The 53,635-nt window shown below is 74.6% G+C and carries 61 protein-coding genes (2 of these 61 cut by a window edge); 32 read left to right on the top strand and 29 right to left on the bottom strand.

Going from position 1 to position 53,635, the window contains the following annotated elements:
- The 3 genes from BLU95_RS12330 to BLU95_RS12320 form a co-directional block, all read left to right on the top strand.
- Positions 1-31 carry the final stretch of a pyridoxamine 5'-phosphate oxidase family protein gene (locus BLU95_RS12330; protein WP_159424868.1) on the top strand. It extends 482 nt beyond the left edge of the window, so 31 of the gene's 513 nt are visible here — the last part of the coding sequence; the start codon falls outside the window, past its left edge; it ends in the stop codon at positions 29-31.
- Positions 32-155: 124 nt separating this feature from the next.
- Positions 156-1,277, top strand: coding sequence for a TIGR03364 family FAD-dependent oxidoreductase (locus tag BLU95_RS12325; RefSeq protein WP_093860063.1), 1,122 nt, complete (start codon positions 156-158; stop codon positions 1,275-1,277).
- Positions 1,278-1,313: 36 nt separating this feature from the next.
- Positions 1,314-1,997, top strand: coding sequence for a phosphonatase-like hydrolase (locus BLU95_RS12320; RefSeq protein ID WP_093860062.1), 684 nt, complete (start codon positions 1,314-1,316; stop codon positions 1,995-1,997).
- Between the two features lie 123 nt (positions 1,998-2,120).
- Here the strand turns inward: BLU95_RS12320 and BLU95_RS12315 are convergent, their stop codons facing one another.
- Entirely contained in the window at positions 2,121-2,780 is a 660-nt protein-coding gene (locus BLU95_RS12315) for an HAD family hydrolase (protein WP_093860061.1), read from the bottom strand.
- A 165-nt stretch (positions 2,781-2,945) separates the two neighbouring features.
- On the opposite strand from BLU95_RS12315, the gene BLU95_RS12310 reads away from it, so the two are divergent.
- The gene (locus BLU95_RS12310) at positions 2,946-3,725 is read left to right on the top strand and encodes an SDR family oxidoreductase (protein WP_093860060.1); all 780 of its coding nucleotides are present in this window, start codon (positions 2,946-2,948) and stop codon (positions 3,723-3,725) included.
- 75 nt (positions 3,726-3,800) lie between these two features.
- Here BLU95_RS12310 and BLU95_RS12305 read toward each other — a convergent pair whose 3' ends face one another.
- The 6 genes from BLU95_RS12305 to BLU95_RS12280 all read right to left on the bottom strand — a co-directional run bounded on the left by BLU95_RS12305 (position 3,801) and on the right by BLU95_RS12280 (position 9,099).
- The gene (locus BLU95_RS12305) at positions 3,801-4,121 is read right to left on the bottom strand and encodes a DMT family transporter (protein WP_093860059.1); all 321 of its coding nucleotides are present in this window, start codon (positions 4,119-4,121) and stop codon (positions 3,801-3,803) included.
- A 6-nt stretch (positions 4,122-4,127) separates the two neighbouring features.
- Complete coding sequence (locus BLU95_RS12300; protein ID WP_093860058.1) at positions 4,128-4,802, bottom strand: HAD family hydrolase; 675 nt, start codon at positions 4,800-4,802, stop codon at positions 4,128-4,130.
- Between the two features lie 138 nt (positions 4,803-4,940).
- Positions 4,941-6,026 (bottom strand): ABC transporter ATP-binding protein, encoded by a 1,086-nt coding sequence (locus BLU95_RS12295; protein WP_093860057.1) that lies wholly within the window; start codon positions 6,024-6,026, stop codon positions 4,941-4,943.
- A gap of 21 nt (positions 6,027-6,047) precedes the next feature.
- Positions 6,048-6,908 (bottom strand): ABC transporter permease, encoded by an 861-nt coding sequence (locus tag BLU95_RS12290; RefSeq protein WP_093860056.1) that lies wholly within the window; start codon positions 6,906-6,908, stop codon positions 6,048-6,050.
- On the bottom strand, positions 6,896-7,864 hold the full coding sequence (locus BLU95_RS12285; RefSeq protein ID WP_093860055.1) for an ABC transporter permease: 969 nt from the start codon (positions 7,862-7,864) through the stop codon (positions 6,896-6,898). Before BLU95_RS12285 ends, BLU95_RS12290 begins: the two co-directional genes overlap by 13 nt.
- A gap of 65 nt (positions 7,865-7,929) precedes the next feature.
- On the bottom strand, positions 7,930-9,099 hold the full coding sequence (locus BLU95_RS12280) for an ABC transporter substrate-binding protein (RefSeq protein WP_093860054.1): 1,170 nt from the start codon (positions 9,097-9,099) through the stop codon (positions 7,930-7,932).
- A gap of 340 nt (positions 9,100-9,439) precedes the next feature.
- On the opposite strand from BLU95_RS12280, the gene BLU95_RS12275 reads away from it, so the two are divergent.
- Positions 9,440-10,246, top strand: a complete 807-nt coding sequence (locus BLU95_RS12275; RefSeq protein WP_231978744.1) for a GntR family transcriptional regulator — start codon at positions 9,440-9,442, stop codon at positions 10,244-10,246.
- 136 nt (positions 10,247-10,382) lie between these two features.
- On the opposite strand, the gene tmpA is transcribed toward BLU95_RS12275, so the two are convergent.
- The 3 genes from tmpA to BLU95_RS12260 form a co-directional block, all read right to left on the bottom strand.
- Complete coding sequence (gene tmpA / locus BLU95_RS12270) at positions 10,383-11,990, bottom strand: 2-trimethylaminoethylphosphonate dioxygenase (RefSeq protein WP_093860052.1); 1,608 nt, start codon at positions 11,988-11,990, stop codon at positions 10,383-10,385.
- 167 nt (positions 11,991-12,157) lie between these two features.
- Positions 12,158-13,087, bottom strand: coding sequence for a hypothetical protein (locus BLU95_RS12265; RefSeq protein WP_093860051.1), 930 nt, complete (start codon positions 13,085-13,087; stop codon positions 12,158-12,160).
- Between the two features lie 127 nt (positions 13,088-13,214).
- Complete coding sequence (locus tag BLU95_RS12260; RefSeq protein ID WP_231978533.1) at positions 13,215-14,309, bottom strand: pyridoxal-phosphate-dependent aminotransferase family protein; 1,095 nt, start codon at positions 14,307-14,309, stop codon at positions 13,215-13,217.
- Between the two features lie 118 nt (positions 14,310-14,427).
- Here BLU95_RS12260 and BLU95_RS12255 point away from each other — a divergent pair, with 118 nt between their 5' ends.
- The 4 genes from BLU95_RS12255 (at position 14,428) to glnII (ending at position 18,725) form a co-directional block, all read left to right on the top strand.
- Positions 14,428-15,549 carry an amidohydrolase family protein gene (locus BLU95_RS12255; protein ID WP_093860049.1) on the top strand — a complete coding sequence of 374 codons (1,122 nt, stop codon included), beginning with the start codon at positions 14,428-14,430 and terminating at the stop codon, positions 15,547-15,549.
- A 73-nt stretch (positions 15,550-15,622) separates the two neighbouring features.
- Positions 15,623-16,300, top strand: coding sequence for a uracil-DNA glycosylase (locus tag BLU95_RS12250; protein WP_093860048.1), 678 nt, complete (start codon positions 15,623-15,625; stop codon positions 16,298-16,300).
- Positions 16,301-16,450: 150 nt separating this feature from the next.
- A complete protein-coding gene (locus BLU95_RS43260) occupies positions 16,451-17,530 on the top strand; it encodes an SCO1860 family LAETG-anchored protein (RefSeq protein ID WP_093860047.1) in 1,080 nt (359 codons plus the stop codon).
- 172 nt (positions 17,531-17,702) lie between these two features.
- Positions 17,703-18,725, top strand: a complete 1,023-nt coding sequence (gene glnII / locus BLU95_RS12240) for a glutamine synthetase GlnII (RefSeq protein WP_093860046.1) — start codon at positions 17,703-17,705, stop codon at positions 18,723-18,725.
- Between the two features lie 158 nt (positions 18,726-18,883).
- On the opposite strand, the gene BLU95_RS12235 is transcribed toward glnII, so the two are convergent.
- Entirely contained in the window at positions 18,884-19,315 is a 432-nt protein-coding gene (locus BLU95_RS12235) for a GNAT family N-acetyltransferase (protein ID WP_093860045.1), read from the bottom strand.
- A gap of 106 nt (positions 19,316-19,421) precedes the next feature.
- On the bottom strand, positions 19,422-20,075 hold the full coding sequence (locus BLU95_RS12230) for a DUF4232 domain-containing protein (protein WP_093860044.1): 654 nt from the start codon (positions 20,073-20,075) through the stop codon (positions 19,422-19,424).
- A gap of 179 nt (positions 20,076-20,254) precedes the next feature.
- Here BLU95_RS12230 and BLU95_RS12225 point away from each other — a divergent pair, with 179 nt between their 5' ends.
- The 3 genes from BLU95_RS12225 (at position 20,255) to BLU95_RS12215 (ending at position 22,025) form a co-directional block, all read left to right on the top strand.
- A complete protein-coding gene (locus tag BLU95_RS12225) occupies positions 20,255-20,797 on the top strand; it encodes a hypothetical protein (RefSeq protein WP_093860043.1) in 543 nt (180 codons plus the stop codon).
- Positions 20,770-21,618 carry an MOSC N-terminal beta barrel domain-containing protein gene (locus BLU95_RS12220; RefSeq protein ID WP_231978532.1) on the top strand — a complete coding sequence of 283 codons (849 nt, stop codon included), beginning with the start codon at positions 20,770-20,772 and terminating at the stop codon, positions 21,616-21,618. Before BLU95_RS12225 ends, BLU95_RS12220 begins: the two co-directional genes overlap by 28 nt.
- 86 nt (positions 21,619-21,704) lie before the next feature.
- Entirely contained in the window at positions 21,705-22,025 is a 321-nt protein-coding gene (locus BLU95_RS12215) for a hypothetical protein (RefSeq protein WP_093860042.1), read from the top strand.
- Here BLU95_RS12215 and cobC read toward each other — a convergent pair whose 3' ends face one another.
- Both cobC and BLU95_RS12205 read right to left on the bottom strand, forming a co-directional pair.
- Positions 22,026-23,141 (bottom strand): Rv2231c family histidinol phosphate aminotransferase CobC, encoded by a 1,116-nt coding sequence (gene cobC, locus BLU95_RS12210; RefSeq protein WP_093860041.1) that lies wholly within the window; start codon positions 23,139-23,141, stop codon positions 22,026-22,028. It lies immediately after the preceding gene.
- The gene (locus tag BLU95_RS12205; protein WP_093864824.1) at positions 23,138-23,665 is read right to left on the bottom strand and encodes a cobalamin biosynthesis protein; all 528 of its coding nucleotides are present in this window, start codon (positions 23,663-23,665) and stop codon (positions 23,138-23,140) included. Before BLU95_RS12205 ends, cobC begins: the two co-directional genes overlap by 4 nt.
- 607 nt (positions 23,666-24,272) lie before the next feature.
- On the opposite strand from BLU95_RS12205, the gene BLU95_RS12200 reads away from it, so the two are divergent.
- From BLU95_RS12200 to BLU95_RS12170, 7 genes are all read left to right on the top strand, one after another.
- Entirely contained in the window at positions 24,273-25,184 is a 912-nt protein-coding gene (locus tag BLU95_RS12200; RefSeq protein WP_093860040.1) for an alkaline phosphatase family protein, read from the top strand.
- A 5-nt stretch (positions 25,185-25,189) separates the two neighbouring features.
- On the top strand, positions 25,190-26,629 hold the full coding sequence (locus tag BLU95_RS12195) for an MFS transporter (RefSeq protein WP_093860039.1): 1,440 nt from the start codon (positions 25,190-25,192) through the stop codon (positions 26,627-26,629).
- The gene (locus BLU95_RS12190) at positions 26,626-27,669 is read left to right on the top strand and encodes a TolB family protein (RefSeq protein ID WP_093860038.1); all 1,044 of its coding nucleotides are present in this window, start codon (positions 26,626-26,628) and stop codon (positions 27,667-27,669) included. Before BLU95_RS12195 ends, BLU95_RS12190 begins: the two co-directional genes overlap by 4 nt.
- 195 nt (positions 27,670-27,864) lie before the next feature.
- Positions 27,865-28,755 carry a hypothetical protein gene (locus BLU95_RS12185; RefSeq protein WP_093860037.1) on the top strand — a complete coding sequence of 297 codons (891 nt, stop codon included), beginning with the start codon at positions 27,865-27,867 and terminating at the stop codon, positions 28,753-28,755.
- 63 nt (positions 28,756-28,818) lie between these two features.
- Positions 28,819-29,394: a Uma2 family endonuclease gene (locus BLU95_RS12180; RefSeq protein WP_093860036.1), complete on the top strand. Its 576-nt coding sequence runs from the start codon at positions 28,819-28,821 to the stop codon at positions 29,392-29,394.
- 48 nt (positions 29,395-29,442) lie between these two features.
- Positions 29,443-30,330: a hypothetical protein gene (locus BLU95_RS12175; RefSeq protein ID WP_093860035.1), complete on the top strand. Its 888-nt coding sequence runs from the start codon at positions 29,443-29,445 to the stop codon at positions 30,328-30,330.
- 111 nt (positions 30,331-30,441) lie between these two features.
- On the top strand, positions 30,442-30,981 hold the full coding sequence (locus BLU95_RS12170; protein WP_231978531.1) for a hypothetical protein: 540 nt from the start codon (positions 30,442-30,444) through the stop codon (positions 30,979-30,981).
- 15 nt (positions 30,982-30,996) lie between these two features.
- Here the strand turns inward: BLU95_RS12170 and BLU95_RS12165 are convergent, their stop codons facing one another.
- Positions 30,997-31,614, bottom strand: coding sequence for a TOPRIM nucleotidyl transferase/hydrolase domain-containing protein (locus BLU95_RS12165; protein ID WP_093864822.1), 618 nt, complete (start codon positions 31,612-31,614; stop codon positions 30,997-30,999).
- A gap of 211 nt (positions 31,615-31,825) precedes the next feature.
- On the opposite strand from BLU95_RS12165, the gene BLU95_RS43255 reads away from it, so the two are divergent.
- The gene (locus tag BLU95_RS43255; RefSeq protein WP_093860034.1) at positions 31,826-32,158 is read left to right on the top strand and encodes a hypothetical protein; all 333 of its coding nucleotides are present in this window, start codon (positions 31,826-31,828) and stop codon (positions 32,156-32,158) included.
- Between the two features lie 241 nt (positions 32,159-32,399).
- On the opposite strand, the gene BLU95_RS12155 is transcribed toward BLU95_RS43255, so the two are convergent.
- Positions 32,400-32,798, bottom strand: a complete 399-nt coding sequence (locus BLU95_RS12155; RefSeq protein ID WP_093860033.1) for a hypothetical protein — start codon at positions 32,796-32,798, stop codon at positions 32,400-32,402.
- 63 nt (positions 32,799-32,861) lie between these two features.
- Entirely contained in the window at positions 32,862-33,083 is a 222-nt protein-coding gene (locus BLU95_RS12150) for a hypothetical protein (RefSeq protein ID WP_093860032.1), read from the bottom strand.
- A 270-nt stretch (positions 33,084-33,353) separates the two neighbouring features.
- Here BLU95_RS12150 and BLU95_RS12145 point away from each other — a divergent pair, with 270 nt between their 5' ends.
- Positions 33,354-33,656: a hypothetical protein gene (locus tag BLU95_RS12145; RefSeq protein ID WP_159424867.1), complete on the top strand. Its 303-nt coding sequence runs from the start codon at positions 33,354-33,356 to the stop codon at positions 33,654-33,656.
- A gap of 40 nt (positions 33,657-33,696) precedes the next feature.
- On the opposite strand, the gene BLU95_RS12140 is transcribed toward BLU95_RS12145, so the two are convergent.
- On the bottom strand, positions 33,697-34,746 hold the full coding sequence (locus BLU95_RS12140) for a hypothetical protein (RefSeq protein ID WP_093860030.1): 1,050 nt from the start codon (positions 34,744-34,746) through the stop codon (positions 33,697-33,699).
- A gap of 77 nt (positions 34,747-34,823) precedes the next feature.
- A complete protein-coding gene (locus BLU95_RS12135) occupies positions 34,824-35,231 on the bottom strand; it encodes a RidA family protein (protein WP_093860029.1) in 408 nt (135 codons plus the stop codon).
- A 149-nt stretch (positions 35,232-35,380) separates the two neighbouring features.
- On the opposite strand from BLU95_RS12135, the gene BLU95_RS12130 reads away from it, so the two are divergent.
- Entirely contained in the window at positions 35,381-35,734 is a 354-nt protein-coding gene (locus tag BLU95_RS12130) for a winged helix-turn-helix transcriptional regulator (protein WP_093864821.1), read from the top strand.
- On the opposite strand, the gene BLU95_RS12125 is transcribed toward BLU95_RS12130, so the two are convergent.
- Both BLU95_RS12125 and BLU95_RS12120 read right to left on the bottom strand, forming a co-directional pair.
- Positions 35,731-36,489 (bottom strand): NUDIX hydrolase, encoded by a 759-nt coding sequence (locus BLU95_RS12125; RefSeq protein ID WP_093860028.1) that lies wholly within the window; start codon positions 36,487-36,489, stop codon positions 35,731-35,733. The two genes, BLU95_RS12130 and BLU95_RS12125, sit on opposite strands and share 4 nt — an antisense overlap.
- 4 nt (positions 36,490-36,493) lie before the next feature.
- Positions 36,494-36,727: a DUF397 domain-containing protein gene (locus tag BLU95_RS12120; RefSeq protein WP_353653558.1), complete on the bottom strand. Its 234-nt coding sequence runs from the start codon at positions 36,725-36,727 to the stop codon at positions 36,494-36,496.
- A gap of 147 nt (positions 36,728-36,874) precedes the next feature.
- Between BLU95_RS12120 and BLU95_RS12115 the strand changes: the two genes are divergently transcribed.
- Positions 36,875-37,480, top strand: a complete 606-nt coding sequence (locus tag BLU95_RS12115; protein WP_159424866.1) for a hypothetical protein — start codon at positions 36,875-36,877, stop codon at positions 37,478-37,480.
- 260 nt (positions 37,481-37,740) lie between these two features.
- Here BLU95_RS12115 and BLU95_RS12110 read toward each other — a convergent pair whose 3' ends face one another.
- Both BLU95_RS12110 and BLU95_RS41445 read right to left on the bottom strand, forming a co-directional pair.
- Positions 37,741-38,874 carry a serine hydrolase domain-containing protein gene (locus BLU95_RS12110; protein WP_093860026.1) on the bottom strand — a complete coding sequence of 378 codons (1,134 nt, stop codon included), beginning with the start codon at positions 38,872-38,874 and terminating at the stop codon, positions 37,741-37,743.
- 223 nt (positions 38,875-39,097) lie between these two features.
- Entirely contained in the window at positions 39,098-39,637 is a 540-nt protein-coding gene (locus BLU95_RS41445) for an RICIN domain-containing protein (RefSeq protein ID WP_107452535.1), read from the bottom strand.
- 214 nt (positions 39,638-39,851) lie between these two features.
- On the opposite strand from BLU95_RS41445, the gene BLU95_RS12100 reads away from it, so the two are divergent.
- On the top strand, positions 39,852-41,321 hold the full coding sequence (locus tag BLU95_RS12100; protein ID WP_107452533.1) for an outer membrane protein assembly factor BamB family protein: 1,470 nt from the start codon (positions 39,852-39,854) through the stop codon (positions 41,319-41,321).
- An 81-nt stretch (positions 41,322-41,402) separates the two neighbouring features.
- Here the strand turns inward: BLU95_RS12100 and sigJ are convergent, their stop codons facing one another.
- On the bottom strand, positions 41,403-42,227 hold the full coding sequence (gene sigJ / locus BLU95_RS12095) for an RNA polymerase sigma factor SigJ (RefSeq protein WP_231978743.1): 825 nt from the start codon (positions 42,225-42,227) through the stop codon (positions 41,403-41,405).
- Between the two features lie 225 nt (positions 42,228-42,452).
- Here sigJ and BLU95_RS12090 point away from each other — a divergent pair, with 225 nt between their 5' ends.
- Both BLU95_RS12090 and BLU95_RS45075 read left to right on the top strand, forming a co-directional pair.
- Positions 42,453-42,851 (top strand): hypothetical protein, encoded by a 399-nt coding sequence (locus BLU95_RS12090; RefSeq protein WP_093860023.1) that lies wholly within the window; start codon positions 42,453-42,455, stop codon positions 42,849-42,851.
- Between the two features lie 68 nt (positions 42,852-42,919).
- A complete protein-coding gene (locus BLU95_RS45075; protein WP_286158627.1) occupies positions 42,920-43,045 on the top strand; it encodes a hypothetical protein in 126 nt (41 codons plus the stop codon).
- A 63-nt stretch (positions 43,046-43,108) separates the two neighbouring features.
- Here BLU95_RS45075 and BLU95_RS12085 read toward each other — a convergent pair whose 3' ends face one another.
- Together BLU95_RS12085 and BLU95_RS12080 are read right to left on the bottom strand one after the other, a co-directional pair.
- Positions 43,109-43,918 carry an arylamine N-acetyltransferase family protein gene (locus tag BLU95_RS12085; RefSeq protein WP_093860022.1) on the bottom strand — a complete coding sequence of 270 codons (810 nt, stop codon included), beginning with the start codon at positions 43,916-43,918 and terminating at the stop codon, positions 43,109-43,111.
- Positions 43,919-44,188: 270 nt separating this feature from the next.
- Complete coding sequence (locus tag BLU95_RS12080) at positions 44,189-45,175, bottom strand: quinone oxidoreductase family protein (protein ID WP_093860021.1); 987 nt, start codon at positions 45,173-45,175, stop codon at positions 44,189-44,191.
- Positions 45,176-45,287: 112 nt separating this feature from the next.
- On the opposite strand from BLU95_RS12080, the gene BLU95_RS12075 reads away from it, so the two are divergent.
- A complete protein-coding gene (locus BLU95_RS12075; RefSeq protein WP_093860020.1) occupies positions 45,288-45,644 on the top strand; it encodes an ArsR/SmtB family transcription factor in 357 nt (118 codons plus the stop codon).
- Between the two features lie 40 nt (positions 45,645-45,684).
- Here the strand turns inward: BLU95_RS12075 and BLU95_RS12070 are convergent, their stop codons facing one another.
- The gene (locus BLU95_RS12070) at positions 45,685-46,305 is read right to left on the bottom strand and encodes a GNAT family N-acetyltransferase (protein WP_502689832.1); all 621 of its coding nucleotides are present in this window, start codon (positions 46,303-46,305) and stop codon (positions 45,685-45,687) included.
- A gap of 235 nt (positions 46,306-46,540) precedes the next feature.
- Here BLU95_RS12070 and BLU95_RS12065 point away from each other — a divergent pair, with 235 nt between their 5' ends.
- The 5 genes from BLU95_RS12065 (at position 46,541) to BLU95_RS12045 (ending at position 51,055) form a co-directional block, all read left to right on the top strand.
- Positions 46,541-47,059: a hypothetical protein gene (locus tag BLU95_RS12065; protein WP_231978530.1), complete on the top strand. Its 519-nt coding sequence runs from the start codon at positions 46,541-46,543 to the stop codon at positions 47,057-47,059.
- Complete coding sequence (locus BLU95_RS12060) at positions 47,046-47,894, top strand: class F sortase (protein WP_231978529.1); 849 nt, start codon at positions 47,046-47,048, stop codon at positions 47,892-47,894. Before BLU95_RS12065 ends, BLU95_RS12060 begins: the two co-directional genes overlap by 14 nt.
- A gap of 124 nt (positions 47,895-48,018) precedes the next feature.
- The gene (locus tag BLU95_RS12055; protein WP_093860019.1) at positions 48,019-48,921 is read left to right on the top strand and encodes a hypothetical protein; all 903 of its coding nucleotides are present in this window, start codon (positions 48,019-48,021) and stop codon (positions 48,919-48,921) included.
- On the top strand, positions 48,918-49,751 hold the full coding sequence (locus BLU95_RS12050; protein WP_093860018.1) for a response regulator: 834 nt from the start codon (positions 48,918-48,920) through the stop codon (positions 49,749-49,751). The genes BLU95_RS12055 and BLU95_RS12050 overlap by 4 nt, the downstream gene beginning before the upstream one ends.
- The gene (locus BLU95_RS12045; RefSeq protein ID WP_093860017.1) at positions 49,748-51,055 is read left to right on the top strand and encodes a sensor histidine kinase; all 1,308 of its coding nucleotides are present in this window, start codon (positions 49,748-49,750) and stop codon (positions 51,053-51,055) included. The genes BLU95_RS12050 and BLU95_RS12045 overlap by 4 nt, the downstream gene beginning before the upstream one ends.
- A gap of 277 nt (positions 51,056-51,332) precedes the next feature.
- Here the strand turns inward: BLU95_RS12045 and BLU95_RS12040 are convergent, their stop codons facing one another.
- Positions 51,333-52,814, bottom strand: a complete 1,482-nt coding sequence (locus BLU95_RS12040; RefSeq protein WP_093860016.1) for a M6 family metalloprotease domain-containing protein — start codon at positions 52,812-52,814, stop codon at positions 51,333-51,335.
- A 217-nt stretch (positions 52,815-53,031) separates the two neighbouring features.
- Positions 53,032-53,635: the 3' portion of a cobyrinic acid a,c-diamide synthase CobB gene (locus BLU95_RS12035; protein ID WP_093860015.1), read on the bottom strand. 836 nt of this gene lie beyond the right edge of the window; 604 of the gene's 1,440 nt are visible here — the last part of the coding sequence; its start codon lies beyond the right edge, outside the window; the stop codon is at positions 53,032-53,034.

Here is a 53,635-nt window from a genome sequence, read left to right as displayed (position 1 = left end):
GAACTACCTGCGGGCGGCCGTGCGGCGCTGACCCCGGCCGCGGCGCCCGTCCGGGCCCGGCGGGCGCCATGTTGGCTGTACAACTTTTCGGTCGGTTCATCTGCGGTCCGCCGGTCGGACTCCCCTCGGACACCTGGCGGCATCAGCCTGGCCGCATGAGAGTCATCGTCGTAGGAGCAGGCGTGCTCGGCACCATGCACGCCTGGCAGGCCGTCGAGCGCGGCCACGAGGTCGTCCACCTGGAGCGCGAGGCGGAGGCGCGCGGCGCCTCGGTGCGCAACTTCGGCCTGGTCTGGGTCAGCGGCCGCGCCCGGGGTGAGGAACTGGACACCGCGCTGCGGGCCCGCGAGCTGTGGGAGCGGATCGGCGGGCAGGTCCCCGACCTCGGCTTCCGCGCCAACGGCTCGCTCACCGCGATCCGCACCGAGGCCGAACTCGCGGTCGCCGAGCAGGCGCTGACCCTGCCCGACGCCGCCGCGCGCGGCTACCGGCTGCTCGACGCCGAGCAGACCCGGGCCGCCAACCCCGCCCTGCGCGGCAAGCTGCTCGGTGCCCTGTGGTGCGAGCGGGACGCCGCGGTCGAGCCGCGCACCGCCCAGCCCGCGCTGCGCGCCGCCCTGACCGCCACCGGCCGGTACACCTTCCTGCCCGGGCGCGAGGTCCGCGACGTCGTCGGCGAGAACGCCGTCCGCGACGACCACGGCGACGTCCACACCGGTGACCTGGTGATCCTCTGCACCGGCGCCTGGCTGGGCGGCCTGGTCCGCGAGCTGGCGCCCGAGCTGCCGGTCCGCAAGGTGCGGCTGCAGATGATGCAGACCGACCCGCTGGACGAGCCGATGACCACCTCGGTCGCCGACGGCGACTCCTTCCGCTACTACCCGGCCTTCGCCGGCGACGCCCTGGACCGCCTCCGCGAGGTCCAGCCGCAGCCGCCGGTCGCGGCCGAGCACAAGATGCAGCTGCTGATGGTCCAGCGCCGGGACGGCGGTCTGACCATCGGCGACACCCACGAGTACGACCACCCCTTCGGCTTCGACGTGGTCGAGGACCCGTACGACCACCTGGTCGGCGTGGCCGAGGAACTGCTCGGCCGCCCGCTGCCCCGGGTCCGCCGCCGCTGGGCCGGCGTCTACGCGCAGTGCGTCGACACCACCCGGGTGGTCCACCGCGAGCGTGTCCGCGACGGCGTCTGGCTGGTCACCGGCCCTGGCGGCCGGGGCATGACCTGCTCGCCCGCGATCGCCGAGAAGACCGCCGAACTCGCCAACCTGTAAGTCCGCCAACCTGTAAGTCTGTCGAAGGAATTGAACATGTCGAACGACATCCGCCTGGTCGTCCTGGACATGGCCGGCACCACCGTGGCCGACGGCGGCCTGGTCGAGCGGGCCTTCGGGGCCGCCGCCGGCTCGCTCGGGGTCGAGACCGGCAGTGCCGAGCACGCCACCATGCTGGAGCACGTCCGCGCCACCATGGGCGAGTCCAAGATCTCGGTCTTCCGCCACCTGTTCGGCGAGGAGGAGAAGGCCCAGCGGGCCAACGCCGCCTTCGAGGCCGCCTACCACGACCTCGTCGACGAGGGTCACTGCGCGGCGCTGCCCGGCGCGGCCGAGGCCATCGCCGAACTCCGCGGCCAGGGCCGCAAGGTGGTCCTCACCACCGGTTTCTCCCGGGCCACCCAGGACCGCATCCTGGCCGCCCTCGGCTGGCAGGACATCGCCGACCTCACCCTCTGCCCGGCCGAGGCCGGCCGGGGCCGCCCCTATCCGGACCTCGCGCTCGCCGCGCTGCTGCGCACCGGGACCGACGACGTCCGGCAGGTCGCGGTGTCCGGCGACACCGGCTACGACATGCTGACCGGTGTCCGGGCCGGCGCCTCGGTGGTCGCGGGCGTCCTCACCGGCGCCCACGACGAGCAGCGGCTGCGGGCCGACGGCGCCACCCACGTGCTGAAGTCCGTCGCCGAGCTGCCCGCCCTGCTGGGACCGGTCGGCTGAGCAGTACCCGGGCGGGGGCGCGACGCGAGGCGCGCCCCCGCCCGGGGCATTCGGCGTCCCGGTGCGGGCCGGGGAGGAAGGCGGCCGGCTGGGCGGAGACCGGACCCGGCCCCGGACCGGCGGTCAGCCCGCGGCGAGGAGGGCGGGGAGTTCGCGCATGTCCTCGAAGACGACCGTGCCCGGGCCGGTCAGCCGGGCGGCGGGGGTGAGGCCGCCCGCGTAGCCGAAGGCGCGCATGCCGGCCGCGCGCGCGGCCAGGACGCCCGGGGCGCTGTCCTCGACGACGGCGCAGGCCGACGGCGGCACGCCCATCCGCTGCGCCGCGTGCAGGAAGAGGTCCGGGGCCGGTTTGCCCCGGGCGACCTCGGTGGCGCTGAAGATCCGGCCGGCGAAGCGGTCGAACAGCCCGGTGCGGCCCAGGGTGTGCGCCATCTTCTCGTGCGAGCCGCTGGACGCCACGCAGGTCGGCAGGGTGATCGCGTCGAGCGCCTCCGGCAGGCCGTCGACCGGCTCCAGACCGGCGTCCACCTGCTCGGCGTGCCGGCGCACGAACTCCGCCCACCAGCGGTCGGCGGTCTCCCGGCCGAGCCGCTCGGCGACCTGTTCGTCGATCGAGGCCATCGAGCGGCCGATGAAGCGCTCCACCACCTCCTCCTCGGTGAGCGGCCAGCCGAGTTCGGCGCCGAGGCCGGTCTGCACCCGGGCCGCGATCCGCTCGCTGTCCACCAGGACGCCGTCGCAGTCGAAGATGACGAGCCGTACCGGCCCGGTCGGGATGATCATGCGCGCAGGATAGACCGGTCACGGCCGGTCACGGTCGGGTCGGGTGGGGCCGGTCACGGCCGGGCGGCCCGGGGCGGGAATCCGTGGATCCGGATCGGCCACCTCCGGTACCTTGATCGTCGGCCGGCTCCTCGGAGGGGCCGGGACGATCGAACGGGGGCAGAAATGGCCGAACTGGCCGACAAAGCAGCATTGGTGACGGGTGGTTCGCGGGGCATCGGACGGGCGGTGGCGCTCCGGCTGGCCGCCGGCGGTGCGCTGGTCGTGGTGCACTACGGGGGCAACGCGGAGGCGGCGGAGGAGACCGTGGCCCGGATCGTCGCGAACGGCGGCCGGGCGTTCGCCGTCGGTGCGCGGTTCGGGGAGCCCGGCGCCGTGGAGCGGCTGTTCGAGGGCGTGACCGCGGGGCTGGCGGAGCGCGGGGTGCGGGGCCTGGACATCCTGGTCAACAACGCCGGGATCAGCTCGGGCAGTTCGATCGGGCAGGTCACCGAGGAGGAGTTCAACCGGCTCCTCGCCGTCAACGTGACCACGCCGTTCTTCGTGATCCAGCGCGCGCTGGCGCTGCTGAACGACGGCGGCCGGATCATCAACATGGGTTCCACCGCCAGCCGCTTCGCGGTGTCCACGCAGATCGGCTACACGGTCACCAAGGCGGCGCTGGAGGCGATGGGCCCGTCCCTCGCCAATGAGCTGGGCCTGCGCGGGATCACCGTCAACACGGTGGCGCCCGGCGCGGTGCGGACCGACATGACCGCGGCCTACACCGGGATACCGGAGATCGTCGCGGGCCTGGAGTCGATCACCGCGCTCGGTCGCCTCGGCGAGCCGGAGGACGTCGCCGACGTGGTCGGATTCCTGGCCGGACCGCAGGGCCGCTGGGTGACCGGCCAGACCGTCGACGTCTCGGGCGGTACCTACCTGGGGCCGATCGCCCACGTCTGACCGGTGCGGGGAACGGCGCGCCGGGCGGTGGTCCCACCGCCCGGCGCGTTCGTCGTCACCCGTGCGGGGCCCGGTTCAGTGGCCGCCCTTGAGGTTGAGCACGACCACGCCGACGATGACCAGGGCGAGGCCGATCCACTGCGTCCGCCCCAGCGACTCGCCGAAGGCGACGACGCCGATGCCGGCCACGGCGGCGGTGCCGGCGCCGGACCAGACGGCGTAGGCGATCGAGACCGGTATGTGCTTGAGGGCGCGGCCGAGCAGGGCGAAGGACAGCACGTAGCCGATCGCCACGCCCACGCTGGGCCAGAGCCGGCTGAAACCCTCGGTCAGCTTGAGGCAGCTGGTGGCACAGACTTCACTGATGATCGCCAGGGCGAGGAGTACGTAGGGCACGGAGCATTAAACCCCGGGCACGGCGGTGAGCCGGCCGAGGAGGTCGAGGTCCGCGTGCTCCAGGCTGTCCAGCAGGGTGATCCGGGAGCCGTCCGGGATCGCGGTGCCGGTGGACGGGACGGCGAGCACGGCGCAGCCGGCCGCGGAGGCGGAGGCGACCCCGGTCGGGGTGTCCTCGACGGCGACGCAGGCCGCCGGGTCCAGACCGAGTCGGGCCGCGGCCGCGAGGTACGGGTCCGGGGCGGGCTTGGTGCGCGGGGTGTCCTCGGCGGCCAGGGTCACCGCGAACCAGTCCCGGCCGATGGTGCCCAGCACCATGTCGACCACCCGGCGGGGGGAGGCGGAGACCAGCGCGGTGGGCACCCGGGCGTCGCGCAGCTCGGCCAGCAGGGCGAGCGCGCCGGGGCGGGGGACGGTCTCGGCGGCGACCTTCCCGGCGAAGGAGTCGCCCAGCCGGTCGGCCAGTTCGGCCTCGCTGAGGGCGGTGCCGCTGACCCGGTGGAGGTGGGCGGCGGTGTGCTCGATCGCCTGGCCGAGCACCTCGGGCGCGTCGGCCTCGGTGAGCGGGTGGCGCAGCTCGTCGGCGAGCTCGGCGGCGGCCTCCCACCAGAGGTGCTCGGTGTCGACGAGGGTGCCGTCCATGTCGAAGAGGACGGCGGCGGGTGGGGGAGTTTCAGGCATGGCGGTACCTTCGGTGGTGCACGCGGAGGGTGGACGGGGCGGGCCGGGAGGCCCGGTCCCTGCGGGCGGCCGGGTTCGGCGCGGCGAGGCGCGGGTCGGGTCGGGTGCCGGTCGGGTCGGGTGCCGGTCGGGTGCGGCTCAGACGGTACGCCGGTCGACCAGGACCGGGCGCTCCGGCAGGGTCAGCGCGGCGCGCGAGCCGGCCGGCAGCGCGGCGGCGGTCTCGGTGGGCAGGTCGGCCTTGACCTCGGTGCCGTCGTTCAGGCGGACGGTGAGGCGGGTGACCGCGCCCAGGAAGGACGCCGAGACGACCAGGGCCGGCCCGTGCTCGTCCGGGGTCAGCCGGACGTTCTCCGGGCGGACCAGCACCTGGAGCGGGCCGTCGGCGGGCAGCTCGCCGTCCACGGCGTGGCGGCGGCCGAGCACCTCGACGCCCTCGCCGGAGCGCTCGCAGGGGATGCGGCTCATGGTGCCGACGAACTCGGCGACGAAGGCGGTGGCCGGGCGGGCGTACAGCTCGGCGGGGGCGGCGCACTGCTCGAGCCGGCCGGAGCGCAGGACGGCGACCCGGTCGGCCATCGACAGCGCCTCCTCCTGGTCGTGGGTGACGAACAGGGTGGTGATCCCCAGCTCCTGCTGGAGGCGGCGGATCTCCTCGCGCAGCGACAGCCGCACCTTGGCGTCCAGCGCGGACAGCGGCTCGTCGAGCAGCAGGACGCGCGGCTGGAGGGCGAGCGCGCGGGCGAGCGCGATGCGCTGCTGCTGGCCGCCGGACATCTGGTGCGGGTAGCGGCCGGCGTGCTGCGGCAGACCGACCAGCTCCAGCAGCTCCTGGGCGCGCTTGGTCCGCTCGGCCTTGCCGGCGCCGCGCATCCGCAGGCCGAAGGCGACGTTGTCGGCCGCGGTCAGGTGCGGGAACAGGCTGTAGGACTGGAACACCATGCCGGCGTCGCGCTTGTGCGCGGGGATCGCGGTGATGTCCTTGCCGTCGACCAGGACCTGGCCCGAGTCGTGCTGCTCGAAGCCGGCCAGGATGCGCAGCGCGGTGGTCTTTCCGCAGCCGGACGGGCCGAGCAGGGCGAGCAGCTCACCGGGGTGGACGGTGAGGTCGAGGCCGTCCAGCGCGGTGGTGGCGCCGAAGGTGCGGCGCAGCGAGCGGAACTCGACGGTGGCGCTGCCGGGGGTGACGGGGGCGCCGGTGACGGGGGCGGTGGCCGTGGTCATGATGGGTGACTCCGGGGGGTTTCAGGAGGTGGCGGTCTTGGAGCCGCGCTGACGGCCGACGGAGGCCAGCAGGAGCAGCAGCAGCCAGGTGAGCAGCAGGCTGAGGATGGAGACCGCGACCGACATGTGGGCCTGGCTGTTGCCGACCGAGTAGATCCAGACCGGGAAGGGCTGGAACCCGAGGATCGAGGCGGCGGTGAACTCGCCGAGCACGAGGGCCAGGGTCAGGAACGAGGCGTTGAGCAGCGCGCCGCGCAGGTTCGGCAGGACGACGGTGAACACCGCGCGCGGCCAGCTCGCGCCGCAGTTGCGGGCGGCCTCGACCAGGGTGCGGACGTCCACCGCGCGCAGCCCGGCGTCCAGGGAGCGGTAGGCGAGCGGCAGGGCCATCAGCACGTAGGCGATGACCAGCACCAGCGGGAAGTCCGGGTCCTGGATGAACACGAAGGTCTGGAAGAACGGGGTGTCCATCAGGTAGTCCGGGCCCCAGCGGAGCACGCCGATCATGCCGGCGGTCAGGGCGACCGGGGGGACGACCAGCGGCAGGGTGCAGAGCACGTCGATCACCGGGCGCAGCCGGGGCGCGCCGAGCCGGACCGCGATCAGCGCCGGGACCAGCAGGAGCAGCAGCACCAGCACGGTGACGAGGGCGAGGCCGAGGGTCAGCCAGAGGCTGTCCAGGAAGCCGGGCGCGGAGAGCAGCCCGGTGTAGGCCTCGAAGGAGATGCCCTTGGGCTCGTCGATCGAGAACCAGGCGGAGGCCGCGAGCGGGACCACGAAGTACACGCCGGCGAGCAGCAGCACGGCGCCGCGCCACCAGCGCACCTTCGGCCGGCGGGTGGCCTGGCGGTGGGTGCGGGCGGGGGAGGTCAGCTGAGCCATCGGGCGCTCCGGCGCTGGAGGGGGAGGTACACGGCCATCACCAGGACGGCCACCACGATCATGTTGAGACTGAGGGCGAGGGCGAGGTTGCCCTGGCCGACCAGCACGTTGCCGGAGAGCGCGTCCGCGATCGAGCGGCTGACCAGCGGGACGGTCGCGCCGACCATGGCGGCGGCCGTGGCGTAGGCGGCGAAGGCGCTGCCGAAGAGCAGGACGAAGCCGCCCAGCAGCGAGGGCAGCAGGATCGGCAGCGCGACGTGGCGCCAGTACTGGTAGCCGGTGGCGCGGTTGTTCTGCGCCGCCTCGCGCCACTGGACGCGCAGGCCGTCCAGCGCCGGGGTGATGGTGAGCACCATCAGCGGGATCAGGAAGTACAGGTAGACGATCGTCAGGCCGGTGAAGGTGTACAGCGACCAGCCGTGGTCGGTCAGGTGCAGCAGCTTGGTGATCTCGCCGGCGTTGCCGAGGGTGGCGACGAACGCGAAGGCGAGCGGCAGGCCGCCGAAGTTGGCGAGCACACCGGAGGCGGTGAGCACCGCCTGGCGCAGCCAGCCGCGCTTGGAGGTCACGACCGCCTGGGCGAGCGGCAGGCCGATCAGGGTGGCGAGCAGGGCGGTCAGCGCGGAGAGCTTGAGGCTGCTCAGCATCGAGGTGAGGTAGGCGCCCTGGACGGAGGCCGTCACGTTGTCGAAGGTGAACTGCCCGGCACCGGCCTCCGCGTCGCTGGAGGTGGTGAACGCGCCGATCACGATGGCGACGGCGGGGAGGCCGAAGCCGATCACGAAGAACAGCAGCAGCGGCAGGGTGGCGAGCCACGCGCCGCCGAGGCGGGCGAGCGGTCCGCGCCGCCGGGTGGGGGCGGGGGTGGTGCGTGCGGCGGTGGGCGACGCCCCCGCGCCGCCACCGAGATCGGTGGCGGCGGGGGTGGTCGGCACCGGGGTGGGAGCCGTGGTCATGAGTGCCTTGTCTCAGCCGGATGAGTGGTGTCTCAGCCCGATGGGTGGTGCCTGGCCGGGGTGGGTCAGCCCGCGATGGCCTTGGTCCAGTTCTCGGTGACGACCTTCTTGGCCGCGTTGATCTGGTCCACGGTCGGGAAGTTGGTGAACGGCTTCTCGACGGCCGGCAGCTTGGCGGCCGCGGTGGCGTCCAGGGTGCCGTCCTTCTTCAGGGCCTCGAAGGTGGCCGGGGTGGCGTAGCCGCCGAGGAAGAGGTTCTGGCCCTCGGCGCTGAAGAGGTACTCCTGCCACAGGCGCGCGGCGGCCGGGTGCGGGGCCCACTTGTTGATGGCCTGGTTGTAGAACTGGGCGTAGGAGCCGTCGACCGGGATGGAGACCTTCCAGTCGACACCCTTGTCCTTGAACTGGTCGCTGTAACCGGCGTTCAGGTAGGACCAGTCGATCGAGATCGGGGTCTCGCCCTTCTCGATGGTCGCCGGGGTCGACTCGACCGGGTTGAAGTTGCCGGACTGCTTCAGCTTGCCGAAGAAGTCGATGCCGGGCTGGATGTTGTCCAGCGAACCGCCGTTGGCGAGCGCGGCCGCGTAGACGCCGCCGAAGGCCGAGCCGGACTTGGTCGGGTTGCCGTTGAGGGCGACCTGGCCCTTGTACTCCGGCTTGAGCAGGTCCGCGAAGGTCTTCGGGCAGTTGGCGATCTTCTTGGCGTCGCAGCCGATCGAGATGTAGCCGCCGTAGTCGTTGACGCGGGCGCCGGTCGCGTCCTTCATGCTGTCCGGCACCTTGTCGAAGGTGGCGACCTTGTAGGGGGCGAGGATGCCGTCCTTGACCGCCTGCAGGGCGAAGGCGCTGCCCAGGTCGACCACGTCGGGGGCGCGGTCCTGGCCCTTGCGGGAGTTGATCGCGTTGATCTCGTCCTGGCTGGAGCCGTCCGGGTTCTCCTCCTCGACCTCCAGGCCGTACTTGGCCTTGAAGCCGTCGATGATCTTGCCGTAGTTCGCCCAGTCCCGGGGCAGCGTGATGACGTGCAGCTTGCCCTCCTTCTTGGCGGCGGCGACCAGGCCGTCCAGACCGCCGAAGTCGGCGGCGGAGGTGGCGTCCTTGGCGTCCTTGGTACCGGCCTTGGCGGCGTCGCCGGCCTTGGCGGTCGAACCGGCGGAGCCGCAGGCGGAGAGGGAGAGCGCGGCGGCGGTCAGTACGGCCGCGAAGGCGGCGGCGCGGGCGCGGTGCACGGTCACGGGGAAGTCTCCTGTAAAGGGGGCGTACTGCGAGGGGGCGTTCGCGGGGGGTCCGCGGGCCTGCGTCTCGCGAAGGGCGGCGGGCCGGCCGGGTGAGAGGCCGATCGCGTCGTCCGAGTTGACTAGCCAACTTCGCTGACGGGGGTAAGTACGCCGGAGCCCGGTGACGGGAAGGTGAACGGATGGCCCAGAACCGGGGTCGGCTGCGGGAACGGTCGAATCAGATCGCCGGCGGATGATCGCCGGAGTGCGATGCTTCGGGAGCGCAGCGGGATATGGTCGGGCTGTCCGCGCCGGTACGGGCTGCGCAGGACACCGCCCAGGAGGGACATTGACTGACGTGGCACTGGAGCCGGGGCGCCCCGAGGGCCGCCCGACCGGCCCCGCCGGGGCCGAGCGCGCGTCCGGTTCGCTCTACCGCCAGGTCGCCGCCGACCTGCGCGAGGCGATCACCACGGGCGCGTTCGGCGAGGCCGGCCGGCTGCCCGCGGAGGGCGCGCTCGCCGAGCAGTACGGCGTCTCGCGCGGCACCGTCCGCCAGGCCCTCGCCGTGCTGCGCTCGGACGGACTGGTCACCTCGCGCCGGGGCACCCGCCGCGTCGTGCTCGGCACGGCCCGGGTGCAGAGCTTCTCCGAACTGCTCAGCTTCACGCACTGGGCCTACTCGATGGGCGAGGAGCCCGGCGGCATCCTGGACTCGCTGGTCCGCCGCCCGGCCGACGCCGCCGAGCGCGACCAGCTGCGTCTGGAGCCGGGGGACGAGGTCTATGTGACGGTCCGGCTGCGCACCCTCTCCGGCAAGCCGGTGATGGTCGAGCGGACCGTCTACCCGCCCCGGGTCGGCGAGATCGTCGCCGAGCTGCCGCCGGACGTCGTCTCGCACACCGAGGTGCTGCGCGAGCACGGCATCCTGTTCACCGACGCCGACCACACGATCGACATAGTCGCCGCCAACGCGGACGACGCCCGGCTGCTGGGCTGCCGGCGCGGCGGTCCGCTGCTGCGCGAGCGGCGCCGGACCACGGACCCGACCGGCACTCCGGTGGAGTGGTCCCAGGACCGCTACCTGCCCGGCACGGTGGCCTTCAGCATCCACAACTCGCTGGCCACGTCGGCGCTCTCGCGGCACGCGCGGGAGAGCGACTGAGCCGGGGCGGGGTGCCCTGCCCGAACGCCCGGCTGCCGCACCGCCGTTGAAGCGGTGCGGCAGCCGGGCGGCACGGTGCGGCAGCGGTGCGCCACGGGTGCGGCAGCGGGGCTGTTCGGGTCAGCGCATCAGGGCATCAGCGCATCAGTGCGGCCAGCAGCGGCCGGAAGTGCGTGAAGTCCGGCGTCGCCGCGTCCGCCTCCTTGGCCTCGTCGTCCCAGCGGCGGACCGCCACCGCGTCCTCGGCGCCCGGCCGGGCGGCGAAGGCGGCGGCCTCCTCCTCGGACATCGGACCGCCCTGCACCCGGAGGGTGTACTCCGAGGCCTCGGACAGCCGGGCCCGGTAGTCCGGCTCGACCGCGCACAGGTAGCGCTTGGCCGCCACGTGCAGCCGGACCGGCTCGGTGACCTCCGGGCCGAACCAGCGGGCCAGCCAGTCCGCGCCGGTGTGGCTGTGCCGGTTGTCCCGGCCCTCCATCAGGTCCCGTCCGTGCAGGGCGCCCTGGCTGTGCTTGTCGAGAGAGAGATGCCCGACGTCGTGCAGCAGCGCCGCCGCGACCAGGTGCGGGCCGGCGCCCTTCGCCTCGGCCAGCGCGCCGGCCTGCAGCATGTGCTCGGCCATGGTGACCGCCTCGCCCAGGTACTCCCCGGCGCCCTCGCCCTCGAACAGCGCGGCCAGTTCGTCCAGCGCGGCCGCACGGCGCTCCAGCACGCTCAGGGTGGAGGACAGCGAGTCCAGGTCGGCGTAGCAGCCCTGGAGGTGGCGCCGGCCGTCCTGGGCGAAGGCCGTCCGGGCGTGCAGCAGCCGGACGTTGTCGAAGATCAGGCAGTCCCCGGGGTCGAGGCGGAACTCCAGCTGCAGCGCCGGGCGCAGGGTGATCGCGGCGAACGCCCGGTAGGCGGCGTAGAAGGCGTCCAGCTCCGCCGCCGGACCGCGCAGGGTCGCGATCGAGCGGTTGTTGAACCGCACCTCGCGGATCCGGCCCAGCGGGTCCACGTCGATCAGCGGGCGGTCGGCGCGCAGCTCGGTGCCCCGGTCGCGGAACACGAACGGCACCGGGGTGCGGGTCAGCACCGCGAAGTGCCCGGGCGCCTCCGCGCGCAGCAGCGCCGCCGCCCGGAAGCCGTCCACCAGGCCGGAGTCGCCTCCGGTGGCCGAGTTCTCCAGGCAGTGCAGCAGTTGGAGGGTGGGCACCGGGTCCCGGTACGGGTTGTCCGAGTGCGGGGTGATCGCGGCGCTGGTGAAGGCGAGGTTGTTCGGGTCCGGCTCGACCCGGACGTCGAACAGCTCGCCGTAGTTGGTGACCCGCACGTACCCGAAGGTCTCCGCGACCGCCAGCACCTGCCGCTCCACCACCGGGACGCCGCGCAGCACCGCGAAGCCGGAGCGGCGGACGGCGGCCAGCACGGCGGCCTTCTCGGCCGGGTCGGCCAGGTAGTCGTCCCAGTGGGCCTCCGGGATGCCGCGGGCGAAGTCGGCGGCGGCCCACAACTGCTTGCCGCTCTCGGTGCGGCCGTCCTCCCCGGCCTCCTCGGCCAGCCACCCGACGGGGTAGCGCGAGCGGTGCCCGTCCGACCAGAGCACCTCCAGGTGGCCGTCCAGCTCGGCCCGCGCGGCGATCGCCAGATCGTCCGGCAGCTCGGTGATCTGGAACAGCTTCTGCCCGTTGCGCGGGTCGCGGCACTCGGTGCAGGGGCAGTTGTCGCGCAGCCAGTACGGCGACAGCTCGGCGGTGGTGGTCATGCTCTTCTCCTCGGCGGCCCGGAGGTGGGGGGTCGAAGTTGTACAGACAACTTCTCCGTCGTGCGGGAGCCTGCCCGGGGTCGGTGAGGTCCCGGTGCCGGGGGAGTGAACGGCTCGGGAACACTGCCCGGCCGGGGAGCGCGCGCACCCGGCCCGGCGGCCCGTCGTCAGCGGCCGTACGGGAGCCGCCGGAGCACCCACCAGGCGGCGAGCGCCGGAGTGGTGGCCGCCGCGAGGGCCAGCAGCCAGCCCAGGGCGGTCGGCGGCCACGCGTACACCACCAGCAGGTCGAGGCCGACGCCCAGGGCCAGCAGTCCGGCGACCGGCAGGTGCACGCCGGGGGCGAAGTCCCGCAGCCGGCCGACCGTCTCGCGCCCGGAGACCAGCGTGCCCGCGCCGAAGACCGAGCCGAGCAGGCCGAGGACCAGGATCCAGAGCCCGGCGATCCCGCTCATCGCGCCGTAACGGTGCGCGCGGGCGCCGAGTCCGAGGTCGTTCGCGGCGAACATCAGCGAGACCGAGTCCCCCGGTTCCGGCTCGTCCAGCGTCTCCACCCGGTCCAGGGTCAGTCGTCGGGGCTCGCCGTCCGACCACGGCACGGCCAGCACCATCGGCGCGCTCCAGACCTGGTGGTCGTTGATGTTGACGCCGGTGCGCCGGGGTGTGCCGAGCACCTCGGCTATCTCCACCGTGTACAGGCCGCCGCCCGCGCGCAGGACCCGCTGGGTCCAGCGGCCCTCGGCGCCGTCCGGGCCGACCGCCTGGGCCAGGGCGGCGGTCGGCCCGAGGGCGAGCGCGACGCCCAGCAGGGCGGCGGTGGTCCGGCCGGGGGCGGCGGGCGGCCGCTTGTCCAGGACGGGTCCGAAGGTCGCGCGCCGGATCCGTTCACGCCGGACCTGCTCGCGCCGACGTGTCACCGCCGAGACCGCCAGCCAGCCGAGGGCGCAGACCGAGGTCACCAGCAGCGGCAGCAGCCGGGCCGGGGCCGACAGCGCCACCGCGCTCGGGCTCACCGCGGGCAGCAGAGCCCACACTTCGGTGACGAGGACGCCGATCAGGGTCAGCCACCCGGTCGTTCTGGTCCATACCGTCGACATTCACGCTCCCCCTGTGATCAAGATCGGAGCGCGAGCGTAGCGGGTCGGGGCGGCGGCCGGGTTGCTGCCGGGTGGCGGTGACCGGGTGACGTCGGCCGGGTTCCGGGTGACGTCCGCGGTGCGGCGGTCAGGCGGTGAGCGCCCCGTCCCAGGCGGCGTCCGCCGCGGTGAGGGCGGGGGCGGCGTCCGCGCCGGTCGCGGTGGCGAGGGCGGTCAGGGTGGCGCGGACGGTGCCGAGGTCCGCGGCGGCGCCGTAGTGGTTCACCCGCAGCATCGTGGCGGCCAGCGCCCCGCCGCCGGCCTGGACCGGGAGCGACGGGTCCAGCCGCAGCAGTTCGCGGGCGAGGCCGGTGGCGTCCAGGCCGTCCGGGACGCGCAGGGTGGTGGCGACCGGCGCGGCGTGCGCGTCGTCCGGGACGAAGGGGGCGAGCGTGCCGAGCGCCCGGACGCCCGCGCGGGTGGCGGCCGCCGCCGCCCGGTGGCGGGCGATCACGGTGTCCGGGCCGTCGGCCGCGATCCGGTCCAGGCAGGCGCCGAGCGCCAGCATCTCCAACTGCGCGGGCGCGTGCGGCAGGACGGTGCGCCCGGCGTCCGTCCAGCGCTCCTTCCAGTCCAGCAGCGAGAGGTAGGAGCGGCGCGGGGCGGCCGGGTTGGCGGCGATCCGCTCCCAGGCCCGGGCGGAGACCGAGACCGCCGAGACACCGGCCGGGCCGCCCATCGCCTTCTGCCCGCCGATCACGCACAGGTCCACGCCCCAGGCGTCGGTCAGCAGCGGCTCGGCGGCCACTGAGGCGACCGCGTCCACCATCAGCAGCGCGCCGTGCTCGCGCACCACGGCGGCGATCTCCGCGACCGGGTTGGTGTTGCCGGTGGCGGCCTCGGCGTGCACCAGCGAGACGAAGTCGATCGAGGGCTCGGCCGCGAGCGCCTCGGCGACCTGCTCGGCGCTCACCGCGGTGTCGAACGGCACGGCCAGGTCGATCACCTCGGCGCCGCAGTCGCGCAGCCAGTCGCCGAAGGTCCGGCCGTAGGGGCCGGTGACGATGTTGAGCGCGGTCGAGCCCGGGTGCGCGGCGCCGCGGATCGCCGCCTCCAGCGGCAGCAGTGCCTCGCCCTGGGTGACGACGACGTCGGCGGTGGTGTGCAGCAGTGCGGCGACCTTGTCCTCGATCGCCGCGAACTCGGCGGCGGTGAGCGGGGGCAGGTCGAGGAAGGGGCTCACGGTCTCGGGGCCTTTCGCGGGGAGGGGCGGGCGGGGGTGGTCGGATCGGTACCGGCCCGAACGAGTCTGCCTCAGATTCGCCGCCCGCAGGGAACGGCGCCGTCGGTAGAGTGCGGCCATGAGCGATGGCGCGGTGCTGCACGTCCGTGGTCGGGTGCTGGTGGGGCCGGAGGACGTCCGGGACGAACTCTGGGTGGTCGACGGCCGGGTGACCTTCTCCCGGCCGGCCGCCGTCGGGCTCGGGGACGGGGCCGGGGCCGGGTCCGGGGACGTCCGGACGGTCGAGGGCTGGGTGCTGCCGGGGCTGGTGGACGCGCACTGCCACGTCGGCCTGGACGCGCACGGCGCGGTCGACGCCGCCACCAGCGAGAAGCAGGCGATCACCGACCGCGACACCGGGACCCTGCTGATCCGCGACGCCGGGTCGGCCGCGGACACCCGCTGGATCGACGAGCGGGAGGACCTGCCGCGGATCATCCGGGCCGGCCGGCACATCGCCCGCACCCGCCGCTACATCCGCAACTACGCGCACGAGATCGAGCCCGGCGACCTCGCCGCCTACGTCCGGGCCGAGGCCCGGCGCGGCGACGGCTGGGTCAAGCTGGTCGGCGACTGGATCGACCGCGAGCACGGCGACCTCACCGCCTGCTGGCCCGGCGACGCGCTCGCCGAGGCGATCGCGGCGGCGCACGAGGAGGGCGCGCGGGTCACCGCGCACTGCTTCGCCGCCGAGTCGCTGCCGGACCTGCTGGCGGCCGGGATCGACTGCGTCGAGCACGCCACCGGGCTGACCGAGGAACTGGTCCCGGTGTTCGCCGAGCGCGGGGTCGCGATCGTCCCGACGCTCGTCAACATCGCCACCTTCCCGCAGCTGGCGGCCGGCGGGGAGGCCAAGTTCCCCGCCTGGGCGGCCCACATGCGCCGGCTGCACGAGCGCCGCTACGACACGGTGGGCGCCGCGCACGACGCGGGCATCCCGATCTACGTGGGCACGGACGCGGGCGGCTCGCTGGCCCACGGCCTGGTCGCGGCGGAGGTCGCCGAGCTGGTGAAGGCCGGGCTCGCCCCGGCCGAGGCGCTCTCGGCGGCGAGCTGGGGTGCGCGGGCCTGGCTGGGGCGGCCCGGTCTGGAGGAGGGCGCCCCGGCGGACTTCGTGGTGTACGCGGAGGACCCGCGCGCCGACGTCCGGGTGCTGGCCGATCCGCGGCTGGTGGTGCTGCGCGGCCGCCCGGTGGCCTGAGCGGAGCCGCCGCGGCCCCGGGGCGGCGGTCGTGGTGAACGGGGTGTCCGAGTAGGCCGATAGGGTTACGCCCATGGCACCGCGTCCACTGAACGAGATCGTCGAGCCCGGGTGGGCCACCGCGCTGGAGCCGGTGGCCGGGCGGGTCGCCGCGATGGGCGACTTCCTCCGCGCCGAGCTGGCGGCAGGCCGCACCTATCTGCCCTCCGGACCGAACGTGCTGCGCGCCTTCCAGCAGCCCTTCGCCGACGTCCGGGTGCTGATCGTCGGCCAGGACCCCTATCCGACGCCCGGTCACGCCGTCGGTCTCAGCTTCTCGGTGGGGGAGGACGTCCGTCCGATCCCGGCCAGTCTGATCAACATCTTCCAGGAGTACGGCAGCGACCTCGGCCTGCCGCAGCCGTCCAACGGCGACCTCACCCCGTGGACGCGGCAGGGCGTGCTGCTGCTGAACCGGGCCCTGACCACCGCCCCGCGCAAGCCCGCCGCGCACCGCGGCAAGGGCTGGGAGGAGGTCACCGAGCAGGCGATCCGTGCCCTGACGGCGCGCGGCGGCCCGCTGGTGGCGATCCTGTGGGGCCGGGACGCGCGCAATCTGCGCCCGCTGCTGGGCGAGATCCCGGCGATCGAGTCCGCGCACCCGAGCCCGTACTCGGCGAGCGGCGGCTTCTTCGGCTCCCGCCCGTTCAGCCGGGCCAACGAACTGCTGGTCCGGCAGGGCGCCCAGCCCGTCGACTGGCGGCTGCCGTAGTCCCGGCCGTCCCTGTAGCAGACCCTGGTCACCGCGGAGCGTCAACATCACCCCAACGGGTGAAATGACTCTCTGTATGACTCGTATGACGGATCGTTTGAGAAGACTGGCGGCTCATCCAATTCCTGTCGTTGGTCATGGGGTACCGCCATGTCTTCTCGCTCCGCCCGCCGAATCGTTTCCGCAACCGCCGCGGTCGCCGTCTGCACACTGCTCACCGTTCCGACCGCCACCGCCGCCCCCGGGGTTCCGGGGGCCGGGGCCCCCGCGACTCCGTCCCCCGGCAAGGCGCGGGCCGTCACCGCCGAACTCGACCTGGACGTCAAGCTGCTGAACAACGCGGTGGACGTGCCGGTGAACGTCTCGCTGAACAAGGTGGAGTCCCCGGCGCAGCGCGACGGCACCGTGCTCACCGCCAAGGTCGACGGTGTCGACCAGTCCGGCCCGGTCACCCTGGTCAAGGCCGACGTCGGCAAGTCGGTGACCAGGACGGACGCCAAGGGTGCCACCGCCTCCGTGACCCTGGCCGACGCCGATGTGCACGCCCCCGGCCTGCCCGGGACCACCCTGCTGGGTCTGGAGGCGCTCACCGCCACCGCCACCTGTCCGGTCGACGGGCAGCCGACCGCCGACGTGGTGGCCCCCGCCAAGCTCACCGTGCTCGGCAAGTCCGTCACCGTCGGCCTGTACGGGCCGACCAAGGTGGACGTGCCGCTGGTCGGCAGCGTCTCGGTGGAGTTCTCCAAGAAGACCACCACCTCGACCACGGCCGCGGCCTCGGCACTGGAGGTGCAGGTGGCGGTGGACCCGCTCAACCTCAATGTCGCCAAGGTGACCGGCACCATCAGGATCGCCTCGGTGAGCTGCGAGAAGCCGGTGCCGGCCGTGCCCACCGCTACGCCCAGCGCGGCGCCGACACCCTCGGAGGCCGCCCCCACCGTGACCCCGGCCGCCCAGCCCGTCGTGGACGTCACTCCCTCCGGTGTCCCGTCCGCCGCCCCCGGGACCGGCCGCGCCGCCGCCCCGCAGGCGGCCACCGCGACCCCCTCCGCCCGCCGGACCGGCACCGGCACCTCCTCCGCCGCGCCGGACCACCTGGCGTCCACCGGCGGCAACGACGCCACCGCCCCGCTCGCCGCCGGGGCCGCGGCGCTGGTGGCCGGGGGCGCCGTCGCCCTCTGGGGCACCCGTCGCCGCCGCGCGGTCGCGGCCCACGCCCGCCGCCACTGACAACCCCGGGGTCTCCAGGCGTGCGGGAGTGCCACCTGCGGCACTCCCGCACCGTGACCGTGCCAATGCGGACGGTTGGTTCACATGCGCGTTACATGAGAGGAACAACCGGGAAACGGCGCCTTGCAACGCTACGCGGGCACCCACCACCCAGTTTGCGAGGTACACCGCCGTGGCAATCAAGGCCGAGTACATCTGGATCGACGGCACCAAGCCGACCGCCAAGCTCCGCTCCAAGACTCGTGTCCTGCCGAACGCGGACAAGATCCCCACCTGGGGCTTCGACGGTTCCTCGACCAACCAGGCCGAGGGTCACGCCTCGGACCGCGTCCTCGAGCCGGTCCGGGTCGTCAAGGACCCGATCCGCGGCGGCGACCACATCCTGGTCCTCTGCGAGGTCAACGAGACCGACGGCACCCCGCACGAGTCCAACACCCGCGCCCTGCTGCGCTCCGTCGCCGAGCAGTACGCGGACCAGGAGTCGATCTTCGGCATCGAGCAGGAGTACACCTTCTTCAAGGGCTCCCGCCCGCTCGGCTTCCCCGAGGGCGGCTTCCCGGCCCCGCAGGGCGGCTACTACTGCGGTGTCGGCGCCGAGGAGGTCTTCGGCCGCGAGATCGTCGAGCTGCACCTGGACCGCTGCATCGACGCCGGCCTCGCCATCTGCGGCATCAACGCCGAGGTCATGCCCGGCCAGTGGGAGTTCCAGATCGGCCCGGTCGACGCCCTGACCGTCTCCGACGACATGTGGATCGCCCGCTACCTGCTCTACCGCACCGCCGAGGAGTTCGGCATCGACGCCACCCTCGACGCGAAGCCGGCCCGCGGCGACTGGAACGGTGCGGGCGCGCACACCAACTTCTCCACCAAGGCGATGCGCGAGGGCTACGACGCGATCATCACCGCCTGCGAGTCGCTCGGCGCCTCCCAGGAGCTGGTCCTGGAGCACGTCAGCCAGTACGGCGACGACATCCAGTCCCGCCTGACCGGCAAGCACGAGACCGCCCCGTGGAACGTCTACTCCTACGGTGTCTCGGACCGCGGCGCCTCGGTCCGCATCCCGTGGCAGGTCGAGGTCGACCAGAAGGGTTACATCGAGGACCGTCGGCCGAACGCCAACGTCGACCCCTACGTCGTCACCCGCCTGCTGATCAACACCTGCTGCGCCGCCCTGGAGAAGGCCGGCCAGGTCTGATCCACGGCGGTCCGCCGCCGGTGGTACCGCGTACGCCCGCAGGGCCTCCCCGAGCAACGGGGGAGGCCCTGCGGGCGTTTCCGGCGTGGTGCTCCACGGCACTGCGTCAGCGCACCGTTCCACCGCAGTGCCTCACGACACTGCTTCACAGCACTGCTTCACTGCTGGCCGAGGATCATCCACTTCTCCGGCTTCGCCATCGGCTCGAAGCCGACCTTCGCGTAGACGGGGTGGGCGTCGGCGGTGGCGAGCAGGAGGCGGCGCAGGCCGTAGGGGGCGAGGTGGTCGCGGGCGGCGGCGGCGAGGGCGGTGCCGAGGCCCCGGCCGCGGGCCGCCGGGGCGATGTAGACGTCGCAGAGCCAGGCGAAGGTGGCGAAATCGGTGACCACCCGGGCGTAGCCGAGCTGACCGCCGGAAGCGCTCTCGTAGACGCCGAAGTTGAGCGAGCCGGCGATGGCGAGGTCCTGCTTCTCGCGGCTGCGGCCGAGGGCCCAGTAGGCGTCCTCGGACAGCCACCGGTGGATCAGGGCGGCGTCGAGGCGCGCGGGGTCGGTGGAGATCTCGTAGCCGTCCGGCAGTTCCGTGGTCATGGCCGGATCCAAGCAGAGGAGCCGGTGCCCGGACCAGCGATTACCGGGCCGCCTCGGGGCCGGTGATCGCCGGTCCGGGCACCGGCCCGGAGGCGGCCCGGGCCCGTCAGTGGACCGGCACGGCCTCCGCGGGCCGGCTGTGCCAGTTGGTGACGATCGGCTTGTCCACGTTGGTCGGGCCGATCGGCAGGCTGACCGGGTCCGGGTCCGGGGTGGTGATGCCGACGATCACGTCGTTGAACTGGATCGCCTGGTTGTCCTTGGTGGTCTTGGTCATGACGCCCGCGTAGGCGGCCTCCGACCCGCTGAGCTTGATCGGCTGGGCGGCGGTCTGCTCGGCCTTGGCCGCCTCGATGCCGCCCGAGCCGAAGGCGATCACGGGGCGGGCGGGCAGGGTGCAGGTGACGCCGGGCTTGGCCTTGGCGGTGATCAGGACGTAGCCGCCCGCCTGGGACTCGACCTTGGCGGTGAGGACGAGGTCCTTGGCACCGCAGGTGCCGGCGGCCTGGGCCGGGGTGGAGGGCTTCCCCGTAACGGGCGCGGCCGCGGTGGCGGGAGCGGAGGCCGGAGCCGGGGTGGTGGCCGGGGTGGTGGCGGGCGCGGGCGTGGTCGCCGGGGCCGCGGTGGCGGGGGCGGCGGCCGTCGTGGCCGGGCCGGACGCGGCGGGGGCGGGGTCGCTGTTCTCCGGCCCGCAGGCGGTGGCGGTGGCGGCGAGGGCCGCGACGGCGACGGCGGTGAGAACGAGACGGCGCGGGCGCATGGCGGATCCCCCAGGGTTGTGACCGCCGGTGTCGCTCACCGGCGCAGGACGACCGTACGCCGGGGACGTTCACGGTCCGGTGCGGGAAATATCCCGATTCTGTTCCGGACCGCCCCGGGCCCTCCCGCCCGCCGTAAAAAAGATGGTCAAGAAGGCCGTCGCGCGGGACCATTCGCGACATGACCACCCTCCCGCTGCTCCTCCTCGACGTCGACGGCCCGCTGAACCCGTTCGCCGCCCAGCCGCCGGAACAGCCCGCCGGATACGGCACCCACCACGTCCGCCCGGACTTCCTGCTGGCGCGCTTCCCCGGCCGGCCGACCGGGGAGATCGAGCCGATCCGGCTCTGGATCAACCCCGACCACGGCCCCCGGCTGCTCGACCTGCCCTTCGAACTGGTCTGGGCGACCGCCTGGAAGGGCGAGGCCAACACCTGGATCGGCCCGCTCGTCGGCCTGCCCGAACTCCCGTTCATCGCCTGGCCGAAGATGTTCCACGAGGACCCGGACGGCCTGCACTGGAAGACCAGGGTCCTGGTCGAGTGGGCGGCCGGGCGGCCCTTCGTCTGGGTGGACGACGAGCTGGGACCGCAGGACACCGAGTGGATAGCCGCCAACCACCCGGGCCCGGCGGCGACGTTCCGGATCCACCCCGGGCTCGGCCTGCGGGCCGAGGACTTCGACACGCTGCGGGAGTGGGCGCGGACCGAGGCGGGGGCCTGAGCGCCGTGCCGGCCGCCACGGTGGAGCGGCTGTGCCGGTACCCGGTGAAGTCGATGCTCGGCGAGGAGCTCCGCGAGGCGGAGGTGTCGGAACGCGGTGTCGCCGGCGACCGGGCGTGGGCGCTGCTGGACGTCGGCACCGGCCGGGTGGCGAGCGCCAAGAACCCCCGGCTGTGGGCGGCCGTGCTCGGGTTCACGGCGGTCACCGGGCCGGGCGGCAGGGTGACCGTCCTCGACCGGGACGGGGAGGCCGTCGACGAGGGCGGACTCTCGGAGCGGCTGGGCCGCAAGGTCCGGCTGGTGGACGTGCCGCCGCCGGGAGCGAGCGTCGAACGGTCCGTCCCGGAGGAGGTGCTGGCCCACGGCGTGGGTGCCGAGGTCGGCTTCACCGTCAGTGAGTTGGGGCGCGGTGCGCCGTCCGGCACCTTCTTCGACTTCGCGCCGCTCCACCTGCTCACCACGGCCGCGCTCGCCGCCGCGGACGCGCCCGCGGCGGCGGCCCGGCGGTACCGCCCCAACCTGGTGCTGCGGACGCCCGGCGGCGTCTCCGGTTTCGTCGAGAACGGATGGGTGGAGGGGGAGTTGGCGGTCGGGCCGGAGCTGCGCCTGCACGTCCTGGCCGCGACGCCGCGGTGCGCCGTCCCCACTCTCGCGCACGGGCCGGGACTGCCGCGCTCGGCGGCGGCGCTGCGGGTGCTCGCGGAGCGCAACCGGGTGGTGCCGTTGCCGGGCATGTCGGCGCTGCCCTGCCTGGGGGTGTACGCCCGGGTGCTGCGGCCCGGGCGGGTGCGGGTCGGGGACCGGGTCGGGCCGGTGTCCTGAGAGGACTTCTTTCCGCGATCGCGGAACCGGTTGCCGTTCGGAGAGGTCCCACGAGTACCAGAAACGAGTCCGGGGAGGCGACCGGGATGGGCGGCGGGCACCGGCAGTTCGAGGGCACGGCGGGCGAGGGCGTGGACGGCGAGGGCGTGGACGGCGAGGAGACGGACCGGAACGCGGGCGGACGGGCGGCGCGCCGCGCACGCTGGGCGGTGGTCGCGATGGCCGGGGCGACCCTGACGGTGGTGCTCCTGACCTCGGGGGACGGCGGGTCGGGCGGGCGTTCGGCGCCGATCACGGTGGTGGTGACGACGCCCTCGGGCACGCCGACGCTCACCCTCCCGGGTCCGGTCCCGGGCTCGGGGCCGGTCGGGACGTCCGCCGCCCTCGGCCGCCCCGCCAACCCCTAGCTAGGAATTGTCGGACGACCTCGGCCAGGAATTGTCGGACGGCCTCCGGCCCAGGGCCTCGGCGAGCGCGGCGAGGAACGCGTCCGCGGTGCCCTCGTCCCGGACGGCGATCCGGAGCCAGTCCGGGCCGAGGCCGGGGAAGGTGTCGCCCCGGCGGACGGCGAAGCCGCGTTCGCGCAGCCGGTCGCGCACGGCGTCCGCGCCGGGCAGCTCAACCAGCACGAAGGAGGCCGCCGGTTCGCCGTGCACCCGGACCTCGGGGAGGGCGGCCAGGCCCTTCAGCAGGTGGTCGCGCCGGAGGCCGAGCTCGTGCGCGGCCTGCTCGGCCTCGTCCAGCGCCGCCGGGGCCGAGCAGACCTCGGCCGCGACCAGGGCCGGGGTGGAGACCGGCCAGAGCGGCTGGGCGGCGGCGAGTGCGGCGATCAGCGGGGCCGGGCCGAGCACGTAGCCGATCCGCAGCCCGGCCAGGCCCCAGGTCTTGGTGAGGCTGCGCAGGACCACCACCCGGCCCGGCAACTCCCGTGCGTCGGCCAGGGACTCGCTCTCCCCGGGCACGGTGTCCATGAACGCCTCGTCGATCACCAGGGTGCGGCCGGGCCGGGCCAGCGCGGCGACGGCGGCGGCCGGGTGGAGCACGGAGGTGGGGTTGGTGGGGTTGCCGAGCACGACCAGGTCGGACTCCTCCGGGACGGCGCCGGTGGTCAGCCGGAAGCCCTCGGCGGGGGAGAGCAGGGCGCGGTGCACCGGGTGCCCGGCGTCCCGCAGAGCGGCCTCGGGCTCGGTGAACTGGGGATGGACCACCGTGACATGACGTGGCGTCAGCACCCGGGCGAGCAGCACGAACGCCTCGGCGGCGCCGGAGGTGAGCAGTACCTCGTCCACCGGGCGGCCGTGCCGGGCGGCGACGGCGGCCCGGGCGGCGGTGCCGTCGGGGTACGCGGCGAGGTCGGCGAGGGTGGTGGCGAGGCGTGTGCGCAGCCAGGCCGGGGGCGTGCCGGTGCGGACGTTGACGGCGAGGTCGACCAGGCCGGCGCCACCGTCGCGGACCTCGGCGTCGCCGTGGTGGCGCAGGTCCGGCTCGGGCGTCCCGGGTCCGGCGGGCGAGTGGGGGGTCACGGCTGCTCTCCTGCGTTCCGGGGGTGGGGGGTGCGGGCGACGGCGGCCGTCGCGGACGCGGTCTTCCGTTTGGCGACGAGGAGTTCGCCGCCGCCCGTCGCCGCCAGCGCCGCCGCCTCGGCCACGCTGACCGTGCCGACCGCCGCGCCGACGGTGCCGGACGGGTTCGGCACCCGGACGGCGGCCAGCGCCTCGGCCGGGTACTCGGCCACGGGGACGCCGAGCGCCGCCGCGGCCGTCCGGACGGCGGGGTGGCCGCCCTTGCCGGCGAGGGTCGCGAGCGCGCGGACGGTGTCGGCGGGCAGTCCGGCTCCGGCGAGGGTGTGCCGGATCAGCTCCAGCAACTCGCTCCGGGTGGCGGTCGCGCGCACGCCCACGCCGACGACGAGGCCCGGGCCGTCGGCGACGTGCTCGCCGACGAGGTGCTCGTCGACGACGTGCTCGCCGACGACGCCCGCGCCGACGACGGGCCCCGCATCGTCGACGGACCCGCCGTCGTCCGGGGCGCGCCCCGTACCGCGCACACCGTGCGCACCGCGCGCACCGTGCACGCCGCGAGCGCCCCGCGCGTCCTGCGCGGTCCACGCCCCCGGAGTGCTCCCGTCGCCCCGCGGGCCCGGGCCGTCGGGCAGGCCGGCCCCGTCCCGCTCCGGATCCCTCACGCCGCGCTCACCGTCCGCTCACGTCCCGCTCCTCCACGTCATCCGCCCGACACCCGCCCGAAGGCCGGACGCCGGCCGGCGCGGCCCGGCGGCCACCGGGGGCGGCCGAAATCCGCCGCTCCCCGCCCGGGCGGAATGCCGCAGGTCAGGGCGATACCGGGCGTCGGGGCCGCCGGAAATCCCACCACGCCCGCGACGGACGGGTCAATCGGGCCGAATGTGACGTTCCCCCGGCTCCGGCCGACGGCGAAGCTCGGCCACCGATCCCTGTTCGCCTGTTCTTCACCTCTCCGCCGAGGCCCGCGCCACCGGGCCGCTCCTACTGTTTGCGGCGCTCCGAAACCGCCGCCGCCCCGACCGGCGGTGCTCTCCCACCCGGCAGTACCCGGCGGCCGGGAAAGCCTGCCCTGCCCGCCGCCGTTCCCGACGCACGGAGGACACCATGCCCGAAACTCCGGACACTGTTGACATGAGCGCCACCACCCCGAGCGCCGGGGGTGCCGCCCCGAGCCGCCCCCGCCGCCGCACGCTGACCGCCTCGGCCGCCGGGCTCGGCCTCGTCGCCGGCTCGCTCGGCCTCTGGGCCGCCACCGGCACCGCCGCGCAGGCCGCCGCCCTGCCGACGCCCGACCACGTGGTCGTCGTCGTCCTGGAGAACCACGCCTACACCCAGGTCATCGGCAGCTCCAGCGCGCCGTACATCAACAACACCCTCAAGGCCGGCGGCGCCACCCTCACCCAGTCCTTCGGGCTCACCCACCCCAGCGAGCCCAACTACTACCAGCTGTTCTCCGGCTCCAACCAGGGCCGCACCGACGACAGTTGCGTCTCCGTCGGCTCCATCAACAAGCCGAACCTCGCCTCCGAGCTGATCGCCGCCGGCAAGACCTGGGGCAGCTACAACGAGGGCCTGCCGAGCCAGGGCTCGACCGTCTGTTCCAGCGGCAAGTACGCGCAGAAGCACAACCCGTGGTTCGGCTTCTCCAACGTGCCGACCAACACCGCGTACACCATGACGCAGTTCCCGACGAACTACGCGACCCTGCCGAAGGTCTCCTTCGTCGTCCCGGACCTCTGCAACGACATGCACGACTGCTCGGTCGGCACCGGCGACACCTGGATCAAGAACAAGCTCGGCGCCTACGCCACCTGGGCCAAGGCCAACAACAGCCTCCTCGTCGTCACCTTCGACGAGGACAACCGCCTCTCCGGCAACCGCATCCCCACCGTCTTCTACGGCGCCCACGTCACCCCGGGCTCCACCACCGCCACCACGTACAACCACTACAACGTGCTGCGCACCCTGGAGGACCTCGCCGGCCTGACCAGCCACGCGGGCAACGCCGCCACCGCCGCCACCATCACCGGCATCTGGAACTGACGCCCGTGTACGTCGCGGACTCCCGCAGCTCCAAGGCCCCCGTCGCCCCGGCCGAGACCCGGCCGGGGCGGCGGGAGGCCGCCGACGGCACCGGCACCGCCCACGGCACAGGCACCGCCGACGGCACCGCCACCGCCGACGGCCGCCGCACCGCCGTCCGGGCGGCCGTCCCCGGCACCGTGGTGGTCCTGGGCGTGGTCAGCCTGGTCACCGACGTCTCGTCCGAGATGGTCAGCGCCGTCCTGCCGCTCTACCTGCTCACCGGCCTCGGCCTGTCCCCGCTCGGCTTCGGCCTGCTCGACGGCATCCAGAACGGCTTCAGCGCCGTCGTCCGCCTGCTCGGCGGCCACCTCGCCGACCGCCGGGGGCGCGACGGGGCGCCCCGGCACAAGGCCGTCGCCGCCGTCGGCTACGGGCTGTCCGCGCTCTGCAAGCCGCTGCTGCTGCTCGTCCACACCGTGCCGCTGATCGGTGCCGTGCTCGCCGCCGACCGCACCGGAAAGGGCCTGCGCACCGCCCCGCGGGACGCGATGATCTCGCTCGCCACCGAACCGGCCCACCGCGGCCGGGCGTTCGGCGTGCACCGGGCGATGGACACGGCGGGCGCGCTGCTCGGCCCGCTCACCGCCTTCCTCGTCCTGCGGCTGGCGGGCGGCCCGGTGCTCGCCGACGGCGGCCAGCAGCAGGGCTACCACGCGGTGTTCGCGGTCAGCGGCTGCGTCGCGGTGCTCGGCGTCCTGGTCCTGCTGCTGTTCGTGCCGAACCGGCTCGACGGCGCCGAACCGACCTCCGACGCCCGCCCCCGGCTGCGGGACGGGCTCGCGCTGCTGCGCATCCCCGGCCTGCGCCGGCTCACCGTGTGCGCGGTGCTGCTCGGCCTCACCACCGTCAGCGACTCCTTCCTCTACCTGCTGGTGCAGCGCCGGCTCGGCCTCTCCGTCGAGTACTTCCCGCTGCTGCCGCTCGGCACCGCGGGCGCCTTCCTGCTGCTCGCCGTGCCGCTCGGCGCGCTCGCCGACCGGATCGGCCGCCGCCGGCTGTTCCTGGCCGGGCACGGCGTCCTGCTGCTCGCCTACGGCCTGCTGCTGTCGCCGCTGGACGGCCCGGTCGCCGTGGTCTGCGTCCTGCTGCTGCACGGCTCCTTCTACGCCGCCACGGACGGCGTGCTCGCCGCCGCCGCGGCCGACACCGTCCCCGCCGAGCGGCGCGGCGCCGGCCTCGCCCTGGTCGGCACCGGGCAGGCGCTGGCCCGGTTCGCCTGCTCGCTGGCGTTCGGCGCGCTGTGGAGCGCGGTCGGCGGCACCACCGCGCTGACCTGGTCGGCGCTGGCGCTGGCCGGCTGCGTCACCGGCGCGGCGTTCGTCCTGCGCGGACCCGGTGACAAGCCCGTCACGACTCCCGGCGGGCCCGCCCCCACGACCGACGACCCCGAGGTGCCCTCGTGACCACCGCCGCCACCACCCTCCCCAACCGCACCCGGGTGCTGATCCTGCTGGTCGCCGTCGTCCTGCTCGGCGCGGTCGGCACCGGCGCCGTGCTGTGGGCCTCGGACCGCTCCGCCGAGCGCGACCGCACCCAGGCCGGCGGCCCGGTCGTCACCCGGGGCGAGGTGACCCTCAAGGACCCGGCCGCCCGGCAGCTGGTCTTCCGCAACATGGCCTGGGGCCCGCACCGCGACGAGGTCGTCACCGTCCCCGCCGGGCACCCCGACGGCCCGCGCACCTCCTCCGGCGTCCAGTGCCTGCGCTTCTACGCCGCCGCCGGCACCGGCATCTGCCTGCGGGCCGACCGGGGCGCCCTCCAGGACACCTACCGGGCCGTCGTCCTCGACGACCACCTGCGCGAACTGCGCTCCTTCCCGGCCGCCGGCATCCCCACCCGCTCCCGGGTCTCGCCCTCCGGCCACCTCGCCGCCTGGACCGTCTTCGTCAGCGGCGACTCCTACGCGGGCACCGACTTCTCCACCCGCACCTCGATCGTCGACGTCCGCGACTGGAACCTCCGGGAGAACCTGGAGGAGTTCGACGTGGTCAAGGACGGCAAGCCGTACCGGGCGCCGGACGTCAACGTCTGGGGCGTGACCTTCGCCGACGACAACACCTTCTACGCCACCGTCGCCACCGGCGGCCAGACCTACCTGGTCCGCGGCGACCTCGCCGCCCGCACCCTCACCACCCTGCACCAGAACGTCGAGTGCCCGTCCCTCTCCCCGGACGGCACCCGGGTCGCCTACAAGAAGCGCGTCCCCGGCGCCTCCGAGGACGCCCCCTGGCGGCTGTACGTGCTCGACCTCGCCACCATGACCGAGACCGCCACCGCCGAGCAGCGCAGCATCGACGACCAGGCCGTCTGGTCCGACGACCGCACCCTGCTGTACGCCATGCCCGGCGACTTCGGCGCCGACCTGTGGACCGTCCCCGCCGACGGGAGCGGCGCGGCCGGCCGGCTGCTGGAGGCCGCGGTGGCGCCCGCGTACCTGGGCTGAGCGGAGGGCTGAACGGAGGGCCGGAGGGAGGTCCGGGCGGACGACCGGGTGGACGGCCGGGCGGCGGGTGCACGAGGGGTGATCGGGGTGGTTGGTTCCATTCGGAACTCGGAGCGTAGGGTCCAGGACGAGCAGCACGCGTGGCCGCGCCCCCTACCGGGCGGCCACGACGACGGACCGGGGGAGCGGGGAACAGTGAGGCAACGAGGGCCCGACGGCGGATCGCCGCCCGAGCGTGCGACCAGCGACTCCTGGCCGGCCCTGCACGGGCGGCCGGTGCTGCGCCGTACCGTCGCGATCGGCCTGGTGGTCTTCGTGTCGGTGCTGGCGGCCCTCGCCGTCCGCGGCGTCAACGCGCTCACCGTCGGCCGGGGCGCCATCGAGACCGACCGCGACCGCGCCGAACTGCTGGCCGGGCTGCACCCCTCCCAGCACCCGGGCGCGGGCCGCTACTACGTCCCGGTCGGCGCCGTCTACACGCGCGGGGCGGACGGCCTGCCCGTCGCCTATCTGCACTACCGGCTGGCGGGCGGGCGCGAGGTCGGCATCGGCGACTTCCTGCGCACCTACGACCTGCCCGCCCCCGGCGCGGTCGCCCCGCTGCCCGCCGACCTCACCGAGGCCTTGGGCGGCGACGAACCGGCCTCGGCACCGGAACTGGGCGCGCCGCTGCCGGCTTCGGCCTCGCCCTACGCCTCCCCTTCCACTTCCCCTTCCCCGTCCGCGTTGCCCACCACGCCGCCTGCCGGGTCGCCCTCGGCCCCGCGCTCCGACTCGCCCTGGACGCCGGTCGACGAGGCGCCGACCGACGCCGCGGCCCCGGACGCCGTTGCCCCCGACGCCGACCCGGCGGACACCGACGGGCCCGCCGCCGAAGCCGCCGACCCGGAGCCCACGGAGCACATCGCCCCGGCCGTCGACCCCGCCGCCGAGCCCGGCCCCACGCCGACCCCGGCACCCGAGGACACCGAGGCTTCCCTCCTCGGCACCGACTCCACCCACAACCGGGCCCGCCGGATCTACGTCGCCCCCGACCCGGGCGGCCTCCCCGGCGCCGCCGACATCTACGTCCGCGCCACCGGCTGACGGCGCCGGGCGGTACGGTCTTCGGCGGAACCCCTGTGGGGGCGCGTCCGGAGGGGGACCGACATGATCACCCGTGACCGTCCGCAGATGAGCCTCGAAGCCTTCGAGGCGATCGCCAGGACCGCCGCCCGCCACGACGTCGTCCTGGAGTTCGTCGGCGGCGAGCTCGGGGTCCGGCCCGCGCCCGACGGCGACCGCGCCCAGATCCTCGCGTGGCTCCAGCGGGCATGCGCCCGTTCGCGGCCGGACCTCTGGCTCTTCGTCCGGCAGGGCCTGCGCCTGCTCCCGCCCCACCGGGCCGGTGCCGCCCGCCCCGACGGCGCCCTCGCGCCCGCCGAGCACTTCGCCGGCCAGGGGGAGTGGGCGGACTCCCGCGGCGTCCTGCTGGTCGCGGAGGTCACCTCGTTCGACCGGCGCGCCGACGAGCGGGACCGGGTCGGCAGGCCCCGGGCGTACGCGGAGAGCGGCATCCCGATCCACCTGCTGGTCGACCGGGACAGTGACACGGTCACCGTCCACAGTGAGCCGGTCGACGGCCGGTACCGCACGATCCGGAGCTACGACTACGGCGAGCGGGTCGAGCTTCCCGGTCTCGGCGTGGTGCTCGACACCGAGGAACTCAAGGACTGCAGCCGCTGAACCAACCCTGTTGCCGGTGTTGTCGGTTGGCCGTGCTGTACTCCCGCCATGACGCTTGAGAACAGCACGCCGCCGCCCGGCCGTTCCGCGGAGTGGGCGGCCACCCTGGCCGGGGCCTTCGGAGAGATCCTCGGCCGGCCGTTGGACGAGTACGGGGACCAGGACGCCCGCTACGGCGCCTACTACGGCGGCAATTTCCTCGACGAGGCCGAACTCGACCACGACCCGGTGTGGGTCGGCCGGGCCGCGCTCGCGGGGGAGGAGGCGGTCGCCACCGGCGACCTGCTGCTCACCCCGCCCGGTGACACCGCCGAGACCGAGTTGGTGTTCGACGCCGGCCGCTCGCTGTTCTGGGTCGACCCGCGCGAACTGCCCGACGCGCTGGCCGCGTTCGGCGCCGAGCTGGCCGACGCCGTCGCGGCCTCCGAGGACGGTCAGTGGCGCGGCGCCGTGCTCGGCGCCGACCTCGGCCGGATAGCCGGGCGCCACGGCGTCGACCTCGCCTCGGCCGACCTGCCCCGCGAGCTGTGGACGCTCTGGCAGGGCCGGATCGCCTCCGGCGACACCCTGCTCGACGCCCTCTGCGCCGCCACCGGCCTGACCGCCGCCACCTCGCCCGACCTGGTCCCGGCCGGTCTCGGCGACACCGCCGACGAGGTGGAGGAGGAGGCCCACGACCTGGTCGCCGGGGTGACCGACCCCGCCCTGCGGGACTACCTGGCGGCCTTCTGCGACGAGGAGTCCCACGACCTCGCCCTCGTGCGGTTCGCCCCGGCCGACGACGACGATGACGATGACGACCAGGACGGCGACGAGGACGACTTCGACGAGGACGACTACGACGACTACGACGACTCGCAGGGCGGCACCGTCGTCGTGCGCTGGGACGGCGCGGTCGACCAGTACGAGGTCACCGTCCGCCGCGTGACCGCCTGACCGCCTGACCGTCCGCCGGTCCGTCCCGGGCCCTCCCGCGCGGAGGGCCCGGCGCCCGGCGGACGAATCCAGGGGATACAGTCGCGGGGCGAACCGATCTGCGGTGCGCGCGTGGAACCGAAGGAGCAGACCGTGGGCGAGGCCGTCTCCCCCGAGACCGGTGCCGATACCGTGGACCCCCGCCGGGGCGCGGAGCTCGCGGCACGCTGGTGGAAGTGGGCACTGTCGGCCCCGGCGGAGCGCAGCCCGGTCGGTGACACCACCGGCGAGTTCGCCGACTGGCGGCAGCCCGAGGACGTCTGGTTCCTGGCCGGCACCTACGGCGGCCGGGTGGTGCGCCGCTGCCCCATCCCCGCCGGGAAGCCGGTCTTCTTCCCGGTCTTCAACACCCAGCGACTCGCCCTCGGCCTGTCCTCCGCGCCGTGGCGGGTCGAGACCTCCGGGGCGGAGGCGACGCTGAACGGTGTCCCGCTGCGGGTGCAGGAGTTCGCGTCCAGGCGCTTCCTGGCGATGGGCATCCCGCGCGTCGCCTGGGGCCAGTGGTGCGCCCTGGACCCGCTGGCGCCCGGTCAGTACGTGCTCTCCATCAAGGCGAGGGCGGGCGAGTTCTCGGTCGACACCACGTACCACCTGGACGCCGTCGCGTACTGACGGACGGCGCGCCGCTCACACCGCGGCGAGCAGGTCGCGCAGCGGGTCCGGCTCCTGCCCGGGGGCGAGGGCCCGCACCAGCAGGTGCCCGTAGCGGATCTTGCGGCCCTTCTTGGTGCCGAGGAACCGCCGCAGCCGCCCCTCGGCCGGGCGGCCCTGGTGGGCGGGCTGGCGGACGAAGGTCTGCCAGGCCGGCAGGTCGCCCTCGTCCCGGAGGATCTCCACGACCCGGTCCACGCCCAGCGCGCGGATCAACTCCTCCTCCAGGTCCGCCACACACACGAAGAACGCCTCGCCCGGCACTCCCGCCCGGTCGAGCCCGCGCTCGTAGAAGCCCTGCTCGTTCGCGTCGCACAGCCCGGTGAGCCGCAGCCCCAGCCCGGGCGGCCCGAGCAGTTCGGCGTAGCGGGCGACGTTCATCGCGCCACCCATCGAGACGACGGACACCCCGTCCCCGGCCAGGTCCCGGCCGCGTCGCGCCGCCAGCGTCTCCACGGCCGCGAGATCGCTCGGCCCCTCCACCAGAACGGCCGTCCGCACCCCCACCCGCCCGGCCAGTTCCCCCGCGGGCCCACCGGGTCCGCCCGCCGCCCACGCCGTGATCGCGTCCCGGAACGCTGCCATGTCCGCCATGCTGCGCATTCTGCTCCGCCGGACCGCCCGGAGCCCGCCATTTTCCCCGCGTCGGCCACCGCCGCTCCGGCCGCCGGACAGACTCCGGTGCCATGAGGAGGACGGGGATCACCGGCTACGAGCCGTCGTTTCTCTTCGGGATCGACGAGGTCCGACAGGCCCACGGAGCACGGTCGGCGGCGCTCGCCGGTCGCGGCTGACCGGCTTCGCGGTGGTCCGCTTCGGCGACGACTACTTGCGGATCATGAACGGCCTCGACGAGAACCACATCGAACTCGGCCCGGCCGCCCCGGAGTACGTCCGGTACCAGTTGCAGCGTCCGGAGCAGGAAGTCGGCCGGGCCGACTTCCTGCCGCCCCGGTCACGCTCCCGCCATGGCGGCCCCGTGCCGCTGCCGGGCGGCAACGCGGCCGCCCGGTTCACCGCCCGCCGTGGCGACGCCGCGCGGCCACGGCGGGAGCGCCCTGAAGTTGCGGCCGTAGCCGTGGCCGTGGCTCTAGCCGCCACAGCCGCCGACGCCCCGTCCCGGTCTCCTGCGTCGTGAGCCCCTCACGACGCAGGAGACCGTCGTGCCACCAGCACTTTGCAAAGCCGTCGGCGACTTTGCAAAGTCGCCGACCCTTGCTCTGAGAGCACTTTGCAAAGTCACTGATGACTTTGCAAAGTGCTCTCAGGGGAGGTGGCCCGGAGGGCAGCCGCTGCGAAGTGGAGCAGGAAGTCGGCGCGTCCGACGTCCTGCTCCACGGAGGCCGCTCCCGCCTCTCCCACCGGGACCGCCGGGGCCGTCAGCTGTAGGCGAGGCGTTCGATCTCGAAGAGCTGGGCGGCGCCGATCCGGCTCTCCTCCAGGGAGATCAGCCAGTCCAGCAGCTCCGGTCCGGCGTGCAGTTCGTCGCGGAAGCCGAGGCGGAGGTCGGCGAGCCCCGGGGGTGCGAGCCAGTGGTCGAGGGCGTCGTCGAAGTGGCGGTCGGCCGCCCCGGTCCGGGTCCCGGCCCAGACGGCGAGCCAGGGGGAGAGGCTTCCGGTGCTGACGGCGACGGTCTCCAGGACATCGGTGGCGCCTTCGTGGCCGGGGTACTCGTGCAGGGTAGAGCGCCACCAGGCGTCCCAGACCTCTTCCAGCGCCTGCTGTTGGGCGGGCGCCCAGTCCCGCCAACCCGCCGCGAGCAGCCGGGAGGCGATCATCCCGAAGCCGCTGTGCAGCCGGCCCGTGGTCAGGAGGCGGACGATCCGGGGTGTCGTCCGGTATTACAGGGCGGGGAAGTCGGCCCAGTGGTCGGTTGCTTCGAAGGCGACGGAGTGGACCAGGTCGTCCGGCAGCAGGTGCGCGGGCCCCGCGAGGGCTTCCAACTCGGCGACGGTGTAGCAGTGGGTGCAGCCGCCGATGGCGAACGGGGCTTCGGGGGGCAGCGCGAAGGCGGTGTCGAGCGCGTCGAGCGCGGCGCGGAGCTGCTGGGAGGGTCTGGTCATGCGGGGCACCTGCCGGGGGACCTCGTCCGGCCTGCCGGAGAAGGGGACGACGCTGTCACGCGGCCTGAGACGGCTGTCGTGGACGGAGTTCGTGCAGGAAGCGGGAAGTCGGTGGGGCCGACTTCCCGCGGGAGTATCGGCTACAGGTACGCGGCCGGCACTTCCACGCGCACGAGCGTCCTTCCGGATGCCCGGGCACGCCCGCCCGGCGCGGCACGAACTGCTGCCGGCCGATCGTCGGCGGGGATGATGGGTCCTGTGATCGGTCGGGTGAAGAGGTGGCGCGAGGCCAGGGCCGCCGAGCGGGCAGCGCGGTTCGTGGAGGAGTCCGTCGTCCTGGAGGCGCCGGGCGACCAGTCGTTGTGGGTGGTCTTCGAGCCGATGGGCAGCCTGTACGAGCTGCCGCCCGGCGAGAGTCTGACGGTCCGCTTCCGGGCGCGGGCGGAGGAGGGGTACGGCCTTGTGCGCAAGGACGACTACGTCTCGGTCAGCGCGGGGTCGGGCTGGATGACGGCGTGGACCTCGGCGGGTGCGGAGGTCGACATCGACACGGGGTGTCCCGAGTTCGAGTGACCGGGAGCGGGAAGTCGGAGCCGCCGACTTCCTGCTCCGACTACTCCGACTGCTCCGACCGGGCCGCCGCACCCGCCGTGGCCAGCCGGTGCATGACGGCCGGCGGGATCGCCGGGTTGGTGGCGGCGTCCTCGGCAGTGGCCGGGTCCCGGAGCAGGGCGGCCAGCAGGGCCGCGGGCAGGGCCGGGTGGCGGTGGGCGGCGCGGCGGACCTCGGGGTCGGGGTCGTGGGCGAGCCGTTCGGCAAGGGCGGCGTCGGACGCCGGGTCGTCGAGGGCGAGCAGGCGCAGGCGCGGGCGGGGGTCGTCGGCGAAGCGCAGCAGGCCGTGGCGGGGGAAGTTCGGGTGGTCGCGCGGACCGGCGGGGAAGGAACGGGTGCCGTCCCAGCCGTCCGCCCAGAGGTCGAGCAGCAGCCAGGACGGGGCGTCGTCGCAGGACTCGGTGAGGAACAGCCGGACGGCGAAGTCCTCGTCACGTGCCAGGAGTTCGGCGACATCGGCGGGGAGCCGGGGCGCCCGGGCGACGCTGCGGCGGATCCAGAGGCTCGACGAGGAGGCCAACTGCCGCATGGCGTCGGGGTCGTCGAACAGAGCGGCGACCCACCACAGGCCGTAGGTGCGGTCCCGGGCGTCGATGCCCGGTACGGCGTCGGCCAGTTCGGCGATCTCCGCCGGGGTCGCGGGCGGCCGGGCGTCGGTGTCCGGCGCGGGGGCGACGCCCCGCCACTGCCGGGGCCGGCGTTCGCGGAGCGCGGCCGCGTCCGCCGCGAGTTCCGTCAGCAGGGCGTGCTCCGGCCCGCCGGCCCGGGCGGCGAGCAGCCGTTCCCACTGGGCGGCCGAGAGGCGCCCGCTGTCGGCGGCCCGGCCCCACACCCGGCGGTCGGGGTGGTCCACCGCCGCGTCCAGGACGGCGGACGGCAGGTCGGCGCGGTGGAGGAGGAGCTCCGGCCGCCCGGCGTCCAGGAGCCGGACGAGGACGTCGTCCGGCGCGGCCGGGTTGCGGCCGAGCCCCCGCACCCATGCCTTCCCGAGCGCGGCGGACGGCGCGGGCGCTTCGAGGAGCGCCGCCCAGGGGTCCTGCTGATGATCCATTCCCGCAGGGTAGTGCGCGCGGGAAGTCGGCCGCTCCGACTTCCCGCGCGGGCACCGGGCACCCGGCGGCCCCGGATTCAGTCGAGGACGGCGACGGCCTCGATCTCCACCAGGTGCTCGGGCACGTCCAGGGCCGCCACGCCGAGCATGGTGGCCGGCGGGGCGGCGGTGGTCCCGAGTTTCGCCGTCGCCCGCGCGATGCCGTCCAGGAGCTGCGGCATCTTCTCGGGTGCCCAGTCCACGACGTGCACGTTCAGCTTCACGACGTTCGCGAAGCCGGCCCCGGCGGAGGCCAGGGCGGTGGCGACGTTGAGGTAGCACTGTTCGACCTGGGCGGCGAGGTCGCCCTCGCCGACGGTCGTGCCGTCGGCGTCCCAGGAGACCTGCCCGGCGACGTAGACCGTTCGCGAGCCGGAGGCGACGGCCACCTGGTGGTAGACGTCGATCACGGGCAGTCCCTCGGGGTTCGACAGGGTGATGGCCATGGTGGCTCCGCTCTCCTCGTGCTCTCTTGCGGTGACTCGATCACCGTAGGAGAGTGTCCGTTGACGTGGAAGAACGCACTCTTCGGTGACTGGGGAACCTCAAGGTGAGCAAGCAGGTCAACGGCTCGGCGAAGGACAGGGCCGACGCGATGCGGGCGGACTCCCTGGCCCGGGAGATCTTCTCGGACATCGCCAACAAGTGGGCGCTGCTGATCGTCGAGGCGGTCGGGGACGGCACCCTGCGCTTCACCGAGCTGCGCCGGGAGGTCGACGGCATCAGCCACAAGATGCTCACCCAGAACCTGCGCCTCCTGGAGCGCAACGGCCTGGTGGAGCGCACGGTGCACCCGACGGTGCCGCCGCGCGTCGAGTACACCCTCACCGGGCCGGGCCGGGCCCTGCGCGCCACGGTGGACGCCATGTGCGACTGGACGCACCGGCACCTGGACGCCATCGAGTCGGCCCGGCACCGCTTCGACGGCGAGGCCGGGGACACCCCCTAGGGTCGCCGTCCCGCCCGTCGGCGGGTGAGGTGGCGGAGCACCGGGGTCAGGTAGTCGGCGTGCGGGCCGGGCAGGCCCGGGAGGTCGGCGGGGGAGCGGACGAAGGCCAGCTCGACCAACTCCCGTTCCGGGGGCGCCAGGGCGGTGAAGCGCTCGCGCAGCGCGGCCTCGGGGAGGGGCGGGGCGAGGAAGAGCACGCCGACGCTGCCGTACTGGCCCCGGGTGACGGCCCGGAGTTCCAACTCGGCGGGGGAGGTGGTGACTCCGGTCTCCTCGGCCAGTTCGCGGACGGCGTTGCGGCGCAGCGCGGTGAGGTCGAGGCGCTCGCCGTCGGGCGGGGGTTCGACGGAGCCGCCGGGGAACTGCCAGCGTCCGGGGGCGGCGGTGGTGGGGGACATCCGGCCGACGAGCAGGCGGCCGTCGTCGGTGGTCTGGAGGACGCTGACGGAGAGGGACGCGGTGGGGGCGGTGGCGGAGGGGACGCGGCGCAGGGCGTAGTGGCGGTAGGTGACGCGCGACCAGGAGACGTGGAGTTCGCCGGGTCTGGGCCAGGAGGTGTCGGCGCAGGCGACGGCGGGTCCGTCGAAGAGGGTGGGATTGGCGAGGACCATGGTCGCCCAGACCTGGTCCCGGGCGTGCCGCTCCTCGGCGGTGAGGCGAGGGGCGGCGACCTCGGCGAGCCGGATCCGGCGCACGCCGAGGACTTCGGCGAGCGGTGGGGGCGGGGGTGGCGGCGGCGTGGCTGCGGCGGGCATCCGCCTATCGAAGCAGGACCGGCGGGCGCGGGTCAGCCGGACGCGGCGAGGGGCTAGAGGATGTCGAACTCGTCGTGCTTGACGGCGGTGACGAAGGCGCGCCAGGCGTCCGGGGGAAGAGGAGGGCGGGGCCGGCGGGGTCCTTGGAGTGTCGGACGGGGACGAGGTCAGGGTGGTCGTCGGCGATCTCGACACACTCGCCGCCTTGGCCGCTGTAGCTGCTCTTCCGCCACGACATGGTCCAGGAGTTCCCTTCTGTAGGCCTGGGATCCACGGTAGGTGAAGGGAAACTCGGGGGACAGAGGGCGTCCGGGCGGGGTAGGACTGCCGGGTGGAGTTGAGGACGACGGTGCACCGGGTTCGGCACGGTGGTGAGGAGTACCGGGTGGTGAAGGCCGTCCCGAGGTCGGGACGGGCTGTGCTGTTCCGGAAGGAACGGTCGCTGGACATGTTCGTGGACCTGGGGGGCGCGCGGAGTCTCGCGGTGGCCTGGGGGTTGGCGGCGCGGTCCCGGCGGTCGCTGGTGTACGTGCCGCTGCGGGCGGAGCGGGAGGGGCCGGGCGGGCTGCCGGGGTGGTTCCGTGCGCCGGTGGTGGACCTGGTGCTGGTGCAGGGCGGCTTGGGATTTCCCGTGTCGCGGTGGAAGGCGGTGCGGGCGGGGTTGGGGGCCGGCCGGTCGCAGGTGATGGAGATTCCGGAGACGGACTTCTCGGGGGAGAAGGAGCCGGAGGACTGGCGGCGGGACGAGTTGAGGTTCGGGTTCGCCGCCGAGACGTTGTTCCTGACCGGGAGTGCGGAGGCGTTCCGGTGGACGGGGGCGCAGGTGCACTCGCTGGTGCGGGAGGGTCCGGCTCGCGCGCTGGCGGGGACTCCGTGGTCGCCGTACGACAGTGTGATGCTGCATCACGCCGGGGATCTGACGGCGAAGGGTCCGGTGAGGGGGCCCGGCGTTCTGAACATCGAGTACGCGCACGGGTGGAGAGCGGGATGAGCCCCGACCGGTTCGGCGGTCGGGGCTCATCGGTCGTGCTGGGGTTCAGACGGTGCCGAACTCGTCGGCCTGGACGGCTGTGACGAAGGCGCGCCAGGCGTCGGAGGGAAGGAGTAGAGAAAGGCCTTCGTTCTGCAACGACTTGACGTAGCGTCAGCGCTGAGGGTGCCGACATGTGGAAGAGGCGCGGCCCCCGAACAGCGGGACGACAACATGCCGTCGCGGTTCCCGGCTCGGGTATCGCCCCCGGTTCCGGGTGCTCAGCCGCAGAACTCGGCCTCCGCGAGCTTGCGTTCGCCCGACGCCCAGTCGGCGTTGGTGTTGAACGAGGCGGTGTGCCGTCCGTCGCGGGTGGTCAGGGCCACCGTCGATGAGCCGTGGATGCCGCCGGTGTGGCCCCACGCGGTGACCCCGCAGCTGAGTTTCACGCTGCCGATGCCCAGGCCGGGGCCGCCGGCGGCGGGGACCATCTCGTCCATCTCGGCCTGCGGCAGCAGGCGCCCCTGCATCAGGGCGGAGTAGAAGCGGTTCAGGTCGGCGGTGGTGGAGATCATCTCCCCGGCCGCGCCGCCCCAGGAGGGGTTGAGTTCGGTGGTCTCCACCGGTGTGGCGGAGCCGCCGAACAGGGTGGAGTAGCCGACCGCGTGCGGCCGGGGCAGGCCGGCGGCGGTGCCGGGCAGGCTGGTCGCGCGGAGGCCGAGCGGCCGGAGGATCCGCTGCTCGATCTCCTGGCCGTACGGGTGCCCGGTCACCTTGGCGACGATCATCCCGGCCAGGACGAAGTTGGTGTTGGAGTACGAGCGGGAGCTTCCCGGTGCGAACAGCGGCGGGTGCGAGACCGCGGTGCGCACCAGGTCCTCGGGCCGGTAGGTGTCGTAGCGGTGCTTCAGGAAGTCGGGGCTCGCGAGCCGCTGGATCATCAGCGGGTCCTCGTCGTAGGAGAACAGTCCGCTGGTGTGCCCGAGCAGGTGCCGGACGGTGATCGTCGATCCGTCGTTCCCGTTGCCCTGCACCACGCCCGGGAGCCAGCGCTCCACCGGGTCGTCCAGGCCGAGCCGCCCTTCGGCCTTGAGCTGGAGCACCACGGTCGCGGTGAAGGTCTTCGTGAGGCTCCCGATCCTGAACCGCTCCTGCGGCGACCGGGGCCGCCCGGTCGTCCCGTCGGCGACCCCGACCGCTGCCGACCAGTTTCCGCCGTCCTCCCGGACGCCGGCTATCGTCCCGGGCAGGATCTCGTCCCGGAGGAGTTCCGTCATCGCCGTCCGGGTCGCGCTGTGCGATCCGTGCGACCCGTGTCCGCCCGCCGCCGCGGCCGACGTCACCGTGCCCGCCGTCACCGCGGTGGCCATCGCCATCGCGCCGAGTCCGCGCCGAAGCGCGCTGTGCCGAGCCATACCGACCTCCATGGGTCCGAATCGCCCGCCCCCCGCTGATCTCCCCAACGGCCCTGCCCCAGGCGATAGTTCCTGCCCGGACGGACCGGATTCCGCACCGCCTGCGGTTCGCCGGCGGGGCCCTGCCCGTCGGGGCCGAGTGCTGCGGCTGGCCCCGACGGATCCCACGGCTGCCGGGCGGGAACGGCTGCGCGCGTTCCCGCCGGTCGGTCGGACAGCCGGTTCAGTCGAACAGCCAGTACTGGTTGGCCTGGCTCCCGCAGTCCCACAGCATGACCACCGAGCTGCGCCCCCAGTTGTAGATGTCCGCGCACTGCCCGGGGAAGGCGATGCTCTCCAGGCGGGTCGGGCCGGAGGCGGAATCGATCTTCCAGGACTGCCCCAGGCCGTTGCCGCAGACGTTCTGGACGAGTTGCTCCCCGTGGCCCGGGGAGCCGTCGGCGCAGTACTGGCTGGCTTCGTTGCGGATGTTCCAGCCCCCGCTGACGCTGTTCCAGGAGAGGCTCCAGGACTGGTTGCTGCCGCCGTGGCAGTCCCACATCTGGACCCACGGCCCTCGGCCGAAGTCGTAGGCGTCCAGACACTTGCCGGCGGCCTCGGGGCTCGCACTGGTGATGGTGGAGGGCGGCCCGGGCTGCGCGGCAGCCGCCCCCACCGGAGCGGCTGCCGCGGGCTGGCCGGCCGCGGCGGCGGGCCCGGCGCACAGCGCCAGCGCGGCCCCGGTGGCCCCGAGGATCGGGCCGAGTCGCTCGGAAACCTTCATGCGTGGACTCCCGTGGTCGGACGGCATCGGTCCTCCGACGCTAGGGCCGTGCCGACGTCCGTGCACAGACGAGTACCGGCCGTTCGTGATCACAGCCGGGCGCCGTCGCCCCCGGCCGGCGGGCCGGGGCGGGCCCACCCCCTCGCGGTGCCGCCGCCACCCGGTGTCGGTAGAGTGCCCGGACCCAAGTGGACGATCATGGCGGGGCGGGTTCATGGAGCGGCGCGGGTCGAGATGGCGGCTGGTCTGGGCGGGCCTCGCGGGGGCGGTGGTCGCCGCGTCGGGTACCGGGTTCGTCATGGGCGGTTCGGCGCTCGCCGAGGCCGGGGGCGGCTGCGGCTCCGCCGCGCGGCCCTGCCCGCCCGGGATGCCGGCGATGCTGGCGACCGGCATGGTCGGCGTCGTCGTCGCGATCGTCCTCTTCACCGTCGTCTTCCTGTCCGACGGTCCGAAGAAGGGCCGCCTCGTCACCACGGTTCTCTGCTTCGCGCTCGCGCTGCCCGTCAGCCGGCTGGGGTTCGACCGCCTGCAGGGGCCGCCGCCGGTGAGCCCGGCGTGGTCGGCGCCGGCCGACCGGCCGACCCTCACCAAGGCACTCGCCGTCTGGCAGGACGGCGAGACCGTCGTCCGGGTGCGCGCCGACCGCTTCGACGCCTACCGGGCGCGGACCGGTGAGTCCGCCTGGACGCTGGAGGCGCCGCCCCGGAAGTCGGTCTGCGCGGCCTCGGCGGCCGTCGACGGCCTGGCCGCCGTCGGCTACGGCACCGACCCCGCGGCGTGCGACCGGCTCGCCGCCGTCGACCTGCGCACCGGGCGCGAGCTGTGGCACAAGGACGGTGTGCGGCTCTCGGCACTCGAACTCGCCGGTCCCGCGACCCTGGTGGCCCGGGGAGACGGGCAGCTCGCGGCCTTCGGCCTGCGGGACGGCGCCCCGGCCTGGACGGCGGCGCCGACTCCCGGGTGCGCCTTCGGCGGGCTGTCCGCCTCGGCCGTCCGGGTCGTGGCCGCAGAGTACTGCGCGACCGCGGATCCGGCGGCGAGGACCGGAGCCACCTGGCTGCGCGCCTTCGGTCCGGCCGGCGAGGCACTGTGGCGGACGGACACCGGCGCGGCCAGTGAGCCCACCGCCCTGGCCGTGCTCGCCGCCGACCCGCCCGTCGTCCGGCTGACCGAACGCGGCAACCGGGGCATCGACGCCGTCCTCTCCTTCGCGGCCGCCGACGGCGCGCCCCGGGCGACGATCCCGGTCTCGTCCGCCGACTACGAGCTGACGCCCCTCCGGAAGCTCTACGCCCCGTTCCAGCTCCGCCCGGTCCGCCCGGCGGCCGTCGTCGGCGACCTGTTCGTGGCCGCCGCCGGCCGGCCCGGCGACCGCGACAGCAGCTTCGTCGTCGCGCACTCGCTGGCGGACGGCTCCCGGGCCTGGGCGCGGAAGCCGGGCGGCAAGGTGCTGGCCGTCGCCGCCGCGCCGGACGGACCGTTGGTGGTCACCGAGCGCGGTCACAACCTCAACTCCGTCCATCGCCTGGACGGGACGGACGGCCGCACCGTCGAGCGGACCGACCTCCGCCGGGCGTTCCTGCACACCACGCCCTGGCTGGGGCGCACCGACGACCGGTACGTGTTCGTGAACGAGGACGGCACCACGTACTCCCGGCCCGCGGTGGGTGCGCCGAGGCGCTGACCGGGCCGCCGTCCTCGGGCCGCCCTGAGCTCCGCGCAGCCCTGGGCTCCGGACGGCCCGGAGCCCGAGTCGTCCGGACCCTCAGGCCGCCGTCCAGCGGCCGAGCTTCTCCGGGTTGCGGACCGCCCAGATCCGGGTGATCCGGCCGTCCACGACGTCCAGCGCCGCCACCGTCGCCGTGGCGCCGTCCCGTTGCGCGACCAGGCCGGGGCGGCCGTTGACGGCGTGCTCCAGCAGGACCAGCCCAGGGGCCTTCTCCGCCATCAGTGCCAGGTACTGCGCGATCCGCTCGCCGCCCTCCACCGGCCGCAGCACCGCGCTGACCAGCCCGCCGCCGTCGGCGACCAGGACCGCCGCCGGGTCGAGCAGGCCGACCAGGGTGCCGATGTCCTTGGCCTCCCAGGCCCGCTTGAACTCCCGCACCACGGCGGCGCTCCCGGCCGCAGGGGCCGGCGCGGCACCGACCCGGCGGCGGGCCGAGGTGGCCAGCTGACGGCAGGCGGCGGGCGTCCGGTCGACGATCGCGGCGATCTCGGGGAACGGGTAGCGGAAGACGTCGTGCAGCACGAACACCACCCGCTCGGCCGGCGTCATCGACTCCAGCACCACCAGGAACGCCATGCCCAGCGACTCGTCCAGGGCGATCCGGTCGGCGGGGTCGGCCGGATCGGCCGTCCCGACCGCCCACTGCGACCCGTCCGGCAGCGGCTCCGGCAGCCACTCGCCGACGTACCGCTCGCGCCGGACCCGCGCCGAGCCGAGCACGTCCAGGCAGATCCGGCCGAGCACCGTCGTCAGCCAGGCGCCCGGCGAGGCGACCGCCGCCCGCCGTTCCGGCGCCTGCGCGTACCAGCGGGCGTACGCCTCCTGCACGGCGTCCTCCGCCTCGGCCACCGAGCCGAGCATCCGGTAGGCGAGGCCGACCAGGTGCCGCCGCTCGCCGACGGCCGCGTCCGCCTCCGTGTCCGTGTCGGTGTCGGTGTCCGTGTTCCGTTCGAATCTCTCGCCCTCGGTACCCATGCCGGTCGCCCCCGTTTCGTTCCCACCCGCCTCACACTTCGCGGGCCTGTTTCGTCGAACCAGCGGGACACTACCGACCCACCGCCACCAGGCAGGAAGAGGGACCGCACCATGGTCATCACGACGACGACCCCGTCCGCACGCCGCAGCCTCACGTTCCTCCGCGCCACCGTCGCCCTGCAGACCCTGGCGATCTTCTACCAGGCCACCACCGCAGGGCTGTTGCTCTCCACCTCCTACGGCGAGACGCTGCACAGCGTGGGCGCCCGGGTGATGTACGGCGCCTCGATGGTGTACCTGCTCGCCGCGGTCCTGGCCTGGCGGCCCGGCGGCGGCCCGCTCCGGCCGGTCCTGTACGCGACCGGTTTCCTCGTCCTCGCCTCCGTCCAGGTGGTCCTGGGCGTCACCCACCACCCGGCGCTGCATGTGCCGCTGGGCGTGCTGATGTTCGGCCTGAGCCTGCTCGACCTGGGCCGCAGCCTGGGCGCGGGCGCGCGCGGAGCCCGCTGACCTCCGGGGCGGGCCCGGCCCGGCCCGTCCTTCCGGGAACTCCGGTGCCCCGGCGGACAGGAGAGGGCATGACCACTGTGTTCCCCCTGCCCGAGCGGCCCCACGACGCCTCCGGCACCGCCGGCCCTCCGCCGCTCGCCGACGGCGGTGGCCACGGGCCGGCGGCGCCGTGCCTCGACACCGCCTGGGACTGACGGTGCGCTGCTCCGCGCCCGGCCCGGCAGGGCCGGCCTCCGCCGCCCCGGTCGGCGCCCCGGTCAGCGCTCCGGACGGACGCCCGGCGGCGGGGCGATGCCGAACTCGGACTCCAGCAGCTCCCGCAGCGCCTCCGGGTCGTCGACCCGCTCCACCGTGACCGTGCCGTCCCGCGCGGTGCGGGTGAGCGTGGTGCCGTCCAGGGACAAGTGCCCGTCGATGTGGGTCCGCTGCACGAACAGGCGGCGGAACGGCGAGCGCGGGTGGGTGGCCACGTGCCAGTTGGCGACGTTGATGTCGGGCAGCGGCGCGGTGTCCAGGGTGAAGGAGACCAGCTCGATCCAGGTGTCCCCGGAACGGGCCTGGAGCACCCACACCGGCGCCGGGCCGTCGGCCTCCTCCAGCACCAGCCGGTGCCGGCGGCCCCGGCCCTCGCGGACCAGTCCGGGGATCATCGGCAGCGGCTCCAGCAGGGCGTCGATCGACCCGAAGCCGACGTCGACCAGGTAGCGCCCCTCGTCGCCGGGCACCTCGATGCCCAGCACCAGGTGGGTGCGGGGCCGGATCTCCCCGGGGCGGGCGCCGACCCGCACCCGCCCGGTGTAGCGGGTGACGCCGTAGCCGAGCTGCTCCAGGACGTCGGCGAACAGGGTGTTCTGCTCGAAGCAGTACCCGCCGCGGGAGCCGGCGACGAGCTTGGCCTCCAGATCGGTGAGGTCCAGCGAGGGCACGGTGCCGACCACCACGTCGATGTTCTCGAACGGGATGCCCAGCACGTGCGCGTGTTGCAGTGACCGGAGCGTGTCGAGGGTGGGAGCGCGTTCGCCGTCCCACCCGATGCGTGCGAAGTACTTCTCGAGATCGACGCTCATACCGTCACCGTACGGACCGGACGCCGCCCGGGCCTCAGGCTGCGGTTCGGCTCGCCCTGGACCCTCCGACCTAGGTCCATTCCGCGACCCCGGGCAGAACCGCTCCGAAAGCGGCCGGAATGCGGGCGGAATGCGATCGGAATTCAGCAGGAAAGCGTCCCCCTGGTCGGAGCTGGGTCGGAGCTGGGTCGGAGCTGGGTCGGAGCCTGCTCGGAGCCGGGGCGACGCCGGAGCCCCGGCCCGGTTCGGCCGCCCGAGCCCCGACCCGGCTCAGCCGCCGATCCGCACCACGTACTTCCCGGTCGCCCGCCCCTCCGCCATCGCGTCGTGGGCGGCCGGAACGGCGGCCAGGCCGGGCAGTTCGGTGACGGGCAGAGCCAGGCCGCCGTCCGCGAGCAGGCCGACGACCCGGCGCACGGCCCGGGCGAGCCGCTCGGGGGCCGTGGCGGCGAGGCCGCGATGGCTGAAGCCGGTGATGCTCAGATTGCCCGCCAGCAGGCGGGCGAGCGGGGGCAGGTCGGCGACGGCGCCGCCGCCCGCGTTGCCGAACAGCACGATCCGGGCGCCGGGCGCCGCCACGGCGAGGTCGAGTTCCAGGGCCTCGGTGCCCAGTGGGTCGAGGACGAGGTCGACGCCCCGGCCGTCGGTCGCGGTCCGGACCGCCGCCTCGAGCGACTCGTCGCGGGCGAAGGCGTGCTGGTAGCCCGAGTCGAGCACGGTGGCGGCCTTGTCCGGGCGGCCGACGGTGCCGATCAGCCGGCCGCCGCCGAGCAGCGGGACCAGCTGGGCGAGGGCGTGGCCGATGCCACCGCCCGCCGAGTGCACCAGGACGGTCTCCCCGGCGGTGAAGCGGCCGGCGTCGGTCAGCAGCAGCAGCGCCGTGGCCAGGCCCAGGGGGACGGCGGCGGCCTCGCGCAGCCCCACCCCGTCCGGCAGCGGCACGGTGAGCACGGCCTCGGCGGTGACCACCTCGGCGAGCCCGGCGCCGACGGGGGCGGCGACCACCCGGTCGCCGACGGCCAGTCCGGTGACGCCCTCGCCGAGTGCCCGGACGGTGCCGGCCACCTCCTTGCCGGGCCGGTACGGCCAGTCGGCGGCGTACGCGGCGTCGCCCCGGCGGGTCATCACGTCGACGAAGTTCAGTCCGGCGAAGGCGACGTCGACCGTCACCTGTCCGGGGCCGGGCCCGGGCACCGGGAGCTCCTGGACCTGCGAGTTCTCGGCTCCGCCGGGTGCGGTCATCACCAGTGCGCGCATGGTTCTCGGTCCCCTCGTCTACGATGTTCGACGAAATACGAAATTGAACGCGGGACAGTGGTACCACGCAGTTTCGATGGATGTCGAACATCGCAGACCAGGGAGGGCGTCCATGCCTCGCAGTACCCGCCGCCGACCGGCGCTCACCCACCCCGCGACCGAGGAGATCGACCTCTTCGACGTCCTGCACGCGCTCGCCGACCCGACCCGGATGACCATCGTCCGGGTGCTGCGGGCCGAGCCGGAACGCGCCTGCGGGACCTTCCCGGTGGACGTCGCGCCCTCCACCCTGAGCCACCACTTCAAGGTGCTGCGCGAGTCCGGCCTGATCTCCCAGCGCGAGGAGGCCAACCGCCGCTTCTCCGCCCTCCGTGCGGCCGACCTGGAGCACCGCTTCCCCGGGCTCCTGGACACCGTCCTCGCCGCCCACGCCCGTACCGTCGAGGCCGCCGCTCCACAGGTCCGATGACGCGCTGCCCCACAGGTCCGAGGACGCGCCCCGGCTGGGGTCAGAGCTCCCAGGACCGGGGCCGGGCCAGGGCCTCCCACTCGGGCCGGAGCAGCGACAGCACCGCGGCGTCGTAGCGGCGCCCCCGGTGCAGACAGGCCGAGCGGCGCACACCCTCCTGGACGAAGCCCGCGCCGGTCAGTACCGCGAGCGCCGGGGCGTTGCCGGTGTGGGTGACGGCCTGGAGACGGTGCACGGGCAACTCGCCGAAGGCGAGGTCGACCAGCGCGTCCAGGGCGGCCGAGCCGTGTCCCCCGCCCCGGTGGTGCTCGTCCATGAGCAGCGATACCTCCGCGGTGCCGTCGGCGAGGTCCTGGTCGAAGAGGGCGATGTGGCCGATCGGCGTGCCGTCCGGGAGCAGGACCAGGAAGTCGTCCCGGTCGTTGTCGTCCCGCTGGCGCTCCACCCGCTCGCGCAGGGCGGACAGGGCACGTGGCCAATAGCCGATCTGGTGCACGGCCACGGGGTCGGAGCGCCAGCGCTGCAGCAGTTCGGCGTCGTCGACGTCGACGACCGCGAGCCCGACGCCCCTGCCCCGCCAGCACACCTCCCGGTCCGGCCCGCTGTGCGGGTCCTCGACGATGCTCTCGGTGGTCCCCGGTGCGTTCTGATCGTCTGTCACGGGCGGATGCTAGGACGCCCGCAGGATCGGTGACCAGCGAATTTCCCGCCCCGCCCGGGCGGTTCCGACCCGGCCCGGGGGCGCCCCCGCCGGACCGCCGGGCGACCGTTACGCAGCCGATGAAGCGTTGTGACACGACCGGCCGGGGACCGCGACACGGGCTTCCTACCGTCAGTCCCGACGCACCGGCCACAGGGTGCCGGAGCCCGCGTCACCACCGTGAAGGAGAGCTCGCATGGCTCTGCGTACGACCACGAACCGCGCCCGGCGGTCGGCCGCCGTCTCCCGGCTGACGGCCGTCTGCGCCCTGACCGGCGCCGCCCTGCTGGCGAGCGTCACCGGCGGGCAGGCCTGGGCCGACGGCGGCGCGCCGTCCGCGGCTCCGAAGGCCCCCTCCGCCGGCGCCCCCGCGCCGGTCGAGCCCAGCAGCAGCCCCGTCGTCAAGGCGCCCCAGACCCCGTCGCGCCCCCCGACGGCCCAGCCCGCCCCGCTCACGCCCGAGCAGGCGAAGGAGCAGGCGCGGACCGCCACGCCGACCCCGCTGCCCGAGGGCGTCCAGCCGAAGCCCCAGCTGCCCGCCGAGGGCAAGCCGCAGGTGCGCGAGGTGCCCAAGGGCGCCGCCCAGGCCGGCGACGGCTCCGGGGCCGGCGACTCCTCCGGCCTCGAGCTGGTCGGCGGCGGCGCCGTCGCCGCCGTCGGTGCCGCCGCGCTGGGCTTCGCCGTGCTGCGCCGGCGTTCCGGTGCGCGGGGCTGACGACGCCCCCGGGTCCTCCCCGCACCCCGTCGCCGCCGCTCCGGACGGCGGCGACGGGGCGCGGGCGGCGCGGGGCCACCGGGCCCGGGACGGTTCGCGGCAGGGACGCCACGGGAGGCGCGCCGGACGCGGGACGGGGCTGAGCCGGAGTGTCTTCGGCGCGGCCGGGCTGCTCTGCCTGGCGATCGGTGCGACCGTGGCGGTCTCCGGCCGCGCGGAGCCGCCGGTGGTCCGGGTCGAGACCTCGGCCCGGCAGGCTCCCGGCACCACCGCGGCGGCGCCCGCCCCCTCGACGGCGACCGGCACCACCTCCACCGGCGCCGGCGGTGCCTCCGACGGCGGCCCGTCCGCCGGCACCGCCGCCCCCCGCCCGCTGGCGGCCTCGGCCCCGACCCGGCTGCTGATCCCCGCGGCCGGGGTGGACGCCCCGGTCACCGGCCTCGGTCTGAACGCCGACGGCACGGTCGAGGTGCCGGCCGCCGAGCGCGCCGACGAGGTCGGCTGGTACCGCAACGGCCCCACACCGGGCGAGACCGGGCCCGCCGTCCTGATCGGGCACTACGACACCGCGCACGGCCCGGCGGTGTTCCACAAGGTGCCGAAGCTGAAGCCGGGCGACCTGGTCCGGATCCGGCGGGAGGACGGCGGCACGGTGGACTTCCGGGTCCGCACCCTGCTCCAGTACGCGAAGAACGACTTCCCCACCGACGCGGTGTACGGCAACACCAAGGGCCCCGAACTGCGTCTGATCACCTGTGGCGGCCGGATCGGGGCCGACGGCCACTGGACGGACAACATCGTCGTCCTGGCCGATCCGGCGCCGCCCGTAGGCTGACGGGGCCGAACGGCGCCCGGCGGGGACACCGCCGGGCGCCGCCCCGGCCCCGCGACCACGCGGCGCGGCGCGGCCGAACAGACCGAACGGGCCGAACAGGCACCAGCAGAAAGGGCCCCGGAGGATGAGCACATCCCCCCGCCGCACCGCCGTCCGGCGCCGGGCGGGCGCCCGCCCGGCCGTCCTCCTCGGGAGCGCCCTCGTCGCCGCCGCGCTCGCGCTCCCGGTCGGCTGCGCCGCCCCCGGCGAACTGCGCGACCACGGCGCGGTCGCCCCCGTCACGCCCTCCCCGGCCCGCGTGCCGCTCTGGCCGGGCGCGCCCACCGCCGCGTCGCCGACGCCGGTGGAGCCCACGGGGAGCCGCAGCCCGGAGCCGCCGCCGCAGCCCGTCCCCGACCTCACCGTCCCCGGCCAGGACATCACCGCCGTCGACGTCCGGGCCCTGGTCGGCAAGGACCCCGGCGTCACCCAGGACGAACGGCGGGTCCTCGAACCCTGCGCGGGCTGCGAGTTGCGCGCCCCCGAGTACCGCGACCTCACCGGGGACGGCCGGCCCGAACTGCTGCTCGCCGTCGGCCTCGCCGACACCGTCGTGCTGCACGTCTACACCGCCTCCGGCGAGCGGCTGCTGCCGATCCACCGGGTCTCCCTGGTGAAGGGGTTCGGCGCCGAGACCGTCGGCACCGACCTCTGGCTCTACGAGCCGACCGCCTCCTTCCGGACCGGGCGCCTCTACCACTGGGACGGGGTGCGGCTGGCCCTGACGGACCAGAAGGTGGAGGGCATCGGGCCGACCCAGGAGCCCGAGCCGACGCCGTCGGTCGCCGAGAAACCCGTGGTGGAGAAGCCGCCCGCCCCCCGCCCCAGCGCCGGCAACGGGGACCTCTCGCTCAAGACCGTGCCCACGGCCCGGCCCTCCGGCCCCCAGACCCCGGCTTCGGATGCGGCGGTCGGCAAGCAGCCGCTGCCCGCCCCCGTCCGGCCCGGACCGCCCACCGCCACACCCCTCCCGGAGACGAAGCCATGAGCCCCACGGCCGCCGGCCACCCCCGCATCCTCATCGTCGAGGACGACGAGGTGATCCGGGAGGCGACCAGGATGGCGCTGGAACGCTACGGGTTCCCGGTCGCCACGGCCGCCGACGGTCTGGAGGGGCTGGAGATGTTCCACGCCGTCCGGCCCGACCTGGTCCTGCTGGACGTGATGCTGCCGCTGCTCGACGGGGTCGGGCTGTGCCGCCGGATCCGGGAGGAGAGCCAGTTGCCGATCCTGATGATGTCGGCCCGCACCGATCCGGTGGACGTGGTGTCCGGGCTGGAGGCGGGCGCGGACGACTACGTGGTCAAGCCGTTCGAGAGCGCCGTGCTGGTCGCCCGGATCCGCACGGTGCTGCGCCGCGTCCGCGTCGTCCCGGCCGAGCCGGCGCCCGCGGCCGTCGCCGCGCCCGCCGCCTTCCCCGCGCCCGCGCCCGGACTCCCCGCGCCCGCCTTCCCCGCGCCCGCGCCCGGACTCCCCGCTCCGGAACCCGGGGACGTCCCCGCGCCCCCGGCACCCGCGCCCCGCACCCCCGTCCGCAGCTTCGACGGCCTGGAGGTCGACACCGACTCCATGGAGGTCCGGGTGCACGGCACCCTCGTCCCGCTCACCCCGACCGAACTGCGCCTGCTGCTGGAGTTCACCGCCGCGCCCGGCATCGTGCTGGAGCGCGCCGTCCTGCTGGAACGCGTCTGGGACTACGAGTGGGGCGCCGACACCCGCGTGGTCGACGTCCACGTCCAGCGGCTGCGCGCCAAGATCGGCGGCGGCCGGATCGAGACCGTCCGCGGCTTCGGCTACAAGCTGAGGCGGGCCGAATGACCCTGCGCCGCCAGATCGCCACCGCCGTCGCCGCCATCTCCGTCCTGGTCGCGGTGGCGGTCGGGCTGCTGGTCCACCAGGCGATGGTCCGCCAGCACGTCGACCAGGCGCGGGACTCCGCCCTCACCACCCTGGACGCCGCGCTCGGCTCCTACGAGCACAACGAGGAACTCACCGGCGGCGGCCGTCGGCACGCCGCCCTGGACGACCCCGGGCTGCCGCCCCGGCTGCGCGCCCTGGCCGCCGAGGGGCGACGCGGGTCGCTGCTGGCCCCCGGCCCCGAGGGCGAGTCGGTGTGGGCGGCGGCACCGGTCCGCGGCGGCGGCGAGGTGCTGTCCGTCCGGATCGGCTTCGCCCAGGACCGGCAGGCCATCGCGGACCTGGACCGGATCATCCTGCTCGCCGTCGTCGCCTCGGTCTTCATCACGGTGCTGGCGGGGGTGCTGGTCGCGGACCGGATCAGCCGCCGGCTGCGGACGGCGGCGACCGCCGCCCGGGGGATCGCCGCCGGACGCACCGACACCCGGATCGGCGAACTCGTCGACGGCCGGGACGAGGTGGCCGACCTCGCGGCGGCGGTCGACCTCATGTCGAGGGAGCTGCACCGGCGGCTGGAGGACGAGCAGCGGTTCACCGCGGACGTCGCGCACGAGCTGCGCACCCCGCTGACCGGGCTGGTCACGGCGGCCGAACTGCTGCCGCCGGGGCGGCCCACCCAGCTGGTGCAGAACCGGGTGCAGGCGCTGCGCGCCCTGGTCGAGGACCTCCTGGAGGTGTCCCGGCTGGACGCCGACGCCGAACTGCCGGACCTCTCGGCGGTGCCGCTGGAACGCGCGGTGCGCCGTACGGTGGCGCTGACCGGGCTGGAGGTCGAGGTGGAGATGGCGGCGGACGCCTCGGTCCGCACCGATCTGCGCCGTCTGGACCGCATCCTCGGCAACCTGCTCCTGAACGCCGACCGCCACGGCGGCGGCCCGATCCTGCTGCACGTCGACGGCCACCGGCTCACCGTCCGCGACCACGGCCCCGGCTTCCCCGACGAACTGCTCCGCGACGGTCCCCAGCGCTTCCGCACCAGCGTCCGCGAGCGCGGCCGCGGCCACGGCCTGGGCCTCACCATCGCCCAGGGCCACACCCGCGTCATCGGCGCCTCCCTGACCTTCACCAACCACCCCACCGGCGGCGCCGTCGCCACCCTCCACCTCCCGACCGATGCCGATGCCGATGCCGATGCCGAGGACGGTCCCGCCCCCGGTGAACACGCGCCCCCGGTGAACACCCGTCCCCGTGACCCGTCCCCCTGAGCCGTCCCGGCGTCCGGGACGGCTCAGGGGGACGGGACCGCCGCCGCTGCCCGGGCCGGCCTCTCGGTCCGTACCGGAGCGGCCGCGCCGGAGCCACCGGCGGGGCCGCTGCCCGGAACGGCGGGCGGGGCGGCGGTCGTCCCGGTCCGCTCCGGGGCGGCCCACAGTCGTTCGGACGCTCCCGGAGCGGAGCGGGTGGTTCTGTTCGACGGCTCGGCCGAAGGGTTGCCCGACGGCTCGGCCGAGCACTCCGTCGACGTTCACCCGACGGTGACGCTCACTCGACGGTCACGCTGACCTCCATCCGGTCGTCCCCCGGGGTCCCGGCGACCTCGATGGTGACGCCGCTCCAGGCGCCGCCCGGCTCGTTCAGCGCCGGGGTGCTGTGCTCGCCGAGCAGGTTGTTGCCGAGCGACGGGTAGAGGTCGTCCTGGTCGCCGCGGTTGGGCACGAGGGAGTCCGCCAGGTCGCGCCGCCCGTCGGCCTGCATCAGCTCGATGGCCAGGCGGTTCTCGTCGTTGACGTTGTCGACGGACTCGTCCACCACGTAGACGGCGACGCCCTGGTCCGGGAGGAACTCGTCCTGGCCGCTCTGGCGGCGGTACTCGACCACGAGGTACTGCTTGGGGTGCATCCGCGGGCTGCGGACGGTCAGGATGTCGCCGCCCTCGGAGACCGGGCGCAGGACGATGTCCTTGGTGGTGCTGGTGATCCGCTGCGGGCGGGTCCAGTCGTGGAACATCCGGAGCATGCCGTTCGGGTACACCGGCCGGTCGCCGGCGTGCGCCTGGTCCGGGCCGCCCCAGGAGCCGGAGGCCATCAGGCAGTAGTCGCCGAGGCCGTTGGAGACGGCCTCCACCCTCGGGTCCCCGGTGTCGTAGAAGTCGGCCCAGCGGCCGGCCAGATGGCCCCACTCGTGGCAGCAGACGCCGACCCGGCAGTCCTCGGGGACGGTGAGGAAGGTGGGGACGGTCAGGCTCGAATCGGTCGGGAAGCCGGGCTGGAAGGCCCACTTGGCGCTCCACAGCGCGTCCGGCCGCTGGACCTTCGGGACGGCCTCGGCGCCGCGGCCGGCGTGGACGACGAACAGCGCCGTGACGGCGCCCTCGCCCAGGACGTCCAGCTTCTCGGGGAACGTCACGCCGTTGTCGAGGGCGAGCTTCACGGCGTCGGCCGCCATGCCCACCTCGTTCCGGGGGAAGGCCCCGGAGTCCTGGCCGGACATGTGGTTGGCGTAGAAGGAGAGCGGGTTCGGCAGCCGGAACCAGCCGTGCACCTCGCCCTGGACGTCGATGCCCCCGGCGGCCGGGGCGGCGGGGTCGAAGCCGCTGACGCGGCGGTAGTAGTCGCGCATCGAGCCGGTCGGGAACGTTCCGGAGCTGAACAGCAACTGCTCGAAGTGCTCGACGGTGCGGGCCGGGTCGTGCGGCTGGTCGGGGAAGTCCACCAGCAGCACCAGGGTGGGGACGACGCCCTTGAGCTTCTCCGACGGGTGGTCGATGAGCTGGGCGTCGCCGCGCGGACCGGGCCGGACGGCGCCGTCGTCGAGGCCGACGACGTTCTCGCCGCGCCACTGGGTCCGCAGCACGCGGTAGTACTGGGCGAAGGAGATGCCGTCCGGGAGGCGCCGGGAGTCGATCAGGTCCCGGTACTCGTCATGCAGCTCGTCCAGCGCGGCCGGTGACAGCGGGACAGGGCACGGGTGCGGACGGTCATGGGCGGTGGGACGGTGATGCAGCGGGGTTAAGGTGTAACGCATGGTGACGGCTCCTTCGAGCCTGCTCGCCCCGCCGGGGCGTGTTCGGCGCCCCGCCGAGTGGGCGGTCGCCGGCAATCGGTCGGCTCGCCGAAAGGCGGTCGGGTCTGGCCGGTACCGGTTGCGAAAAGGACGATATGCGGTTGTCTGTCCCTATTCTGACGCTCCGGACGGCCAAAGCACCAGACCCGAAGGGCCGTCGGACCGGCCACCGGCCCGCTCAGCCGGCCCGGTGCGCGGCGGCGGCCGCAGTGAAGGAGGCGGCGAGCTGCGGGTATCCCGCCCAGTGCAGGTGCAGATACGAAGCGTGAATGTTCGGTGCCCCCGGCGCGCCCGCGAATCCCTCGGTGCGGGGGCCGTCCGGCAGCCGCCAGCCCCAGGCGGGCCGTTCGCCGGCACCGGGCTCGCAGACCGTGCGGTGGAACTCGTGCCCGCGCAGCCGCGCGCCGGTCGGCGCCAGCACCGAGTCGTGCAGCGCGACCGCCTCCCGGTACCCGAGCGTCAGCCGCTCGGTCATCCGGGCCGAGGTGTCCAGCACTCCGCACATCGGCAGGCCGTCCAGCTCCCGCCCGAGGTAGAGCAGTCCGGCGCACTCGGCCGCGACCGGTCCGCCCGCGGCGGCGAACGCCGCGATCGCCGCCCGCAGTTGCCCGTTCGCGCTGAGTTCCCGGACGTACAGCTCGGGGAAGCCGCCGCCGATCACCAGGCCCGCCGTGCCCTCCGGCAGGGTGTCGGCGTGGAGCGGGTCGAAGGGCACCACCTCGGCGCCGGCGGCGGTCAGCAGTTCGGTGTTCTCGGCGTACGAGAAGGAGAACGCCGCACCC

The organism is Streptomyces sp. TLI_053, assembly GCF_900105395.1.
Classification (GTDB): domain Bacteria; phylum Actinomycetota; class Actinomycetes; order Streptomycetales; family Streptomycetaceae; genus Kitasatospora.
This window is presented reverse-complemented; position numbering and strand designations above follow the sequence as displayed.

Excerpts from the sequence above, each read along its gene's own strand:
- BLU95_RS12325 (WP_093860063.1), top strand. The coding sequence starts at position 156 with ATGAGAGTCATCGTCGTAGGAGCAGGCGTGCTCGGCACCATGCACGCC.
- BLU95_RS12320 (WP_093860062.1), top strand. The coding sequence starts at position 1,314 with ATGTCGAACGACATCCGCCTGGTCGTCCTGGACATGGCCGGCACCACC.
- BLU95_RS12315 (WP_093860061.1), bottom strand. The coding sequence starts at position 2,780 with ATGATCATCCCGACCGGGCCGGTACGGCTCGTCATCTTCGACTGCGAC.
- BLU95_RS12310 (WP_093860060.1), top strand. The coding sequence starts at position 2,946 with ATGGCCGAACTGGCCGACAAAGCAGCATTGGTGACGGGTGGTTCGCGG.
- BLU95_RS12300 (WP_093860058.1), bottom strand. The coding sequence starts at position 4,802 with ATGCCTGAAACTCCCCCACCCGCCGCCGTCCTCTTCGACATGGACGGC.
- BLU95_RS12295 (WP_093860057.1), bottom strand. The coding sequence starts at position 6,026 with ATGACCACGGCCACCGCCCCCGTCACCGGCGCCCCCGTCACCCCCGGC.
- BLU95_RS12290 (WP_093860056.1), bottom strand. The coding sequence starts at position 6,908 with ATGGCTCAGCTGACCTCCCCCGCCCGCACCCACCGCCAGGCCACCCGC.
- BLU95_RS12285 (WP_093860055.1), bottom strand. The coding sequence starts at position 7,864 with ATGACCACGGCTCCCACCCCGGTGCCGACCACCCCCGCCGCCACCGAT.
- tmpA (WP_093860052.1), bottom strand. The coding sequence starts at position 11,990 with ATGACCACCACCGCCGAGCTGTCGCCGTACTGGCTGCGCGACAACTGC.
- BLU95_RS12265 (WP_093860051.1), bottom strand. The coding sequence starts at position 13,087 with ATGTCGACGGTATGGACCAGAACGACCGGGTGGCTGACCCTGATCGGC.
- BLU95_RS12255 (WP_093860049.1), top strand. The coding sequence starts at position 14,428 with ATGAGCGATGGCGCGGTGCTGCACGTCCGTGGTCGGGTGCTGGTGGGG.
- BLU95_RS12250 (WP_093860048.1), top strand. The coding sequence starts at position 15,623 with ATGGCACCGCGTCCACTGAACGAGATCGTCGAGCCCGGGTGGGCCACC.
- BLU95_RS43260 (WP_093860047.1), top strand. The coding sequence starts at position 16,451 with ATGTCTTCTCGCTCCGCCCGCCGAATCGTTTCCGCAACCGCCGCGGTC.
- BLU95_RS12235 (WP_093860045.1), bottom strand. The coding sequence starts at position 19,315 with ATGACCACGGAACTGCCGGACGGCTACGAGATCTCCACCGACCCCGCG.
- BLU95_RS12230 (WP_093860044.1), bottom strand. The coding sequence starts at position 20,075 with ATGCGCCCGCGCCGTCTCGTTCTCACCGCCGTCGCCGTCGCGGCCCTC.
- BLU95_RS12225 (WP_093860043.1), top strand. The coding sequence starts at position 20,255 with ATGACCACCCTCCCGCTGCTCCTCCTCGACGTCGACGGCCCGCTGAAC.
- BLU95_RS12215 (WP_093860042.1), top strand. The coding sequence starts at position 21,705 with ATGGGCGGCGGGCACCGGCAGTTCGAGGGCACGGCGGGCGAGGGCGTG.
- BLU95_RS12200 (WP_093860040.1), top strand. The coding sequence starts at position 24,273 with ATGAGCGCCACCACCCCGAGCGCCGGGGGTGCCGCCCCGAGCCGCCCC.
- BLU95_RS12180 (WP_093860036.1), top strand. The coding sequence starts at position 28,819 with ATGATCACCCGTGACCGTCCGCAGATGAGCCTCGAAGCCTTCGAGGCG.
- BLU95_RS12175 (WP_093860035.1), top strand. The coding sequence starts at position 29,443 with ATGACGCTTGAGAACAGCACGCCGCCGCCCGGCCGTTCCGCGGAGTGG.
- BLU95_RS12165 (WP_093864822.1), bottom strand. The coding sequence starts at position 31,614 with ATGGCGGACATGGCAGCGTTCCGGGACGCGATCACGGCGTGGGCGGCG.
- BLU95_RS12155 (WP_093860033.1), bottom strand. The coding sequence starts at position 32,798 with ATGATCGCCTCCCGGCTGCTCGCGGCGGGTTGGCGGGACTGGGCGCCC.
- BLU95_RS12150 (WP_093860032.1), bottom strand. The coding sequence starts at position 33,083 with ATGACCAGACCCTCCCAGCAGCTCCGCGCCGCGCTCGACGCGCTCGAC.
- BLU95_RS12140 (WP_093860030.1), bottom strand. The coding sequence starts at position 34,746 with ATGGATCATCAGCAGGACCCCTGGGCGGCGCTCCTCGAAGCGCCCGCG.
- BLU95_RS12135 (WP_093860029.1), bottom strand. The coding sequence starts at position 35,231 with ATGGCCATCACCCTGTCGAACCCCGAGGGACTGCCCGTGATCGACGTC.
- BLU95_RS12130 (WP_093864821.1), top strand. The coding sequence starts at position 35,381 with ATGCGGGCGGACTCCCTGGCCCGGGAGATCTTCTCGGACATCGCCAAC.
- BLU95_RS12125 (WP_093860028.1), bottom strand. The coding sequence starts at position 36,489 with ATGCCCGCCGCAGCCACGCCGCCGCCACCCCCGCCCCCACCGCTCGCC.
- BLU95_RS12120 (WP_353653558.1), bottom strand. The coding sequence starts at position 36,727 with ATGTCGTGGCGGAAGAGCAGCTACAGCGGCCAAGGCGGCGAGTGTGTC.
- BLU95_RS12110 (WP_093860026.1), bottom strand. The coding sequence starts at position 38,874 with ATGGCTCGGCACAGCGCGCTTCGGCGCGGACTCGGCGCGATGGCGATG.
- BLU95_RS41445 (WP_107452535.1), bottom strand. The coding sequence starts at position 39,637 with ATGAAGGTTTCCGAGCGACTCGGCCCGATCCTCGGGGCCACCGGGGCC.
- BLU95_RS12100 (WP_107452533.1), top strand. The coding sequence starts at position 39,852 with ATGGAGCGGCGCGGGTCGAGATGGCGGCTGGTCTGGGCGGGCCTCGCG.
- sigJ (WP_231978743.1), bottom strand. The coding sequence starts at position 42,227 with ATGCTCGGCTCGGTGGCCGAGGCGGAGGACGCCGTGCAGGAGGCGTAC.
- BLU95_RS12090 (WP_093860023.1), top strand. The coding sequence starts at position 42,453 with ATGGTCATCACGACGACGACCCCGTCCGCACGCCGCAGCCTCACGTTC.
- BLU95_RS45075 (WP_286158627.1), top strand. The coding sequence starts at position 42,920 with ATGACCACTGTGTTCCCCCTGCCCGAGCGGCCCCACGACGCCTCCGGC.
- BLU95_RS12085 (WP_093860022.1), bottom strand. The coding sequence starts at position 43,918 with ATGAGCGTCGATCTCGAGAAGTACTTCGCACGCATCGGGTGGGACGGC.
- BLU95_RS12080 (WP_093860021.1), bottom strand. The coding sequence starts at position 45,175 with ATGCGCGCACTGGTGATGACCGCACCCGGCGGAGCCGAGAACTCGCAG.
- BLU95_RS12075 (WP_093860020.1), top strand. The coding sequence starts at position 45,288 with ATGCCTCGCAGTACCCGCCGCCGACCGGCGCTCACCCACCCCGCGACC.
- BLU95_RS12065 (WP_231978530.1), top strand. The coding sequence starts at position 46,541 with ATGGCTCTGCGTACGACCACGAACCGCGCCCGGCGGTCGGCCGCCGTC.
- BLU95_RS12055 (WP_093860019.1), top strand. The coding sequence starts at position 48,019 with ATGAGCACATCCCCCCGCCGCACCGCCGTCCGGCGCCGGGCGGGCGCC.
- BLU95_RS12050 (WP_093860018.1), top strand. The coding sequence starts at position 48,918 with ATGAGCCCCACGGCCGCCGGCCACCCCCGCATCCTCATCGTCGAGGAC.
- BLU95_RS12045 (WP_093860017.1), top strand. The coding sequence starts at position 49,748 with ATGACCCTGCGCCGCCAGATCGCCACCGCCGTCGCCGCCATCTCCGTC.
- BLU95_RS12040 (WP_093860016.1), bottom strand. The coding sequence starts at position 52,814 with ATGCGTTACACCTTAACCCCGCTGCATCACCGTCCCACCGCCCATGAC.